Source organism: Streptomyces violascens (assembly GCF_014649955.1).
GTDB lineage: Bacteria > Actinomycetota > Actinomycetes > Streptomycetales > Streptomycetaceae > Streptomyces > Streptomyces violascens.
On the sequence record NZ_BMUA01000040.1, the window covers coordinates 1 to 51,138 of the forward strand.

Here is a 51,138-nt window from a genome sequence, read left to right on the forward strand (position 1 = left end):
GGTCCGGGCCGCCCAGGGCGGCGACCAACTCGCGGTCGGCCGGCTGCTCGACCTGATCACCCCGTACGTCCGCCGGCTCTGCGGTCCGATCGCACTGGACGACGGCGCGGACGCGACCCAGGAGGCACTCATCATGGTCTTCCGCAAGCTCCGCCAACTCCGGGATACTGACGCGCTGTTCGGCTGGGTCCGGGCCATCGCCGTGCGGGAGGCGGTGCGACACGCCACCCGCACCGCGCGCTCGCAGCCGGCCGAGCTCGGCGAACTTCCCGCGCCCGGCGACCCCCAACTCGCCGCGGACATCCGCGACGTGCTGTCCCGGCTCTCCCCGGAGCACCGCGCCGTGCTGCTCCTGCGCGACCTGGAAGGACTGGACGAACGGCAGACCGCGACACTGCTCGCGGTCGCACCCGGGACGGTCAAGTCCCGGCTCTCCCGCGCCCGACTCAGCTTCCGAAAGGCATGGCAGCAGTGACCGAGACCCCGATGCCGCAGTGGCCCGTCGCCGACTTCGACCCCCTCCGCCGCCTGCACGTGATCGCCGCGACCACGCCCGGAGCGGCGCGGATCAGCGAGGCCGTTCTCGACGCACCGTTCGAGCGGGTCTGGTCGCTCGCCCAGGACCTGGAACGCACGATGCCACTCTGGATCCCCGATGTCCGCACGGTCAGCCTCCTCACCCCCGAGTCGACCGGCGCTCCCCTCCAGGCCCGGATCCACGGCCACACCCGGCTCCGTGCGACCTTCGCCATCGACCTCGCCCCCGGCTGGTGCCTGATGCAGAGCCGCCTCGTCCTCGGCGGAATGGCAGCCCGCCCCGAGACCGACCGCACCACCCGCTTCGCCTTCCTCGGCGGCCTGCGCTTCCCCGGCGCACGCCTCCTCACCCCCGCGCTACGCCCGTTCACCGGGAACCCCCTGGCACGGTTCGCCGCCCTCCTCAGCGAGGAATAGCAGAAACGCCCCAGGGCGGCCACCACCGTAAGGGGCGACCACCCTGCAGCGTTCGAGCCGCGGCGCCACGCAGTCCCATCGCTTTGAGATTGGGCTCGCGATCTGTCAGCTCCCGATTGCTCACGAGCTCAACCACCGTCCACGAAAGACCCACGGCTACCGCGCTCCGGCCGAGCTGACCTTCTGAACGGCGGCGATGCGCGGACCACTTGAGCTCGCCTTCGTTTGGCGACACTCGGACCGCCCGCCCGGTGGTCATGGGGCGAGGCGGTCTTCGTCACGCACCAGGTGCTCATCGCTGCTCTCGCGCTGACGCGACCGGTCTGCCCAGACTGCGTACACGTATGCGAGCCCTACCGCCACGCCCGCCAGCGCGTCGGGGTGCACCCCACCGATACATACCAAGGCGACGCCAGTGGCGAGGACAGCCAGGAAGGCGATGAGGTCGATCGCGCGGTTCTTCGACGGTGAAGGCTGGGGGGCAGGCATCCTGGTCTCCTGACATCTCGCATGGTGCGGAAGCCTCGCCGGTGCGAGGCGCAGTCAGGAGCTTCGCGGACCGCGAATTGTCGCGGAAGCCGTAATTTCGATCTTCTGTGCATCGTGAAAAACCCCGGACAGAGAGAGAAAGAAGGGTGACGGCTGCCCCCCCGGAAGTCCCGCCGAGGCGGCCGGGGCGTCCGCCGAACGAACCTCCCGAAGACCACGGCGATCCCGTGGCCGCCTGGAGAGTGGAGATCTGCCGCCTGCGGGACAAGAGCGGACTGCGGCAGAAGGACATCGCCAAGCGGCTGTATCGGAGCCAGCTCATGGTGTCCGGCTGGTTCAACGGGAGGATCCCGGAGCCGTCGGACGCCGAGAACCTGCTGAAGCTGTTCGCACTCACAGGTGAAGAGCGAGAGTGCGTGTGGTCGTTGTATCTGGACGCGTTCCGGGAGAAGAAACCAGACCTTGCAAGGATCACACACCTCTACCGGCACGGAGCGGGCCGCACGTCCGGTCCCCGTATCCAGGCTCTGCGCCAGATCATGGTGCAGAACTACGACCGTGACACCGCGGGCCGCCTGCGCTGGCGCGCGGCCGAGAAGGAAGGCGGGCCCAGGCTGCCGCCCTCGTCCCGGGCCATCGTCTCTCCCTACGACACATCGGCCCGCTACGCACGGCACGGACACATCATCAGCTGGAAGGGGTTCTCCGCACATCTGACCGAGACCTGTGCTCCCGACGGCCCCAACGTGGTCACCACCGCGGCCACCACCCACGACAGTCAGGTCCTGCCCGGCATCCACACCCGTCTGGCCCGCCGCGGGCTGCTGCCCGCCGAGCACCTGGTCGACGCCGGCTACACCTCCCTGCCCCACCTGGAACAAGCCGCCCGCGAACACCAGGTCACCGTCTCCGGGCCGCTGAAGAGCAACCCCACCCGACCGCACCGCCAAAACGAGGGCTTCGCCCGGGACGACTTCCACATCGACTACGACAACCAGCAGGTCACCTGTCCCCAAGGCCAGGTCAGCGTGGGCTGGCACGGCCCCTACCCGACCTCCTCGCCCACCGCGGCCCCACTGATCGTGGCACGGTTCACCAAGGGCCAGTGCCGCCCCTGCCCGGTTCGCACTCAGTGCACCAGCACGGCCGACAACGTCCGCACCGTGGGATTTCCCCCGCGAGAGCTCCGCGAGCTGCAACTTCGCGTCCGTACTGAACAGCAGACGCCCGAGTGGAAGGCCCGCTATGCGGTCCGCTCCGGAGTTGAGGGCACCGTCAACGAGTTCGCCCACGGACACGGCATGCGCCGGTGCCGCTACCGAAGTCAGTCAAAGGCCCACCTCCAGCACGTCCTGACGGCCATCGCCGTCAACATCGAGCGCCTCAGTGGACTGCCACCAACCGAGGAGGCCCCCAAGTCCCGTCGGCCTACCGCATTCCAGGACTACCTCGACCAGCGCGAGATCTCCCGGCCAAAATCCTGGCGAACCCTGGGCACCTGACCTCGGCAACTCCAAGATCCCCGACGGAGTCAAGTTTAAGGCCTGTTGCGAAAGTTGATTTTGATCGTTGATGGGCACTCCCTGTGGGACGTGGGGATCTGACGAACCGCCAGCGGGCCCGGCTGTCCGTTCGAGCTTGCTCGACGTTCATCGTCCGCTTCCGAGGAAGCCGTGTGCCGTCAGGTCGAAGGCTGCCTGGGCCGCGGCGCGGGCGTCGGGGTGGACGGTTTCGGCGCTTTCGCCGGCCAGGAGGCGGCGTACGTTTTCCGCTGCCAGTTCTTCGCGAAGACCGATGAGTTGGGCTGCCTTGACGCGGGCGAGGACGTCCGGGTTGCCGTGCCGGCCGGGCTCGGCCAGTTCGGCGGCCAGGAGGGCGCGGTCGCGGGCGGTCAGGCGCAGGGCGCGGTCGGCCAGCGTGGGAGTTTCGTCCAGCAGTCGGCGGACGGCCAGCACGTGGGGGGCGTCGCACAGGCCGGTGGCCGCGTCGCGGGCATCCAGTCCGGTCAAGAAGGCGTGGCGCAGTGCCGCGACCGGGCTCTGGCCGGGCGGGCGTTCGCGGACGGTGCGTGCGGCGTCGCCGATGTGGTCCTCGATGGGGCGCAGCGCGAGGTCTTCCTTGGTCGGGAAGTAGTTGTAGACCGTCATCCGTGACACCTCGACCGCCTCGGCGATCTGGGCGACGGTGACGTTCTCGAAGCCGTGCCTGAGAAACAGGCCGATGGCGGTCTCCCACAGGGACTGGGCGGTGCGCTGTTTCCGGCGCTGGCGAAGACCTGCTGCTGGCTGCGTCATGAAGCCACTATACAACGTCAAATATTCATCAGTGTCAAAATATTGACGCTGTACAAAATCATGGCTTACGGTTTGAGCCGTGGCCGAAGGTGCCGCAGACCGATTCCCCAGGGAGAAGAGCACCCATGAACGTGCACGACCTGCCGCTGTACGCCTGCGCCGCTGCCGTGGTCGGACCCGGCATCAAGGTGCTCAGCGCCTCGCTCCCCGCCCCGGCCGCAGGACAGGAGCCGCAGACCGGGGCGCGGGCCCTGCTGCGCGCCTGGCGTCCGGCGGTGCCCGTGGCCGCGGGCGCCATGGTCGTGGTCATGGCGGCGTTCAACCTGGCCCAGACGGCCTGGCCGGGTCTGATCGGTCACCTTCAGCGGCAGCCCGGCGGGGCCTGGTGGCGGGCGGTCACGGCGCTGCTGGTGGAGTCCAGCGGCTGGGTGCAGCTGCTGTTCAACCTGGCGGCGCTCATCGCGGTCGCGCCCATCGCGCAGCGTGTCCTCGGCCCGGCCTGGACCCTCGCGATCTACCTCGTCTCCGGGGTCGCCGCCCAGGTGGTGAGCATGGCGTCCTGGAGCCCGTACGGCGGGGGGAACTCGGTGGCCATCTGCGGCCTGGTCGGCGCCCTCGCCGCTGCCTACGCACTGCGCGGGCCGGACGCGCCGCTGCGCCGCATGGCGCTGCTCGTCCCGGCGGCCGGGCTGGTGCTCTGCGCGATGACCAACAACCACGGAGTGGGGCTCCTGGCCGGATCCCTGCTCGGCGCCGGCCTGGCGGCCGTCGACCGCACCGGACGTCGCATCCACCTCCCCGTCCGCCCCGAAACGGCCGCGGTCTGACGCCTGCTCAAGAGATCGTCAACTGGCTCGGCCCCTTACGGGAGACGGGTCTAGGGCGTGAAAGTGCTGGTCACAGCCATTCGTTGATGGCTGTGACCAGCACGGTTGCTTGGTAGCGGACGGCGAGTTTGTCGTCCCGCGTGGCGACGGCCCGGTGTCGCTTGAGGCGATTGATCCCGCACTCGACCGCGTGCCGCTGCTTGTAGTCGTCCTTGTCGAACGTCGGCGGTCGCCCGCCACGCAATCCGCGCTTGAGGCGGTTGCGGACACGGTCTGCCTCGTCGCCATCATCGCGGTCGGCCAGGTACTGGAGCAGGCGCACCGTGCCCCGGGCTTCGGCGAGGGGCAGCAGCGGCAGACCTGGGGCCCCTCGGGGTAGTCGCGCGCCACCGGGGCACCGAAGATTGAGATCATCCATGGCCCGCCAACTGCGAGAACATGCAGGGGGTTTACATAGTCCACCTCCCCGCAGGTGTCATTCGTCAAGACTCTGACGCTGGCGCCCCGAACTCACCACTAGGAGCTGTCCGGTCGATCATGCGCGGAGTCAGATGAACAGCGCGGCTGCGGTGGTCGTGCCGAGGCAGAGGTGGCGCGCTCCGAGGGTTCAGGCCACGAGCAGGCGCAGGCCCAGTTCTGCCGCGTCGAGGGCGACGAGGTCCCGGTTGCGTTCGGCCCAGCGGCCTGAGGAAAGGTCGTCGCGGAGGCTGTCCACCGCCCGCTGCTCGGCCTGAGGCCCGACTCTGGTCCATACCGATACTGCGCGGCGGACCTGTTCGTCCAGGTAGGCCTCGGGCCGGCGCCAGTGGGCCTCGAAGAAGCCGTCAGCACAGTCCCACGGGATGAGCACCGGCTCTGCGCGGCCCCCGATCGCGCGGGTCATGTCGGCCAGTGAAGGCCAGCCGACGAGAAGGTCAGCGAACTCAGGCAGATAGTCGCGGGTGAGCCAGAACCGCTGAAGCCAGCCCGTGGTACTGGCGTCATACGTAAACACCACCACTCGGCGGGCCACCCGCCGCATCTCGCGCAGTCCGGCAACCGGGTCCGGCCAGTGATGAACGGTGCTGACCGCCATCGCGGCGTCGAAGGACTGGTCAGCGAACGGCAGGCGCTCCGCACTGGCGGCCACGCACGACGCCGCACCGACGGGACGCTGCGCCCGCATCACCGCTGACGGTTCCACCGCCGTGACCTCGCGGTCCGGGGGTTCGTAGGAGCCGGTGCCGGCCCCCACGTTCAGTACCGTCCGGGCGTCCCCGAGCGCATCCCAGATCCTCGCGGCGATCCGCGGCTCGGTGCGCCGCGTCGACGGGTACGCGGACCCGATGACTTCATACAACTGAGCTCCGAAAACTTTGAGTTGATCCTCCGGTGTCGTCCTGATTCCCATTGCTCGTGCCCCCAGTTCCTTGTCGATGGCCGTCACCATGGCAGCAGCCCGGTCGCGCTGTTCCTGCAGCAGACCGCGTAGCCGGCGCAGGTGCGCGACCGTGTCGGTGGCCGGGTCGTCCACCAGATCCGCGATCTCGCGCAACCCGAAGCCCAGCCGCCGGTAGCCGAGCACCTCCCGCAGCCGCTCCACGTCGCCCGCCGAGTAGGCCCGGTACCCGGCTGTGGTCCGCGCGGACGGTCGTACGAGACCGATCTCGTCGTAGTGATGCAGCGTGCGGACGCTCACGCCGGCCAGTTCGGCCACGCGTCCCACGGTCAGGTGTTCCTCCACGCCACCGACAATGCGGCATAACGCCACGTGAGGGTCAAGCGATTCGCTCCTGGTACCACGCGTGGCTCCAACCCCACGCCGACCAGGAGCTTCAGGCGGTCGAAGCGGTCATGACCGCAGCCAGACAACCAGCGACGCTGCGATCACCGAGCCCAGGAAGACGAAACCGCGCTTGTCCTACCGCGCCGCAACGGCCCGGGAGTTCTTGAGCCTGCTGATGGCCCGTTTCAAGGAGCAAGCCACACTGCGCACATAGACGAGTACAGGGCTGGGAATGCCCCGGTTGTAGGGGTGGATGGCCTGCTCGCGGCCGCCACTGCTTTGCGGAAGCTACGCGAGCGGGATACCGCGAGCGTCAAGGACATCGCTCAGCGGTTCGCACAGACACAGCCGCACGCCCCGGATGGACGCACGAAGAGGCCGCGGCGGCGAGCAGGTACCAGAGGACCGGGGTGGACATCGGCGTCCGCTGCTCATGTCGGACCGCACGGCATTCACGCTCGCGATGACGCCCTTCTGCCGCCAAAGGAAGATCATCATTCCGTTAGGATCACCCCGCCATGTCATGAACACGGGGAAGTGTGATCTGTGAACCACAGCAACGGGATTCGTCCGCGGGCACGCGGCACGGTCGTCGGGATGTCGCTGGCCCTGGCGCTGCTGACCGGGTGCGGCGGCGGTGGGACGGCCGGCGGTAAAGCGGCGCCCGCCCCTGCCGCCAAGGGCACCGGGCAGGGGCCCGCCTACCAGGGGCCCGCGCTCCCCGGCTTCACCGCGCAACCCGCCTGGAGCCTGCACGCCGGAGGCACTTCGGCACCCGGCGTCCTCGACCTCGGCTCCACCCTGCTGCTGGCCAAGAACGCGCAGGGCGGCTACGTCAACACGCTGAGCGAAGGCATGCTCTACGACTCGCAGGAGGCTGATCCCCTCACGCTGGAGTTCCGCGACGTGAAGACCGGCGCCGTCCGCACGTCGCTGAAGGTGCAGGCCAAGACGCTCGAGGCGGTCACCTGGCACCACGGCACCCCCGCCGTCGCCGTGACCGCCTCCACCACCACTGCATCGGACGGCCTCACCGAGGCGAAGACCACCACCACGGCCACCGTGTACGGCGCCGACGGCCACGAACTCGCCAAGGTCCCCTCGTACAAGACGGGCACCCTGCTGGACGGCTACCGCGTCGAGGAGACCGACGGCACCCTCCGCCTCACACCCGTCGACGGTGGCCCGGCGCGCACGGTCACCTGCACCGGCACCGCCGCCCGGTGTACCTACGACGCCAGGACCGGCGCGGCGGACGCCTCGGTGGGCCACGCCCCGCTCATCAGCGGCGACTACTACGCCGGCTTCCTGAACGCCAGCAACTACCAGACCGCCCCCGAGCAGATCACACTGAGCGAACTCGCCACCGGCAAGCAGGTGTGGAGCACCGACCAGGCGAAGGTCCCCCCGGGCGTGGAGCTGGACGACAAGGGCCACCCGAAGAGCGAGGAGGTCCGCATCCTGCGGATCGCCGACGGCAAGGTCCTCGTCGGCCGGAAGGCCGGTGCCTCCCTCTCCTCCGGTAGCTGGATCGACGCCTGGTACGACCTGAAGACCGGGGCGCTCCTCACCTCGTACAAGAGCGCGCAGGAGGTGCTGTTCTCGCCCTCCGGAGACTTCGCCGCCCGGGATACGGTCAAGTTCGAGGATTTCCCCGGCACCGCCGTGTGGCAGACCGCCGACGGCAAGCAGCTGTGGGAGCAGCACGACGGCGAACACCCCCTCGACCCGGTCCGCTTCACGGCTGACGGGTCGGTGCTGTACGGGGAGACGGAGGACAGCGGCTCGAAGACCGGCATCGCGGTGGACACCCGGACCAAGAAGGTACTGGCGAAGAACCTGCCCGAGGACAACCTCCCCTCCGTCGATGCGGCTACCGGTTACGGCTACGTGACCACCGCGGCGGGACTCTTCGCCTTCGCACCAGCGTGAGCCCTCCGCTCATCCAGCCATCGGCCAGGCCAGGTTGCATCAGCCCCCGCACCCTGGCACGACACGGCCCACAGCATCGCGTGCGCCCAGACAGCAGGCCTGCAGCAGCAATGCGGGCAGACCACGGAAGTGTCCGAAAGATCGTGTAAGTCTGTGATGTGACAGCCTGGCCTGAGGCTCGGCCTCGGGCCTGCGGGCCAGGCGGAACGGACGAGTCATGACAGACAAGACGGAGCCAGCCGCTTCGGCGGTGGCCGGGGAGAAGATGGGGAAGCGAGCGCCCTTGTCAGTCCGGTGTGGAGGCGGGGGCAGCTGCTGGGACCAGGGCTCCGTTGGGGCGTTGGGGCTGTCCGGTGCGCTGGTCCCTGGGGAGCGACAGCGGGGCCAGAGGGTGGCGGCGCAGGTGCCAGGACTGGTAGGCGATCAGGACGAGGAGCAGGGCGGTGAGTGCCGTGGTGGCGCCGGTCGTGCCCCAGCCCAGGCCGCCCTGGGCGGCCGGTTTGGTCAGCGCGTCGCCGCCGGCCGCACCCAGCGGGCGGACACCCTGGGAACCTCCAGCGGTGACTGGCTCTCCGACGACACCGGCCTGGGCTTTCGGGGTGCCTTTGCCGGTTGTCATGGCCAGTGAAGAGGTCCAGCAGGGCCCGGACGGGCCGGTGGACTTCGGCAGGATGACGGAGAGTGAAGGGCCCGGCCCGGCCGGGCGCTTTATGAGGCAAGGCCAGCCGGGACTTCCAGGCCGCGGGCGGTGACCAGGCGGGCCGTGCCGTCGGCCAGCCGGTACGACAGTCCCACCACCGCAGCCCGCCCGGCCTCGGCCGCCTGGGCGAGGACGCGGGAGCGATCCAGCAGCAGGTCGACGGTGTGCCGTATGTGTTCGGCGATGAAGTACTCGTCCTCTGTGTGCCCTGCGGCTCGGGCGGCCAGCACGCTGGGAGTGATCCGCTCGATCACGTCCCGTACGTAGCCGCCCGCCGTGGCACCGTCCTCGACGGCGGCCCGGGTAGCCGCGACCGCGCCACACGCGTCGTGGCCCAGCACCACGACCAGCGGGGCGCCGAGCACGCTCACCCCGTACTCGATGCTGCCCAGCACCTCCGGCCCTTGGACGTGCCCGGCGGTACGGACCACGAACAGGTCGCCCAGGCCGCGGTCGAAGATGATCTCGGCGGCCAGCCGGGAGTCGGAGCAGCCGAACAAGACGGCGAAGGGCTGCTGGGACGGTGCGGTCTCGGTGCGGCGGGCGGCGTCCTGGTTCGGGTGCTCTGGGGTGCCGGCGACGAAGCGCTGATTACCGGCCATGAGCAGGTCTAAAGCGTCGCGGGGCGCCTGGGTCTCGGTTATGGCCGCAGCCTACGAGCCGGCATCTGCCGTCGCAGCGGCTGGCCCCACCAGAAGGTGCCGGATCGGGCGACATCGGCGGCCTGCACATCACTCCCAGGCGTCAGGCAAGGACCGTCTCGATGCGGAACCTCAGCGCGCGGCGCAGCTGCCCGGCCCCGTAGGGGTCTCCAGCTCTGCGTTCGTCCTGCACACCCGGGGGCGCTGCTCGCGCTGTCGGCAATGGGCCGTGCCCGGGCTGACCTCCGCCCGGCAGTCGTAGCGTCACGGTCCGCATACCCCCGGGCCGGGCTGCCGCTGGCCCGGACCGAGGCTCACGGCACCCGCATGCAAGGGGGTGTTCAGGGGCCTACTCGCCCTGTGGCCGCATGCTGTCGTGCTGGGCGAGCACGGAGAGCAGATCGGCGACGGTGCCCTTGTCCGCCGGGTGACGCAGCGGCGTATGCGGCGCGACACGGTAGACGTTGGAGCGGCCCTCGCGGGTGTGGGTGAGATAACCGCCCTGCTCCAGGTCGGAAATGATGTTCTGCACCGATCGCTCGGTCAGTCTGCAGTGCGCGGCGATGTCGCGTATGCGCACGGTGCTGTTCTCGGCGATGGCCGCCAGCACGCGGGCATGGTTGGTGAGGAAGGTCCAGCCGCTGTGCGCCTCAGGTACTCCGCCCATCCCTCCACCATAGGCATGGCGATTCACGCAATCAAAAGGGTGAAGTGGATTTCCTGTAAGTCTTGACGGGTGAGGGGGTGGAGGGGGACATTGGGAAGGACCGCAGCCGCGTGGAGTCCTCGTGGGGAGCCTGCCGTGAAAGATCCAGAGATACCCCCTCAGACCACCAGTGCCCGGGCGAGCACGTCGGCCGGGCTGGCGGTGCACAGTGTCGCCGGATCCGACCTGGTCCTGGTCGCGGGGGAACTGGACCTCGACAACGCACAGGCCCTTTACTGCGCCCTGCGCGGAGCGCTCGACCGGTCGGTGAAGGAGCTGACCGTCGACCTGCGGGGCGTCGGTTTCTGTGACTGCTCCGGCCTCAGCGCGCTGCTGCGGCTGCGCCACCGCGCTCTGGTGCAGGGCAAAACGATCAGCATCCAGGGCCCGTGCCCAGCGGTGGAAAGGCTGCTCGCGATGACCCACACGCGCCCGCTGTTCACCACCACCCGCGACTGCTCCGGCAGCCTCCCGACCCGAGCTCTGAGGCGCTCGGCGTGAACGAGAACCCCGATGCTCTGCACCGCGAAGTCGAGCAGCTGCGCCGGGCCATGGAGACCCGCCCCGTCATCGACCTCGCCCGCGGCGCGCTGATGGCCTCCTTCAGCCTCAACCGCCACGACGCCTGGAACGTACTGGTCACCGTCTCCCAGCACTCCAACAGCAAACTCCACCAAGTCGCCGAGCACGTCCTCGGCTCCATCAACGGCGAACCCCTGCCCCAGCCCCTCCAGAAACATCTGGCCGCAGCCCTCGCCCCCTTCCGAACCAAACCCGACACCCCACCCGACAAACTCAACGCCCCCACCACCCCACCGGACACCTACGAGGCCGCAACCGAGTAACAACGGCCGCCCTCAGGCCGCCCCGAACCCGGACAGGCCGACAGAGCGCGAAAGGCGTGCGCTCGCAGGCGGCGGCGCGGGGCACCCGGCGTACTGGAGGTTGATGACGATGGTTCCCCTGCTTCTCGTCCTGCTGCTCGTCCTGGTCCTGTTCGGCGCCGGCTTCGCGCTCAAAATCCTGTGGTGGATCGCCATCGTGGTCCTCGTACTGTGGCTCATCGGCTTCATCGCCCGCCCCCGCGGCGGCAACGCCCGCTGGTACCGCTGGTAGACAGACCCCCCCCAGCGCGCACGGGGGGCGAGCCGGCAGGCCCGCCCCCCTGCCGGCCGTCCGGGACAGAGCCTCACATCGGTGCAGGCTGCGCCACTCCACAGGCCTCGCGGGCGCCGAGCAAGCCGCCCCGAGCTGGGCATGGCTGCCGACCGTAACCGCTCAACGTGCGGGGCCCGCGTGCGACTGGTTCTCTGAATTCCCCCGCCGTCGACGACCACCCTGGAGTACACGTGACCACGAGAGGCGACCTCGGGGCGCGCCGCCTGCAGCAGATCCGCGCGCAGGTGAAGGAGCTCCGCCACGCCGCCGACCGCACACTGGACCCCGAACTGCGCCAGCGCCTGCAGGACAAAGTCCGCCGCCTGCAACAGCAATGCGGACCGGAGTCCGGCCCGGACACCGCCCGCCCCGAAGCCGTGTAACCATGCCCGCGCGCGGCCCGCCGGGCCGGCTGTCCGAACCCGGGCGCAACCCCGCCGCCCGCGCATAGCGACCCCCAGTCCGGGAAAGACCGCGAAGGCGTTCGCCCCCCCTGCCACGGCCGGGTCCCCTCCCGGGCCGCGACGACGAACGCCCTGCGCGACGGAGGTACCCCGCCGCACGCGGCCGCCGCCCACCCCGACGGCGGCCGCACCCCCACACCAGCACCAGACCCCGATGCCGGGGCACACTGCCCGCCCGAGCGGCCCAACACCACGTAACCCCAGGTACCGCCAGCCCCTTGGGCTGCCAGGCCGGCATATGTACCCGGCCCTCGCCCCGGCCGCTGTCACGCAACCCCCTCCCAGGGCGGTCCGCCTTCACCCGGCGGCCGGGACACCTCCACCACGCACCGACAGCCCAGAGGTACCGAGGCAGCCCCGTGATCGCTCAGCCGGTCCGGGGGCCGCATACAGGCCAATCATGCAGCTCAACCGCGCCGGGACGGTTGGTGACCGTTTGCGGGGTGGGAGCAGGGGCAGGCGTACCTGGTGCTTCGGACCGGAGGCACGCCCGCAGGATCTCTCTGTTCCGGGCGTGTTCCCTCCGGACCCGCCCTGCATAGATGAAGGTTCGGCGGCGGCCAGTCAGCCCACCGACGTGCAGGAGCCCCACCCATGCCCACTACCGTTCCGCGTCACCGGACCCACGACGACGCCCCCGACACGACAGCCGCCTTCACCCGCCTCAACAGCCTCGACCAGGGCCCCGAGCACGACGCACTGCGCGACGACCTCGTGGCCCAGTGGCTGCCGATGTCACAGCGCGTGGCCGGCAAGTACCGCAACCGCGGCGCCGAACTCGACGACCTCCGCCAGGTCGCAGCGATGGGCCTGGTCAAAGCCGTCGACCGCTACGAGGTGGCCCGCGGCGCCTTCGAGGCCTACGCCATCCCCACCATCAACGGCGAACTCAAACGCCACTTCCGGGACACCCTGTGGTCCGTCCACGTCCCCCGACGCGTCCAAGAGATACGCAACAAGGTCCGCGTCGCACGCAGTGAGCTGCAGGCCGCCCAGCCGGGCGAGCCCACCATCGCCGAACTCGCCGCCCAGGCCGGACTCGAGGAGGACGAGGTCCGCGACGGGCTGCAGGCCCTCCAGTCGTTCAAGAGCCTCTCCCTGGACGCCGAAACCATCCGCGGTGACGAGGCCGGAGAGGGGGTGTCGCTGGCCGACAGCCTCGGCCAGGCCGAGGCCGGCTTCGACACGGCCGTCGACCGCGAAGCCGTCAAACCGGCGCTACGCGCTCTGCCCGAGCGCGAGTCGAAGATCCTCTACATGCGGTTCTTCCAGGACAAGACCCAAAACCAGATCGCTACCGAACTCGGCATCTCCCAGATGCACGTCTCCCGCCTCATCACCCGCACCTGCACCCGGATACGCGAACAGGCCCTCGCCGAACACCGCGACGTCGCCTGAACCCAGCCCAACACACCAAGGCCAGACGCGGGCAGGGGTCTGGAGCCGGCCCGACGGGAGACCCTCCTTTACCGGCGTGCCCCGTGGGGGCGATGGGGCACGCCGAGGCGGCCGCGCTGAACCTCCTCGCAGCGCGGCCGCCTCAGCCAACGGGAGTGTCATGAATTAAGTGGGTTCCTTCCTCGAAGGAGTCATCTGATGAGTACGACGACGGGTCACACGATCGGGATGGCGGGCGGCGTGTCGCTTGTCAGCGCCGATGGGACTGCTGAGGGTTCTGGTGTGAAGTCTTTGCCGGTATCCGAGAACGGTCTGTCGGTCGAGCTGCTGGAGGAACTCGCGGCGCTCGCAGCGGAGAAGACTGCTGCCGGCGGGCTTCGGCTGATGGGTGAGGGTGGCATTCTTCCGGAGCTCGCGCAGCACCTCATGCAGGCTGCTCTCGAGGCGGAAATGGACCTGCATCTGGCCGATGAATCCGTTCGCGAGGGCGGCAGGGGTTCGCGTTCAGGCGGAAATATGCGCAATGGGTACCGGGCGAAGAAGGTGATGACCGAGGTCGGTCCGGTGGTGGTGAATGTGCCGCGGGACCGGCTCGGTACCTTTCGTCCCGGCCTGCTGCCGAAATACGCCCGCCGGACTGGAGCGCTGGACGAAATGGTCCTTTCCCTGACCGGGAAGGGCCTCACATCCGGGGAGATCGTCGCCCACCTCTCCGAGGTCTACGGGATGACCACGTCGAAGGAAACGGTCTCCACGATCACGGACAAGGCGCTGGAATCGATGGCGGAATGGCGTACTCGTCCCCTCGATTCGGTCTATCCGGGGGTTTTCATCGACGCGATCCACGTGCGGATCCGGGACAGTCAGGTCGCCAACAGACCCGTCTACGTGGCGGTCGCGGTCACCGCGGACGGCTACCGGGAAATCCTGGGTCTGTGGACCGGGCAGGGCGGCGAGGGCGCCAAGTACTGGCAGACCGTGCTGACGGAAATCCGTAACCGCGGCGTGAAGGACGTCCTCATGCTGGTGTGTGACGGCCTGACCGCGCTGCCTGATGCCGTCGGTGCGATCTGGCCCCAAACAGTCGTGCAAACATGCGTAGTTCATCTGATCAGGAACAGCATGCGCTACGCATCAAGGCGGGACGCGGCTGAGATCGCCCGGGATCTCAAGCCCGTTTACACCGCGGTCGACGAAACCCAGGCACGGAGCCGGCTCACCGAGTTCGGCGAGAAGTGGGATGCACGCTATCCCTCGATTTCCGGGATCTGGGCCCGGTCCTGGAACGAGTTCGTTCCCTTCCTGTCCCTGCCGCCTGCGATCCGCCAGGTCGTCTACACGACGAACGCGATCGATAGTCTGAACGCGCGATACCGGCGGGCAGCACAAGCCTGCGGTCATTTCCCGAATGAAACCGCAGCTCTCAAGAGGCTCTACCTCGCGACCCTCGCCCTCGACCCCACCGGCCGGGGACGCCAGCGCTGGAACAACCGGTGGAAGGCGGCACTCAACGAATTCGACGTCCTCTTCGACGGCCGCCTTACCGCCAGTCAGGTATAGGCCGAGCAGCCCAACCCAAAACCGCTAGACCAAACAGACGAACCACACCTAATTCGTGATAGACCCCCGCGCCCGGCCAGCGGGGCGTTCAGTGCGTGGCGTGCAGGGTGCGGTGGGCGGTGGCGCGGAGGTGGTTGAGGACGTCGGGGTCGGCGTCGAGGCTGTAGTCGGCGGGGAGGCCGGCCAGGGTCTGGGTGATGCGGGGGAGGGAGTCGTCCGAGGCGTCGACGAGGCAGGTGGTGGGGTCGAGGGGGCGGATGCGGGTGGCCAGGTTGCGGGTGTGGGCGCGGACGTGGTCGGCGGGGGCGTGGACCGTGGCGACGGCGCGGTGGCGGGTGGGGGCGGCGGAGAGGCGGGCGGCGACGAAGGCGGCGGGGTCGCCGCCGGGCAGGTGTCTGGCGGCAACGCGGCGGCCGGTGAGCGTGACGCCGGTGATGCGGTCCAGGCGGAAGATGCGCCAGTCGTCCCGGCCAATGTCGTGCGCGAGGAGGTACCACAGGTCGCCGGAGGCGACGAGGTGCTGCGGCTCGACACGGCGCGGGGCGCTGGTGCGGGCGCGGGTGGTGTAGTCGAAGGTGATGATCTCGTGGTCGCGGCAGGCTACGGCGAGGGTCTCCAGGCCGGTGGCATCCTGACGGACCCGCCAGCAGTAGTACGCGGCCAGGTCATCGCCCAGGACGGTCGGGGTGTCCAGCGGGATCCAGCCACCGGATCGGCAGGCCCTCGTACGCAAGCGTGGTCGGCAGCTCGACCAACGTGCCGTCCTCCTCGCGGTAGATAAGCCCCTCGACCCGGTAGACGTCGTCCGGCAGGCCGAAGGCCTGCGCCTGGCCGTCGGAGAGCGGGAAGCCGACCTTGCTCGTGGTCACCACCTCGACCCCGTCGACCGTGCGCCGCTCAAAATCAATGTCTGGACGGTGAGGTCGGACCCCTTGCCGCGGTGCAGGTACAGCCTCAGGTCCGCGGCGAACGCCTCACAGGTCCGTGGGATGCGTTCTCGCACCGCGGGCGGGATGCGCTGGGGCACGTTCACGATGTACGTCGCCAGTTGCCCATCCGCACGTTCCTGGTCCGCATCACGCGCCTCCCCCATCCGGGGCCACGGCAAGCCTTAACACCGGCCTGCTTCCAGACTCCTCCCCGTCCATCACCCCCATCAGGGCGCATTTTCTCTTGAGCCTCGATAGATCCTCTGCGGAAACCTCCCCCCACGCCTCGGCCTCACCGAGCTGTCACAAGCCGCGGCACCGGAACGACACCGCTATCCGCCGAGATCGATCAGGGCCCAGCGTCGGCGCCCGCTGCCCTCCTGGTCGGTGTCGGTGCCACAGGAAACGACTCCCCGACCGGTCACCTCGCGCAGCAGGTCCCCGTCTTCGGGGGTGTGGCCGCTCTGGTGGGACAGGAGGAGGATGAGGGCCTGGTGGTCCTGGTCGGCGAGGTGCAGGCTGATGCGGCGGCCGCCGTCGGTGAGGGCGGCGCGGGTCAGCAGGACGGTCACCTCGGTGATGCCCGCTTCCTTGCCGGCGTCGAGGCGGTAGCCCCACTCGGCGAGCTTCCCCACCACGTGCCGGGCTGCTTTCGCGGGTGTCCAGGGGGCGTTTTCCAGGGTCCAGTTCGCCGCCCGCCGGTTCGCGATCCGCGCCACAAGGCGCGGCCGCACCACAACGGCGGAGGCTGCCGTCGCGCCTTCGGGCCGTGGGGGTTCCACCGGCCTCTTGGGCGGGGGCGGGGTCTTCGGCGGGTAGTCGGGGCGATGCCCGTCCTCGGCATCCAGCGGCACTGCCACAACTGCCTCCCCACGAACGGGCGTTCCAGAGCCCGAAGGGGGCCCGTGGTGCTCAGCGTAGACCTCCCCCCGGACACCAAGGGAGCAAACGCATCCAGCCGCATCAGGGCCCGGCCCGCAGTCGGCCCAGCCCGAGTGGGGTCGGCAGGCAGCGGGCTCGGGTGACGATCAGGCTCCCGGTCTCGGTGGACTGGGCGGGAACGCATTCTTGTCCGGCACCGGTCCACTGGGTGGGCGTCCCGGCGGCGGCTGCGACGGCAGCCGAGCCGGAGGCTTACGCACATAGACAATCACGGACGTATCGTAGCGGCGCACAACGTCAGCAACTCGGCGCCTGCACACCTGTGTTGAGGTCCGGATCGCGCGCCACCGTCTCGGGGCGCACCGCTACCTTTGGCTTGGGCTGCTCACGGCATCGATGCTACCTGTCGGTCGTCGCCCAGCCCGGTGTCAGCCTCAGCACGGCCGTCACGACAGATACCGGCCCAGGCTGGGTCTGAGTCGCGCAGCTGGCAGGGGGCGAGGCCGGGGCGCAGCGGGAGGCCCGGGCGGACGGGGTAGCGGCGGGCGGAGTGCCGACCAAGGTCAAAACGCCCGCCGCAGACACCACCCCAGGAAATCCCAACCGTTGTGCAGCAATCCCACTTTCTGCAACACCCCAGGTCACAGACCTGCCGATAAAGCCACCCACTCAACCCAACTGGGACAACACACACCCGCGGCCGCTCCCGCTCCGCTAACGCGGAGTGGCGGTGTGACACGCGGAGCACTTGGAGAGGTTAGCGAAGCGTTAGCTCCCACTGAAACGATCGTGCGTTCCCCCCGTGGGGCCTCTGCTGATGACCTCTGTCGGCCAGGCTCCCCCGGCCCAGCAGCGCGAGCAGCAGCCCGCGAGAGGACTCGATGCACGCCAACGACCAGGCTCAGACTGCAGAGGGCAAGAGTTCCGCCCACTCCGCCGCCAAGACTCCCGCGTCGGGCGGTGGTATATCTGCCGGGCTCCTCGCCCTGCAGAGCAGCGCGGGGAACGCGGCTGTCGTCCAGATGCTCCGCGCGGCCGGGCACGCCTGGGCTCAGCCGGAGCAGCACCAGCACGGCGCCGGATGCGGCCACCAACAGCCCGAACAGGCGGCACAGCCCGCCGTGCAGCGCTCCGCCGTCCATGACGTGCTGCGCACCAGCGGGCGTCCCCTGGACGAGTCGACCCGTACGGACATGGAAAGCCGGCTCGGCGCCGACTTCTCCGACGTCCGCATCCACAACGACGGCGCCGCCAAGGCCTCCGCAGCCGAGGTCGGCGCCCGGGCATACACCTCCGGCAGCCATGTCGTCATCGGCGACGGCGGCGGCGACAAACACACGTTGGCCCATGAGCTGACCCACGTGATCCAACAGCGCCAAGGGCCGGTCTCGGGCGCCGACAACGGCAACGGACTGAAGGTCTCCGACCCCTCCGACCGCTTCGAACGCGACGCCGAGGCGAACGCACGCCGTGTGCTGTCCGGCCCTGCCCCAGCGGAGCGCAGCGGGGCGGACACGGAATCGACGCCAGCCGGTGAGCAGAGTCCGCACGCGGCGGGTGCGGCTCCCGTTCAGCGGCTCGTCTCTCAGATCGCCCCCGCGGAAGATGGGACCGTGGGTGATGTCAACGTGGTGGGCCGGCCCGAATCGCCGTACACGGGCACCATGGGAGACCACTCCACCGCATACGTTGTCCAGGTCCGGGCCATAACGGAACGTATTAAGGGGAAAACCCCCGATGCAGCCGCGGCAGACGTGCAGAATCTCATCGGGGAAGTCGAAGCTCTGCCCGGCTATCAGCTGCTTGACTCGCTCCCCCAGGAACGGCGTGCAAAAGTCGAGGAAGCCTCCAACGAGGTTCGTTCCAGAGCCTATGCGCTGGCACACGGCAAGGTTCCCGTTGCGACCCAGATGCTGGAACTCCAGACCTTGGTCGGGGATTTCCTGCACTTCCGCGAGCTCATTCCGCTCAGCACCATGAATGTAAAGTCGGTGGCACCCGCCGAGGCCGGAAAGGGAAAGGGCGAGTCCGGTCACAACCAAGTTCTTGCCCAGCACGCGAAAAACGGCTCGGCCGACCCGGCAGAATTGCAGCAGGCGATTCTCGGGCTGCTCGATGTCAACGGGGTGGCCTTGGTCGCCACTCAGCACGATGCCAAAGATCTGGCCGCTCTCGCGCCCGGACTGATACTCAATCGAACTCTGGAGTCCGGCCTGACGCACGGTCACACTCCGGAGCAGCGAGCCCAGTTCATCATTCAACAGCATCTGCTATCGATTGAGACTGCCTACCCGGGCGCAGTCCAAGCCGCATACGGCGACGGAGACCGTGCAATGGAACTCATCTTCGCGCAGGTGACGATTCAGGTAAATGAGCGAATGGCGAGAAACAGAACCACATACCTGGACAAGATCACTAAATACGACGAACAGATCCGTCAGTGGATTGGCGATCGGAGTCCGTACGGAAAAGATTCTCTGATCAAGGTGCAGGAGTACCGCAGCGACGCGGTCACCGCCCTGGAGGCCAACGGCGGAACGGCCCCTCCGGCGCCCACCAGCAGCGTGCTAACGGGCACTAGGAACAGGAAACCCCCTGAGCGGTACGGCTCCACCGTGACAAGCAGCTCCGCTTCGGCCCCCATGCACGGCGGGGGCTCCATGGACATGGACATAGACGAGTCTGCGGAGATGAAAGCCGGCCCCGCCTCCGAGGAAGAGACGGCAGAGGCCATGGAGGCAAAGCAGCCTCTCGCGTCCCAGATCAAGATGGACGCCCACGGAAAAATCACGGCTTTCGATTCTGCTGGACGCAGTCCATCCCCCTTCTCCGGGACCATGGGAGCCCACACCACCGCCTGGGTGGTCCATGTCGATACTGTCCGCCGCGCAATCCTCGGACAGGACGTGGACGGCGCAATCACCGCGCTGGACTACCTCATTCAGGAAGCACAGAGAACAGAGGCAAAAATGACTCCGTTCTTCCCCGTGGATGCTGTCCACAAGGAGAAACTCACGCAATCCCATGCCAACCTGATACAAACCGCCCATAAAACGATGAATGCGCCCGAAGAAACCAGGGTTCTCTTCCTTCAGGGCCTGATCAATGCGCTGCTCACCTACATCAACTACATACCGGGAGCCACCCTCCAGGCTGCCGACACCGGCGGCAAGGCCGAGGGAACCCTCAGAAACAAGCTGCTCGCGCACGAACAGCGCAAAACACCCCTTTCCCCCGATCAACTCAAGGACGCTCTGCTCGGCCTGCTGGACATCAAAGAAGCAAATACCAAGCAGCGCGACACACTGATGGAGAGCCACGTGCAGAACATCAAGCACGCCTACCCGAAATGCACGGCCGAATCAGGTATCGAGAACACCTCGACTGCCCAATTGGTCAAGGCATGGGAAAAGCGATCACAGGCCGACGCATAACAGGGCCGAGCCCACGCGGCGCCCGCAGTCATCTCAGCGGGCGCCGCCCAGGTCCCAGTCCGCGTCGTCCCTTCGAGCATAAAAGCGATCTCCCCGATACGGCGAAAGCGACCGCCGCGATCCGGTGATGATCGCGCGGTGGGTGCGGTTCCAGGTGATCAGCACTGAACGTCGGGACTGGCGGCACGGCTACGACACCGCCTCCCGCTACCGGGACCGCGAGGGGCACCTGGACGTGCCCTACGAGCACGTGGAGGGCGCCTACCCGCTGGGGCGGTGACTGTCGGATCAGCAGCCCGCGCTGCGGGCCGGGCAGATGAGCGGGGAGCAGGCCGAGGAGTTGGACGCGCTCGGGATCGTGTGGGACACCGCCGACGCCCAGTTCGCCGAGAACTCGCCGCGGCCCGCGCGTACTTCGCCAAGGCCGGCACCCTGGCCGCGCCCCGGCACGCCACCGCGCTCGACAAGCCGGTCGGGCAGTGGCTCACCAACTACCGCCGCACCGGAGGCCTCGGCCCGGATGCCGACCGCGCCGAGCGGCGCGCGGCACAGATGCAAATATCCACATCCGCCGAGTGCGCGGCCTCGGCAAGCAGCAGGAACAACGCCTCCTCACATGCTTCACGCCCTACACCGGCTGACCGTCCGTCTGAGTAGTCCCGTACTCCGCACCCAGCGGGCGAGTTGGACTCCGCGGGCGCGGGCAACAGGGCCTCTGGCAGCTCAGGCGATCTCAACCTCCAGCTCCCGAGAGGCCCCGGCCTCATGCACTGGCCCCCACGCGATCACCCGGTCAGGGGAGCCTCGTTGGGTCCGCGACTCTGCTGACCGGAAGCGCGGAGGGCTTCTGGTTCAGGACCAGAGGTCAACCTCAAGGAGTTCGTCGTTGTTGTTGTAGGTGTTGGTGTTCTTGCCGGGAGTGAGGGGGAGACTGTGGATGGTGCCGTAGTCGTTGAAAATGATCTGCCCGGTGTGGCTGCCTGCATACACGGTGCTGGTTGCCCACCAACTGCCGGGGTGGTTACCGAGGTTGCAGATGGGATAGTACTGGGGGGTGGTGGTCGTGTTCCAGGCTATGAGCGCGCAGGTGCTGGCGGCGGAGGCGCTGGCAGGAGCGGCCGTGGCCACGGTGCCGAGCACGGCGGCGGCAGCAGCCATCACCGCGGTTTTCTTCAGAAGCTTCATGGTGTGTGTCCCTTTCTGAGGTCAGGAAAGAAGGCCAGGGGCGGCGGTGTTTGACGCAGCGCCGTTGATCCCCCGGTTGCCGGCATGCCCAGCCGCGACGCAGGCATGACCAGGGAGGCTGTTGTGAGCCAATCCGCACGGGCGCTCGGCCCTCAGTCTTCGGCCTGGTCATGTGACACGTGGCGCAGCGGAGACGCGCTTCCCGCGGATGGTCATGTCGCTGTGGCCCTTTCGGGAGGGCTGGATCAGCCATTCACGTGGCATGCCGGTGAGGTGCAGTAATCGGACCGGCCCATTCCAGGGTCGACGGGAAGCCGTCGCCCCAGGACTGGCCGTGCCAGCCGCAGCTACCAGTCCTTAATCCTTTCTGTCGTTCACGGGCTGACGGGCTGGAACGACCCGGAAGGTTTTTTCCTCCGCGTCGTTGTGGTGCCATTGCATCGCCCGCAGGCGAGTGGCGGCCATCTATTCGGGTCAGCGGCGAATAGTTCAATCAGGAACAGTGGTTTCATTGGGGGTTGGCGTCGAGCAGTCCGGCTCCGAGTGGGGTGAGGGTGTGGCGGACGCTGCGTCCCTCGCGGGTGGTGGTCACGAGTCCGGCCGTCCGCAGGGCTGCGGCGTGCGCGGAGGCGGCTGGTGGTTTGATGCCCAGGCGTAGGGCGAGTTCGGCCGTGCCCAGACCGGCCCCGATGGCCCGCAGCGCCCGGGCCTTGACGGGTCCCAGCAGCGCGGTCAGACCGTCTCCGGGATCGGGCGGCACCTGGTGAGAGCCGACGGCGACAGGGTGGATCAGGGCCGGTGGGCGGCCGTCCTGGAGCAGGAAGCCAAGGCCCTCCTGAAGGAACAGGCTGGGACGGAGTTCGAGTCCGCGGCCGTCCAGCGGCACGGACCAGATGCCGTCGCCGTAGCTGGGCGGCTCGGTGTACTGGAGCACTCCCCTCTCACCCCAGGCGAGTTGAGGGTGGAGGGTATCGAGCATCACCCCCACGCCCTGCTCGGCCATGACACGGGCCCGCCGCTGGATGTCGGCCTGAATCAGGCGCTCCATGTCACGCCAGTCCGGGGCCAGGCATGCCCGGTGCAGTGCCCAGGCCGCCTCCGCCACCCGGCGCAGCCCCCGAGCGCCTTCGTCCCTCAATTCCTCAACGATCCTGGGCACTTGTGGCATGGCGTCGTATATCGCAAGGTCACTGCGTACCCTGTCATCACACACTGCGGCGATGTGATCCAGTTCGTCGCCGATTCGGCGGCGGTCCCCGGCGATGCCCGCGCCGAAGAAGTCCGGCATCTGCACGCTGCTCGCATTGACCAGCTCGATGAACGGCGCCGCCTTCCGCGGCACGTGCGCCCGTGCCCCCCGCCACCACCGCTCCCGTGTGCTTGACGCCCCCACATAGTGCCCCGGCCCGGCAGCAACAGCCCCCAGGAGCAAATGGTCCATGGGCGAACTGCTGAACCGGGTCCGCGCCACATCCTGGACACTGAAAACAAGCTCGATCACGTGCACTCCCCCCTCACACCCCAGACATGAAGGGACGAGCCTCCCGCACCCCCCCGCCCCAGCCACAGGCCCAGCCCGGTCACCTGGCATCGAGATCCGGCCGAAAGAAGACCCCGCACCAGGCCAGCGTCTGTACACGACCCGGACGCGGTCACGATCCGCACCGCCAGCCGCGGCCGCACCGCGACGGCGCAGGCAGCCGTCGCACCTTCGGGCCGCGGGGGTTCCACCGGCCTCTTGGGCGGAGGCGGGGACTCCGGCGGACAGTCCGGGCGATGCCCGTCCTCGGCATCCAGCGGCACTGCCACAACTGCCCCCCGCAAACGGGCATTCCAGGGCCCAAAGGGGGCCCGTGGTGCTCAGGGACTTGTCAGACCGTCCTCGGCCGCTCGAAGCCGCAGGAGCCCGCAGGGTATGTCGGGGGTGGAGGCGAGCCGCTGTGGCGCCGAATAGGTGTCAGTCAATCGCCCTCGATGCGGGATTGCACCGAGGGCGGTCTGTGTGACTAGAGCTGGGTGGCTCCGCCGTCGACGAACAGTTCCGCGCCGGTGGTGAAGGAGCTCTGGTCTCCGGCCAGGTAGAGGGCGGTCGCGGCGACCTCGTCGGGGTGGCCGGCCCGGCCCAGCGGAGTCGGCGCGGCGGGCTCGGCGGCCTGGCTGTCCTGGGGAAGTGCGGCCCGCAGTTCGTCGGCGCCAGGGGTTGTCACGGGGCCGGGGGTGAGGGCGTTGACCCGGATGCCGCGGCCGGCGAGTTCGGCGGCCCAGGTGCGGGCGAGGCTGCGGATCGCGGCCTTGGTGGCGGCGTAGATACCCAGGCCCGGGACACCGCGCAAGGCCGCGCTGGAGGAGAGCAGGATCACCGAGGAGCCGGCCGACAGCAGCGGAAGCGCCTTCTGGACGGTGAAGACCGTGCCCTTGAGGTTGATGGAGGTGGTGCGGTCGTACTCCTCCTCGGTGATCGTGCCGAGCGGGCCGAAGTCGCCGACGCCCGCGTTGGCCACGACGATGTCGAGACGGCCACCGCTTTCGGCGATCTCGGCGAAGAGCCGGTCGAGATCACCGAGTTGCGACACGTCGCTCCGGATGCCGATGGCGCGGCCGCCGATCTGTCCGACGGCGTTCTCCAGTTCGGCCTTGCGGCGGCCGGTGAGGTAGACGGTGGCCCCTTCGGCGGCGAACCGGCCGGCGATGGCCAGGCCGATGCCGGTGGAGGCCCCGGTCACGAGGGCGGTCTTGCTGTCCAGCTGTCCCATGACATTCTCCAAATGGTTGATGTAACTGTTGTTGTTACGATTCGGGCGGCAAAAGCCCCGCCCTACCGCGATCCGCGGCTGCAGCTAGGCGTCTCTCAGCACGTCGCGCAGCACGTCCCCCAGTGTGGTTCTCGCCAGTTCCGCGCGGAGAGCCGTCTCGACACCGTCGTAAGCGGCACCCAGCACCGGCGCTATGCCGCGGCCCACGATGCACTCGCGGTCGGGCGGGGCGGGGTGCAGGGCGAAGACAGGCCCCGGCTCCACCGCTTCGTAGACGTCGAGCAGGGTGATTGCCGACAGGTCCCGGGACAGCGTCCAGCCGGCACCGGCGCCCCTGCGCGAGTCGGCCAGCCCGGCCTTGCGCAACTGGGCGAGCAGACGCCGGATCACCACGGGGTTTGTGTTGACGCTCGTCGCTATCTGTTCGGAGGTTGCGACCTCATGGCCACGGCGCTGGTACAGCCCGATCCAGGTCAGGGCGTGCGCGGCGACGGTCAGCCTACTGTTGGCCCCCATGCCGTCCATCACCTCCTCTCTCATTGAAACAATAACAGTTACGACTGGCTTCGGCGAGCGCCCAGAGCCGGTTCCCGGGCGCCCCGCCGGTCCCCCTCACCTCCGGCCGGCCGTGGCACGGCCGCATTCGCTCAGGACTGCGTGTCCGCCTCCGTCATTGAGCGGACCGCGTCGGGGATGTTGTCCTCGTACAGGCCGAGCTTCGGCGCCAGCACCCGCGCTTCCTTGCCGAGCGGGAAGTTGAGGGTCTCGGCGTTGGGCATGTCGCTGTGGGCCAGGACGTTCAGCTCGGCCTCCTGGGGATTGACCTTGCCGCTCGGGTCGAGGTCGATGGCCGCGTAGGCGGTCTGCCCTGCGTGGAGCGCGTACGCGGGCGGGCCACCGGTGCCGCCGGGGACCAGGGGCTTGATGTCGTGGCTGTGATCGGCGGCGTTCGGGTCGCCGATGCTGACCAGCGGGTAGTAGGGATGTGGGTCAGAAGCCACGGTCGCCAGCTGATGGCGCCCAAAGCCGCTCGGGGCCACCGCCGAACTTGATGTGCAGTCACCGCGGCAGTGGTCCGCCGGGGAGGTTCCGGCGGACCACTGCCGTACCACGCGTTTACACCTGGGAGTCTCCTCCGGGGGCCCCCTGGAGCATCATGACTGCCGCGGCCAGGTCCGCGAGGGTGCGGAACGGACCGAATCGCCGATCGAACAGCCGTCCGACATTGTGCTCGGGCTGGTTGTGTCCGGCGATTTCCCGGTAGGCCCAGTCGGAGGCATGGCCCCAGTCGTTCTCGAGTTCCTGCAATTCGGCCGGAACGCCTCGACCGGTGTTGACGCCCTGCATGCCCCTGCCGATGTCTTCCGCCACGAGGCGGAAGCGTGCGGCCTCGGAGACGAACTGGATGAAGAAGAGGAGCGCCCCGGCGGTGTTCGCGTTGGGGTTCCCCGTCGTCAGCAGCGTGCTCGTCGAGCCCACCAGGTTGCCATGGGTCAGCGGGGTGTTATCCCGGCCACGCCCAGCGGCACGTTCGATGGCGGTGTAGGAGGCTGCGTACGGGAGCGTCCTGAAACGCCCCGTCGGCAGCAGACTGACGTCCGGCGAGTGAGCGTTCACGAACGCCTGCATCTCCGTTTCGAGCGGATAGTCGTTGAAGGCGAAGGTGTCACCGGCAGCGTTGGTGAAGCCGCGCAGGTACATGTTGTCGGGTGTGATCCACAACTGCAGCTGCTGCCCAGCGAATTCGATGTCGGCACGCAGCAGTGCGAGATTATTGGTCTGCGTCTGCTGGAGGCGAGGCGCGAGGGGGTGGCCGGCCGCGTTCTGCACCTCCCGGATGAAGTTGACGTAGCTCTGCGCCTGAAGACGGCCGGCCTGCGTCACCGTCATCCGCGCGTTCTTGATACGGCCGTTGGCCGTGTCGGCCCTGGCACGGCCGGGGCCGGCAAGGCCGGCTCCCAGCCCGAGCGCCAGGACGACCAGCACAGCCAGCAGCCGGGACAGTGCCCTGCCATCGACTCTCCGAAGGTTCAGCATGGGGAATCCTTGCCTTTCTGCGGTTAATGGATGCGTGCGCGTCAGCATGACGACGCACGCTGACGTCCTGGTCGCCGCGGGACCGCCGGACAGGCGCGCGGCCGGTCGTTCTGCCATAGGAGCGTTGCCGAGGCTGGTCAGTGCCCTGCCTCGGCGGCCTGGGCGGGGGCCGTGACGGTGGTCAGCGCGCCCGGTGGCGAGCGCCGCGACGGCCAACAGCCTCGCGGGGATGGGCCACCGCGATGCCTGCTTCCTGCGGGGCGTTCCGCGCCTGGGCGGTAGCTTCACAACAATTGCTCCTTATCGGGGAGTTCCGCTGAGCAACAGGTCCGGTGATGGCGCGTCCGCTGACGGGCAGGGTGCACAGCACGGGGACGTGGAGGATCGGGGGAAGGCAGGCTGGTCGGGCATGGCGACGTCAGTGCCGATCGGGTGCGGCTTGTGGACCAGTCGCCACGCTATGCACGCACGTTCGTACGGTGAATGATTGATGATCCGCACTCTTGCGCGAGAGTTCGGATATGGCCGATGACCAGCTGTCCGAGGCGCTGGACCTTCTGCACAGCGGATCACATTCCACTCAGGTCGAAGCCGTCTTCTGGTGCCCTGTCGGCGGGGGGCATTGGTGCCTTTCCGCCTGCTGTTCATGGTTGCAGTGCGGCGGGGGCACGATCGTGCGGATCTGGCCACCTGTCGTCAGAGTTGCGCCACCACCGCTGTCAGGCCGGGGGCCCGTGCGGGATACGGCGGTGGGCTCGGCGGTATTGGGTGGGTGTGGTGCCCAGTGCGCGCGACATGTGCAGGCGCAGGTTGCCCGCGGTGCCCAGCCCGCATCGTTCGGCGATGTGGTCAATGGGCAGGTCGGTCGTTTCCAGGAGGCGTTGCGCCTCCAGCAGGCGTTGGGAGGACAGCCAGCGCATCGGTGTCATGTGGGTGCGTTCGAGGAAGCGGCGGGAGAACGTGCGGGTGGGCATGCCCGCGTGTCGGGCCAGGCGGGCCAGCGACAGCGGCTGGTGCATCTTCCCGATGGCCCATTCGAGGGTTAGGGCCAGATGGTCGGTGCCGTCGTCGCGCGTGTCCTTGCGTGGGTCTTGGGGGTGGTCGCCGGGCCGGTGGGTGGCCGCGACCATGCGGCGGGCCACCGCGTCGGCGGCGCCTGCCCCGAAGTCCGAGCGGATCACGTGGAGGTAGAAGTCGACGCTGCCGGACTGGCCCGCGCCGGACAGGATGCCGCCGCCGTCGACGAACAGCACGTCCGGGTCGAGCCACACGCTCGGATAGCGCCGGCGGAACTCGGCGGCTACGCACCAGTGGGTGGTTGCCCTGCGCCCGTCGAGCAGACCGGCGGCGGCCAGCACGAACGCGCCCAGGAATACCGAAACCAGGCGTGTGCCACGGTCGTGGGCAGAGCGCAGCGCCTGGAGCACGGCGGCGTCCGGTTCCACCGGTGGGTCGAAACCGGGCACGATCACCGTGTCAGCCGTGGCCAGGGCATCAAGGCCCGCCGCTACGTCGATGGCAAAGCCCGTCGAGGTGGGCACCGGGCCCGGTCGCAGCCCGCACACGGTGAACGAGTAACGCGCAGCCTCGTCGCGGAACCCGAAGACCTGGGCGGCGGTCGCGAGATCGAAGGGCTCGATTCCTGGTAGGGCCAGCGCGACCACCGCGTGCGGGCGCTGATGGCGCCACGTCATGAGACCACCTGGTCCGACACCATCACGATCCCCTTCACAGACATGCACGTCCCGATATCGCACGGTTGCGGCACCGCCATGTTCCAGCGTGACGCACCCTGCAGCCGATGCAAGACCCCCACGGGGAGTCGGGCCGCGGTCTCGCACAGCGAGGGCCGCTGACGGTCCTGAGGCGGTCCGTGGTCGTCCAGGCCCTGACCGCCCCATTCGCCCTACGGGGTCTTGCAGTCGGGCGAGGTGGGGGTGACGCAGTACTCGTTGCCGCCGCTCTGGCCGTCCCGGACCCGGGCGAGAAACGGGGCGAGCTGCGAGGGCCGGGACCGGTTGAGCGAGTGGAAGGGCCGTTGACCATCCTCTCCACCCTTACGTTGCTACCCGCAGACCAGATCTCGCAGGCGCGCAATTCATCCTGGTCGCGAACCCGCATGCCAGACCTGAGAATTGCACGGACAAGCCCTTGTGTTCCCTGACTCACTGCAGCGAGATTCCCCGAACCCGTCGGGCTTTCCTGGTCGGCGACTTCAACGGTCGCTCAGCGGCGCCCCGCAAGGGCTCCACCAGGCAGTTCTACGACGCCGAGCCGTATCAGCATCAAGACCACGACAATCTCGAATACCAAGTGCTGGCCGGCACGATCGGAGGCGAGCAGCTGCCGACCGCCGTCAGGCCGAGGCACTGCTGCGCCGCGGCTTCATGCTCGCTCAGTGCAGCACACAGCCCCGGCCAACGGGAGCTCTCACGACGAGACTTCACCACGACGAATGAAGATCACCACCAGCGTCCCGAAGGTGTGCCAGGGCCGTTAAGTTGACACAGCCGATCCGTCACCCCTGGGGCCGCGACGCGCTGGCCGTTGCCGCGCCGCTCAGCCGGGGTGCGCGACGGTGGTGACTGTGCCGGTTTCCAGGTCGTACACGTATCCGCCGATCCTGACGTTCTCGATCCCTGGCCCGAGTTCCGGCGCGGAGCGCAGCTTGGCGACATCAGCCTGGACTGTCTTGGCCGGGTCCAGGACCGCCATCGCGGAGGACGTCTTGTCGTCCCAGCCGCCGCGGGCGACGTAGCCCGCGCGTAGTGCGTCGTCGTCGAGGAGCCGTGAGCCGCAGTCGGTGTGGTGGATCACGGCGATCTCGAACCAGTCGGCGTCGGGGGTCTTGTTCTCGTGCAGGTACACGATCCATGCGAGGTCCTTGATCACAGCCGGGGTCACCCGGCCGCCGATGTTCCGTGCGACGATCGCTTCTCCGAGCCGGGTGCCCAGCACGGCCGCGGGCTCGACCCGTGGGTCGACGCAGGTGATCAGGTACAGCTGTTTGAACGGGATGAACGGGATCGCCGGGACGTTGTCCTTGGCATCGGTGGCGGCAAAAGCCTTGTTGTGCGCCAGGTATGGGGCGAAGTTGGACGACGGCATGCGCGTTTTCCTTCACTTGGCGGGCAAGCGGTGGCCGGCCGATGCCGGTCGCGGGGTGGAGGTGGAAGATCTCGTCGGTGCCGCCGCGGACATAGGGCAGCGGGTTCCATTGGATGGCGCAGGCGTTGATGCCCCTGCCCTGGACGCAGAGGTAGCAGCCGGCGGCGCTGTCCTCGATCGCGGTGGCGTTGGGCCAGGTCCGCTCGGGGTGGACCAGGGTGAAGTCCTGGCTGCTGGCGGGCCGTTGGCTGTCCGGGGGGGGTGGCCGCCTGGGCGTCTGCGCCCGGCCAGAGGGCCAGTGTGGCCAACTGCAGGACCAGCGTGCTCAGCAGCGTCACACCGTGCTGGCCGCGCGTACGCCGGTGGCGTGGCCGGTCCTGTCGGTGCTGATGGGAATCGGGTAGTCCCTCGGGTGTCGTTTCCAGGTCATGCCATCACGCTATGCACGGACGCTATTACTGTGAATGATTGACGGTCCGTTTTTCTTGCGTGAGAGTACGGGCATGGTGGATGACCAGCTGTCGGAGGCGTTGGATCTTGTCGAGGTCCGCGGGGTGCTGTCCAGTGGTATCGCGGAGCGGGGCCCGTGGGTGGCGCGTGTGCCCGCCGCGTTCCCGTACACGTCGTCCGCCGCGTTCCCGCTGAAGTTCCTCGCGATGGTGCGCGGCCGGGCCCGGCTGTCCGCCGACGGCGTCGACGGGTCGGTCGAGCTCGAGCCGGGGGACGTCGCGATCCTCAACCGCCGGGAGTGGCTGGAGGTCGAGGGCGGCGTCGGCGACGGGCCACGCCGCGAGATCCTGCCCGAGGTGGGTTTGTCCTCCGCCCGCCTCATCGCCGCCGACAGCAGTGTGGACGACCTGCTCATCGGCGGCCGCGTCGAGCTCAACCCGGCTGGCGACGCACTGCTGTTGGAGGCGCTGCCGCCGCTGGCGCACATCCGGGCTGCGGCCTGTGCCGCGGGCACCCTGCGCGGCAGGTTGGACAGCCTGTTCGACGAGGTGACCCGGAACCGGATGGGATCCGCGTTCGCGATCCGGCAGCACGCGCAACTTCTGCTGCTGGAGGTGCTGCGCGCCTACATCGACCAGGCGGAGCTGCCCCCGGGCTGGCTGCGGGCGCTGACCGACCAGCGGCTGCGGCCGGCGCTGCGCCTCATGCACGCCGAGCCCGGAAGGCATTGGGGCCTTGAGGAACTGGCGCGGGAGGCGGCCATGTCGCGCACGACGTTCGCCGAACGCTTCCGCGCCGTCGCGGGCGTGCCGCCGCTTGCCTACCTCAGCCGCTGGCGGATGCTGCTGGCACGGCGGGCTCTGCGCGACCGCGACATCCCCATCCGGTCACTGGCCGCCGAGCTGGGCTACGCCTCGGAGAGCGCCTTCAGCAACGCGTTCAAACGCGAGGTTGGCGAGTCACCACTGCGCCACCGACACCGGGTCCGCGGCGAGTTGACCGCGGCCCCTGCCGAGCCGGCACAGGGTTGACCTCGCATTTCCCCATCCCGGTGTTCATGGCTGGCGGTGTCCCGGTCCCAGTGTCAGCATCGCGGCGCTGTCCCCTGCGCGCGCGAGGGCGTAGCCCCCTGATCGCGCTTCACCTGCTCGGCGGCGCCCGGCCGGACGGTGCCGTCGGCGGCCACCGTCGCGGCCGGATCGACCGCTCCCCCGGGCCGCTTCGGAACAGCCGAGGAAGCCGCGGCTGCGGCCCTGTTCATCATGGCCGACACGTACGTCACCGGTCAGGTCACCAGCCTCGACGGAGGCGAAACCTTCGCTTGACCGTGGCCCACTGGCGCTCTCGGGGCCCGTGCCGCGACTGGCACAGGCCCCGGGATGCGAACGAGGCACCCGCCGCCGCGCTGTCCGAAAGCCGCAGTGTCGAAGCTTCCGGTGGCCACGGGCCGACGTGTGCACGACGCCCGGCTCGATCACCTCAGTGGGCTTGCCCGCACGGGGAAGCCCACCTGTCGGGTTCAGCGTGGGAGGGCTGTGGAGACACCGATGCCGCCGAGGGTCTGGGCGCCGAATCGCTCGATCTCAGCGTCGATGTCGAGCGGTTCGCTGACTTCCGGGTGTATTCCGGGAAGCAGCTCGGCGGGCACGAGCCAGCAGACCTCGAACTCCAGCCCATCGGGGTCCTGGGCGTAGAGCGACTTGGTGGTGCCGTGGTCCATCTCGTTGACCTGCGCCCCGGCTTCGGTCAGCCGGTTCCTGACGTCCTTGAGCTCAAGCAGTGTCTCGACTTCCCAGGCCAGGTGAAAGAGCCCGACCGTGCGTACTCCGGCCTCGGACCTGGCGGCGTCCGCGCCGCGCTGGAACAGGCCGAGGTCGTGGTCGTTGGTGGAGCCCCCGGCCTGGAGGAACGCGGCACCGGGGAAGCGGAACACGACGCGGAAGCCGAGCACGCTCGTGTAGAAGTCGACGCTGCGTTCGAGATCGCGGATGTAGAGGGCGGCGTGGTTGAGGCGTTGAATGGCCATGGGCGTCTCCTTGATCATCATGTGGTGGAACGATGGAGAGAAGCGTGCGAGGCCCGAGGACGGGTGTCTCGCGGGTCGTCGGCTGGGCCGTCGCACGCCTGGCACAGGTGGATTGGCTCGCCGGTCGCGCTCGTGTGTGCTGCTGAAGCGTCGTAGCTTCGACCAGGCGCTGATGTAACCGTGGGCCGGTGATCCGCTTGCCATGTCGGTCAGATCCAGGGAGCCGGCGGGTGGCGAGCTCGCTCGCCACCCGCCGGACCGGCGGCAGATTCGGTGCTCAGCACGCGGGTCTCACCGCGCGTAGATGGCGGAATGCAACCTGTCCCGGAGCATCACCGTGCTCGGCGAAACCAGCTGGGTCATGGCGACGACCGTCAGCCGGTTGTGCGGGTCGATCCAGAACGTGGTGCTCGCGCGGCCACCCCAGCAGTACTCGCCGGGGAACGCCGGGATGCCGTTCGCCGGAGGGGTGAGGGCGACGGCACCACCCAGGCCGAATCCGAGCCCCTCGCCGGTGCCCCCGAGGCCGGACACCACCAGCTCGGGCAGCTCGGTGAGCTGTTCGGGCGCGAGTTGGCTGGTCATGATCTCGCGGGCGGAGTCTTCCGACAGAACGCGGCAACCATCGATCTCGCCGCCGCACCGCAGCATCTCGGCGAACTGGCTGTAGTCGTCGATGGTCGAGACGAGGCCGCCGCCGCCGGAGAAACCCGGCACGGTCGTCACCAGAGGGCTCTCGTGCCCGCTTTCCAGCAGTTCGACGCCGCCCCCGGCCCGTAGAGCGAGGCGAGGCGGTCGGCGTCGCCGGGCGGCACAGAGAACGCGGTGTCCTTCATCCCCAGCGGTTCGAAGAGCCTTTTCGCCATGAACTTGTCGAGGGGCTGCCCGGCCGCTCGCTCGACCACCATCCCGGCCACTTCGAACGCCATGCTGTAGTGCCATTTCTCGCCTGGCTGGGCCACGAGGGGCAATCGGGCCAGCGATTCCGCCAGCCCGTCGAGCCCGCCGAGCGCAGGGTCGAATCGCCAGCGTTCGTGTACCCCGATGCCCGGGTCGTCGGCGTACAGCGCCGCGACCGCGTGGCGGGGGTGAAACCAGTAGGAGAAGCCGGCAGTGTGCGTGAGGAGGTGCTGGATACGGGCCGGGTGAGCGGGCACGGACATGCCTCCGCCACTTCCGGGATGGACGCGCAGATCGGCGAGTTCCGGGACCCAGTCGCCCAGCGGGTCCTGCAGCCCGATGAGGCCCTCGTCGACAAGGGCCATCACCGCGGCGGCGGTGACGGGCTTCGTCATCGAGAACAGGCGGAAGATTGCGTCGCGGGTCATCGGACGAGCGCGGGCGACGTCGCGGAGGCCAGCCTCGTGATAGAGAACCTCGTCAGTGTCCTGGAGGACCAGAACACTGACACCGGGCAGGATTCCCGACGTGACGAGCCCGTCGGCCAGTTCGGCGACGGCGTGCGGGAGATCGTCGTTGATGTGCTTGGACAAGGACATGGTTGGCATCCTTCTCAGCAGAACGGGATCAGCAGCGACGACGGCCGGGAGCCACCAGCGTGCACCCCGTGGTCGCCCTGGTTGACGGTGTCGTCGTGGCCGAATCGCGCGTGCGCGACGATGCACGCCCGCTCAGGACCAGACGCGCCGGGATGCCGGTGTTTCAGCATTTCGGTGCCCTACTGCTGCCTGGCGAGGGCGGCCCTGATGGCCTCCGCTACCGGGGTGGTCGGCCGGCCGGCCAGGCGGGACAGGTCGCCGGTGGTGAGGGCGAGCTCCCCGGCGGCGATGGAGACGTCGATGCCGGCCATGACGTGCGGGAGCGGATCGGGCAGCCCGGCGCCGGACAGCACCGCCGCGTACTCCTCGCCGGTGACAGCACGGTAGGGAATGTGCCGCCCGGACTGCTTGCTGACCTCGGCGGCGAACTCGGCGAAGCTCCACGCGGTGTCGCCGGTCAGCTCGTAGACGGTGTCCTCGTGGCCCTCCCCGGCCAGGACGGCGGCGGCCGCTGCGGCGTAGTCGGCGCGTGATGCCGAGGCGACCCGGCCGTCGCCTGCGGCGCGGACCAGCGCGCCGCGCTCCAGCGCGGCCGGGATGTTCATCGTGACCATCTCGTGGTAGAGGCTGTTGCGCAGCAGGCTGTACGGGATCCCGGAGGCGAGGATGGCGTCCTCGGTGGCGCGGTGGTCGTCGGTGACCGGCCCGGACTGGCCGAGGGGGGCGCTGGTGTACGCGAACAGCGCGACGCCGGCTTTGACGGCGGCGCCGAGGACGGCCTTGTGCTGGGCGGTCCGGTCGAGGTGCATCTCGCTGCCCGAGATCAGCAGCACCCGGTCACCGGCCCTCAGCAGCCCGTCGAACGACTCCGGGGAGTTGTAGTCCGCGACGGCGACGGTGACTCCCCGGGCGACGAGGTCGCGGGCCTTGTCGGCATCGCGGGCCACCGCGGTGATCTCGGAGGCCGGGACGGTGGCAAGCAGATGGTCGATGACCAGGCGGCCGAGCTGGCCGCTGGCGCCGGTGACAATGACGCTCACACGGAAACTCCCAACTTGAGATACCATCAAGTTATCTGGACAGTGACGAACCTACCTTAATTTGATGGCGTGTCAAGATAATGGGGTTGGCTGCATGAGCAGCGGAGAGAGACGAGCCGGGGAACGGCCCCTGCGCGCGGACGCGCGCCGCAACATGGAAAAGGTGATGGAGGCCGCGGCGGAGGCTTTCGCCCGGGACGGGCTGGACGTTCCCCTGGAGGACATCGCCCGCAGCGCCGGCGTGCGCGCGGGCACCATCTACAACCGCTTCGGCGGCCGGGAGGGACTGCTCGACGCGGTGGTCGCGGACGTCGCGGCCGGCTGGCTGCGAGCGGTCATCGACCGCGCCACCGGGCAGAGCACGCCATGGGGCCGGTTCACCGCCTACGTGGCGGGGATGTGTGAGGAGCAGGCCGCGGACCCCGTCTTCAACGACGTCTTCTCCCGCCGCTACCCGGACGCGCCCGACCTGCGGGCGGTCTGCGACCGGTCACTGGCCTTCGGCGCCGAGCTCATCCGCGATGCCCAGGCCGACGGCGCGCTCCGCCCCGGTGTCAGCGCCGACGACCTCGCGCGCATCTTCTCGGTCAACGCCTACCTCGTCCGCGAGCGCCCGTCAGGAGACGACGGCTGGCGCCGCACCCTCCAGTTCACCCTCGACGGCCTTCGCGCCCAGCCGGACAGCACCTCAGAGTGACGCAGGACGCCCAACCTCGTCCCGGGGACCGGCGCCGATCTGCATGTCGCCAGAGTCTGGGTCGAGTCCGCCACCGAGATGAGCCCGGGAGAACAGGGCACCCTCAGGCTCGCCTCGCTTACGGCTTGGGGACCGATAGAGCGGCTTCGGATCGGTCGTGACGTGCCGAGGGCTGCGCGAGTTGGTGATGCGTGACGAATGCTTCGGTCCATGGGGTCTGGGTCCCGCCCTGGCGGCGGGACCAGGCCGTGGCGCGTTCCGTTTTCGGATCCGAACTTCAAACTGTCTGGACTGTTTCGCCGGTCGCTGTGGTTTGAGGGCTTCTGGCTGTTTCCTGCCGTATTCCGCTCCCATCTCTACCGTAACGGCACTCACTGATCCGTCAGTTGACGGGCGGTCCCCCACGCCGCGAGCAGCGGGAGGTTCCGTGCGGTGGGCGAGTCCGGTTCGACGGTGTAGACGATCAGCCGCTGTTCGGGGTCGTGCGGTTTCACGACCGACTCGATCCCGAACTCCAGCCGACCGGCCACCGGGTGCGCGATCTGCTTGCTTACCGACGTGCGGTCGGTGACGCCGTGGTCGTCCCACCAGCGTGCCACGTCCGGGTCGCCGGCACGCAACTCGGCGACCAGCGCGGCAAGGCGCCGGTCGCCGGGATGCCGGCCGGCCTCGTACCGCATCGCGCCGACGGCCGGCGCGGCGAAGTCGGCCCAGTTCACGATGCGGTCGCGGGCGTGTGGGTCGAGGAAGAGCCAGCGCAGGAAGGAGGAACCTGGCTCCATCGGCGCACCGAGAACGGCGGTGAGCAGCGTGTTGCGGGCCAGGACCACGCCGCGGCGGCCGAGCAGCAGACCCGGCACATCGAGGTTGTCCATCACCCGCAGCAGGCCGGGGTCCGCCCGCTGCGCCGCGCTGTCATCACGTGGGGCGCGCCGGACCGGGGCGGCGAGGTGGCGAAGGTGCTCGCGCTCTACGCCGTCGAGTCCGAGCGCCCGCGACAGCGCTTCCACGATGTCCTCGCTGATCGTCGGCTGCCGGCCCTGCTCGATACGGCTGTAGTGGTCCGGGCTGAGCCCCGCGAGCACGGCCAGCTCCTCGCGTCGCAGCCCGGGCACCCGCCGCGGCCCAGGGAACGGCTCAATCCCCGCTTGTGCCGGGGTCAGGCTGTCCCGCCGCGAACGCAGGAAGGCCCCGAGGGCCGCACGGTCGGCTGCCATGCCCACCAGCATAGGCAGCGGCGCGATCGCCTGCCTGGTCATGCCGTGACCAGGCAACGCTCGCACTGGCACCCCGCCCGGAACCGGTGTTGCCTGGCGGGCATGACCCAGACACTCACCGGCCGCACGGCCCTCGTCACCGGATCGACCAGCGGCATCGGCGCCGCCACCGCGCACCGTCTCGCCGCCGAAGGCGCGCGGGTCGTCGTCACCGGCCGCGACACCGCTCGCGGCGAGAGCGTGGTGAAGGACATCCGCGACAGCGGCGGCGACGCCTTGTTCATCGCCTCCGACCTCACCGCCCCTGCGGACGCCCTGCGCGCGTTCGCCCGGGAAACCACCGACGCCGCGGGCGGCATCATCGACCTGCTGGTGCACAACGCCGCGGTGTGCCCGGCCGTGGACACACTCGCCCTGTCCGACGCGGACCTTGAGCGCACGCTCGCGGTCAACATCCGCGCCCCGCACGTCCTCACCGCCGCGCTGGCACCCGCGATGACAGAGCAAGGCCGCGGCACGATCGTCGTGGTGGGCTCGTGGATGGCGGAAGTCGGGCACGCCTACGTCGGCCTCTACTCCGCGTCGAAAGCCGCCGAAGCACAGCTCGCCCGGAGCTGGGCGGCCGAGTTCGGGCCACGCGGCGTCCGCGTCAACACCGTCGCGCCCGGCGCCACCCGGACGCCGATCAACGACGATTCATCCGACGTCATCCGCCGCATGACCGAAAACCTGCCCGCCGGGCGCGCGGGCACGCCGGACGAGATCGCGGCCGCGGTCGCGTGGCTGGCCTCGGACCAGGCGGCGTACGTGCACGGCGCCACGATCGCGGTCGACGGCGGTATCACCGCTACCCGCGCGAGCTGACGAACCCGCCGACTCCGCCGCTCTCCAGGCAGGCGAACTCCCACCAATAATTGCGACCGGAGCAGGGAGGCGGGGCTCGCCGGTTGCCCACGCCCCCGCTTGTGGTCGCTGTCCGAGTCAGGACTTCGAGGCCGGGTCGTCGGCGAGGCCGAGGAGGTCTCGGCCCACGCGGATCACGGTGTCGCGCACCCGCTGCGGATCGTCCAGTCCGGCGCCGGAGAGTCCGCCGTCGTGCAGGAGCACCATCACGTGGCCCGCGTAGTCGGGGTCGGGGTGTGCCCTGCCGCAGCGGCCAACTGGGTCACGGTCTCCTGGAACCAGCCCGGTGCTCGGCGACCGCGATCCGGCAAGCAGCTTGAGGACATGATCGAAAACCGCCGCAGCCAGGCTCTGCCGTGTCTCAGTAGCCTCACCTGGCCGTCACCGGACGCGGCGGCCTGCCTGCGACATCTGACCGAGTCGGCCACCCAGCAGGTTCGCTGACCGTCCCACGCACCTTTGAGTTTCGCGGTTTTCGCAGACCGGAGATGAGGCCGTAAACCACTACTACAGCCGGAGATCTTGTGACAGGTCTCCGGCTCTGTGCGGGCCTGTAACGAATCAACACGATGCTTCGCGGCCTCCTTCTCTAAGGTACGCGCACACCGAGCGAAGTTCATGACCAACTCGCCGTGAAATGCGGTGTGTTGTCTCCTCATCTCAACGAGCGCCAGCAGCAGCGGGCGCTGGCGGGCGGGCCCGACTGCGGGGGCACAGCGGGGCCGGGCCGTCGCGCGCGCCGCGGGGGGAGAGAGAAAGACGACGGTGCGAAAGGGGGTCTTCGAGTTGAAGGCGGTGAGGACCCGCTGCCCACAAGGCGGACGCATGGAGGCCGGCAGGCGCGTGAGTACGTGGGTGAACGCGTCGCACCACTTGCCTCCTTGGCCGCCGCTCTGCCCCGACCAAGTTGGGCATTGACACACTGGATGCGATGACCCGTCTGTTCACCACCGGCCCGCGGCTGCCGCCCGCACCCCACCCCGGACGTCGCCGGCACGCAACGAACGAAAGCGCGCGGGGTCTCAGCTCGGGAATCCCGCCGCTGCCTTGTCCAGACACCACAGACCATGGTCGAAGGGGAACACATGACGTCGACGAAGCAGCCAGCAACCGATGTGACGATCCGCCCGCTCCAGGAGCGCGACCTCGATGTCGCCGACCAGGTGATGCGGATGGCGTTCGGCACGTTTCTAAAAGCCCCGGATCCGATGCTCGTCTTCGGTGACGCGGATCTGGTCCGTCCACGGTTCGCGGCTGCGCCGAACTGGGCGTTCGCCGCCGAGCGCGAGGGAGAAATTGTCGGCTCGAACTTCGCGACCCGCTGGGGCAGCTTCGGCTTCTTCGGCCCCCTGACAGTGCGTCACGACCTGTGGGGCCGGGGCATCGCGAGCCGGCTGATGGAGCCGGTCGTCGAACTGATCGACAGCTGGCAGGTTCGCCAGGCGGGCTTGTTCACGTTCCCGCAGAGCGCCAAGCACATCCGGCTCTACCAGAAGTTCGGTTTCTGGCCGCGACAGCTTACTGCTGTGATGGAAAAGGGCGTCTCGCCGTCGGCCCCTCCGCGCCAGTTCACGACCTACTCGGAGACCGCCGACCCGCAACGCCCTGGGCTGTTGAGTGCCTGTCGTGACGTCACTCACGCGGTCTTCGATGGTCTCGATGTCGAGCACGAAATCCGCGCCACGCATGATCAATCCCTGGGCGACACCGTCTTGCTGGACGACGGGTCCGGGTTCGCGGTGTGCCATTGCGACACCGGTGAGGCGGGTACCGGCACCTGCTTCGTGAAGTTCGGTGCGGTCCGGCCCGGCAGCGACGCCGCAGAGCGGTTCGAGCGACTGCTGGATGCGTGCGAGCGACTGGCGGCGGATCGGGGCCTGCGGCGTATGGTCGCGGGCGTGAATGTCGCCCGCCACGACGCGTACCGCAGGATGCTGGAGCGGGAATACAGGACATTCCTCCAAGGCGTGGTCATGCTCAATCCCAACGAGGACGGCTACTGTCGTGCCGACGCCTACGTCATCGACGACCTTCGGTGATCACTGCACAGTCGTCCCAAGACCGTTGATCAGGGGATGACGAGGCGGGCAACATCATTGCGTCAGCTGGTGACGCTGCACGTCAAAGGGGCCTGAAGGGGCGAACGGGGAATCCGTCACCACCTCCTGACATCATGTCCGAGTAGGAACGGAGCGGAGAACCGGCGTAGCTGTCAAACTCTTGACGCCCGATGCTTGGTGCAGTCGCCGGAGTTGCCACACGCGAGCTGACGCTTCTGTTGCTGCGCCATCCCGGTCGCCGCAGCAGCTCAGCCGATCCGGGTCGCTTCGATCACACACATGGGGCCTGCCGTCGGGCGGATCCGGTCCAGGCGGAAGCCATTGGCGGCCAGGAGTTCGCGCCAGGCGGCGCTGGAGCGTTCGCGACCGGTGAGCATGCCCAGCATGGTGAGGTCGAGGAGGCGGGCGATCTGGGGGGCGTCCCCCCGGTCCAGGACGGTCTCCACCAGCACCAGCCGGGCGTCCGGCACGGAGGCGGCCTGGTGGATCCGTTCGAGGATGCGCCCGGCCTCCTCGTCGGACCAGTCATGGAGGATGAAGCCGAGCAGATAGCAGTCGCCCCGCGGGACCTCGGTGAAGAAGTCGCCGCCGGCCGTCGTGATCCGGTCGTCGACCTGGTGGGCGCGGAGCACCTCGGGGGCGGCCTCGACCACATGGGGCAGGTCGAAGACGACACCGTGCAGTTCCGGATAGCGGCCCGCGAGGGTGACCAGCACGGTCCCATCCGCGCCGCCGATGTCGACCACGGTGTGAGCACCGTCCAACTCGATCGCGTTCACCGCGTCCTGACGGATCGCCTTGACGAAGTCGGTCATCGCGGCGCTGAACGTCTCCACCCGGTCCGGCTCCTGGCCCAACCAGTCGAAGAACGGCATCCCCAGGGCGAGATCGGCCGCCGGCCGACCGGTCTCGGCGGTCTGCCACAGGTGACCGAACGGCCGGTAGTGGGTCTCCATCCAGGTGAGCGCGACGTTGCGGACGGACTCCGCCACCCCCGAGGCCAAAGTGCGGCCCAGCCTGCCGAGCCGGACTTCTTCGGTCTCTGCGTCGTAGTCGAAGACGTCCTCGACACCGAGCACCTGGATGATCCGGGCCAGCGGCTCAGCCTGCAGACCGGAGGCCTCCGCAAGCTCGTTCAACGGCCGCGGCCCTTCGAGCAGTCGGTCCGCGATCCGAGCCCGGGCTGCGACGTAGAGCGCCTGCGAGATCTGGAATCCGCCGAGCAGACGGAGCATGGCCAGGGCGGGCGCAGGGTTCGTGGGTGCCAAGCCGGCAAGCCCGATCTCCATCGTCGTCCTTTCATCGATCCGGTGAGGCCGGACACCTCCGATCGGATTCCCGACGAATCCCACCGACTACCCAACGCGACGGCAGGGGAGGCGACACGGCTGTTGTCCTTCCTCGCGGGGCACCGGCAGACCTTGAGGCAGACCCCTCGACCAACCTGGAAGCCGCGTCGCGGGGGCGGGGCGGCTTCGGATGCTGACCCGGAGGAGAACGAGCCGCTGCTGTCGGCCGTTGTCCTCGCCCGCTGGCCGTCGCGAGCAGGCCGAGGCCGAGATCCGCCGCCTGATCGCGTACGGAAGGGCGTTCACCCGCCCCGCCCCGCCGACCTGGCCGCCGCCTCCGGCATGTCCGTCTCCGGAATCCGCACCGCCTATGACCACCAGGACGTGGCAGACGTCGAGCAGGACGCTGGCCGCAAGCCACGCGAGTGACAGGCGATCTCTCCGGACAATTCGCCCAGGGACGGGAGCGCGGAACGACCACGCCTGAGACGTTACCGCCGCCCCTATGCCTGTTCCGAGCCGTGGGCGGAGCCGGTCACTGTCATCCGGGGGCAGCGGCTCGCCGCCCGCCCGGCCGTGAGCCTCGGACGGGCCGCCCCGCTCTTCCGCGCCCACTGCACCACCCGCGGCGCCGAGTTGCCCGGGGCCGCGGCGAACTGGTTCCCGGCCAGCGCCGGGCGGTCTCCTGACGGGCTGTTGGTGGGCGGCCGCGTCGCGTAGCACACACACCGCTCCGTGCAACTGCCCTTCCTCCGGCGGCAGGGCAGCGTGCCGGGGTTCATCGCCGGCCCTGCAGCCTGAGCACCCGTACGCCACACAGGCCCGCCGGGAGCTGCCCTGACGGATCGCTACGCGTCGAACAAGGCCTGCACGCAGGGAAGTTGACGTCGCAGGGCCCGCCTGCCGTGGGGCAATGATCCACGGGACGCGACTGGGGACTGGGTGTCAGGTCATCGCGAACTTGGCAACGTACTCGTCGAAGGGCTCGATGCCGACTTCCGCACGGAGTTCGTCCATGCGCTCGGGCTCTTCACAGGGCCACGGGACCGGCGCCCCGTCCTTCACGCCGGCGATCTGAGTTCCGCAGACCTGCTTGCGGCCCTCATTGACCAGCGTGCGGTCGCGCAGGAAGGCCAGTTCGCGCGGGCTGGCCGAGCGTGCCGACATCGCCTGCTGCATCAGCTGGAGTGCGCGACGCTGAACGTCGAGCTGCCGGTCGGCGTGCTGGGCGATGAGCCATGCCGCGCGTGCGGCCTCCTCGCCGACCAGTTCCGCCGTCGGCCAGCCGTACTCGTCCATGATCTCGTTGAGCCGGTCACCGTGCCGGGCGGTCAGTCGCCGCCAGGCCAGTTGCTCGGCGGGGTCGTCGCTGTTCGCGCGGACTGCCAACTGGTGATCGGCCGCAGCCATATCCGTGAGTTCCGCTGTCAGTGCGGCAACGTCGTGCGCCACTCTCAACTCCCAGGTCAGATCCCTGCTGTGTGTCCGCCCGCAAGCCTAGAGGTGCAAATCGGGTGTAAAGATCATTCCGGAGAACGGTGACAGGCGCCTCGCCGCACCGGGATAATGGATCTACCCCCGGAGCCAGAGCCGGATCGCTGCGACGGAATGCAACTGGCCGCCGACGGGGACCGTGGGGCGGGGAGCTGCTGGCCGTACACGGGAAGCGATCCTTGGCCACTGTCAGCATTTGTGGCAGTGAGGCCTGATCAGCCTCACATCCGGGATCTGAGCACGTCGACCTCACAGCCCGGGGCGAAGGGGTCGAAGCCGTGCTCGATCAGCCAGCGAACCACCAGCAGGCTTCGCAACGACCACCACGCATGGATCACGTCGAGGTCGGTGCCGTAGCCGGCGATGACGTCTTCGAGGTGCTCTTGGTGTCCGAGTGTGAAGGTGGCGAGGTCGTACAGGGCATCGCCCTGGCCCGCCTCGGACCAGTCGATGATGCCCGTGACCTCTTCACCGTCGACGAAGACGTGCGCGATCTGCAGGTCGCCGTGCGTGAACGCCGGAGTCCACGGCCGGAGTGCCGCCTCGGCGACCTGGCGGTTGCGGGTGACCAGTTCCGCGGGCAGGACGCCGTTCGTCACCAGCCCTTCGCACTCGGCGTCGAGTTCGGCCGCCAGCGACATCGCCTCGACCTCGGCATCGATGCGCGCCTGATCGGCGTCCACCTTCAGGAACACATCGCCGACGCGCAGGGTCACGCGCTCGGAATGGGCGACGACGACTTTGACCTCATCCACGGGCGCCCAGTCCTGGAGCACGCGGCCGCCTACAACCTCAAGACGGTGATGACGTTCCACCACCGGGTCGAGGAGGCCAAGGCGTTCGCGGCCAAGCTGCCCTAGACCGCAGCACAGCTGTACGACACCGAGGTCACCGCCGAAGCCCTGGCCCGGGCGGACCGGTTGCCCACCTCGCCGATCGACGCCGAGTTCTATGAACTGGAAACCGGCCGGCACGTCCCGCCCTGCCGGGTCTGGTCCGGCTGGCTGTGCGGCGACCACCTCGTCACCGAACGCCGCGAGACCCTGCGCCAGTTCGCCGACGGCACCGATGCCGGCCATCGCCGTGTGCACCGCGCCTTCCTCGCCTCCGTCCGCGTCCTGGGCGAAGGCGTCGACATCGTGGGCGAGCGCGGCGTGGAGGCGATCTGCTTCGCCGACACCCGCGGCTCCCAGGTCGAAATCGTCCAGAACATCGGCCGTGCGCTGCGCCCCGACCCCGACGGCACCGTCAAGGTCGCGCGCGTCATCGTGCCCGTCTTCCTTGGGCCCGGTGAGAACCCCAACGACATGATCGCCTCGGCGAGTTACGCGCCGCTGGTCGCCGTCCTCCAAGGCCTGCGCGCCCACGACGAGCCTCGTCGAGCAGCTCGCCTCCCGCGCCCTGACCCGCCGCGGACACGCGCGGAAGGAGCACGTGCAGCGCGATGCGGACGGCCGGATCATCGAGGCCGGCGACGACGGAGACGGCGGGCGGGAGCACGAGGGTGAGGATGGCGAAGAGCCGGCGCTGCTGCGCTTCTCCACCCCTCGCGATGCTGCGACGATCGCCGCTTTCCTGCGCACCCGGGTCTACCAGCCTCAGTCCCAGGTCTGGCTCGAAGGGTTCCAGGCCCTGCGCCGCTGGCGCGCCGAACACCACATCACCGGCCTGTATGCCGTCCCCTACGACACGCAGACCCGGGTCGGCCTCACCACCGCCTATCCGCTCGGCCGCTGGGTCCAGGAACAGCGCAGAGCCCTGCGCAGCGGCCGGCTCGACGACCACCGCAAACAACAGCTCGACGCCGAGGGCATGGTGTGGGAGCCGGGCGACGAAGCCTGGGAAACCAAACTCGCCCTGCTGCGTTCCTACCGGCGGGCCTTCGGGCACCTGGCACCCCGGCAGGACGCCGTGTGGGACCAGGACGGCGAACAGCTGGCGATCGGGCAGCTGATGGCGAACCTGCGCCGCACAGACGGCCTCGGCAAAAACCAGGACTCCGCAACGACCCGAGCCGCACAGCTGACCGCGATCGACGAGGACTGGAACTGTCCGTGGCCTCTGGACTGGCAACGCCACCACCGGATCCTGCGCGACCTCGCCCAGGCCGACGGCGCCCTGCCCGACATCGCCCCCGGCGTCACCTTCGACGGCGACGACCTCGGCCGCTGGCTGACCCAGCAGCAGCGCGACTGGCACAAACTCTCCGCCGCACAGCAAAAGCGGCTCTCGCAGCTCGGCATCACTCCCGCCCCACAGCCCCCAGCCGCCCCGGCAGGCCTAGAAGCCCGGGGAGTGAGCAAGGCGCAGCAGGCCTTTCAGCGCGGCCTGGCCGCACTGATGCAATGGATCGAACGCGAGGGCGGGCGGCCCGTGCCGCGCGGCCACGCCGAAGAAATCACGGTCGAGGGCCAGACAGACACGGTGGTGGTGAAGCTGGGCGTGTGGATCACCAACACCAAGAGCCGGCGCGACAAGCTCGCCCCCGAACAACGAGCGCAGCTCGCCGAACTCGGCATCGAATGGGCCCGTTGAAGGCCCCCACGCCCCAGGCCCGAAGCCAGGAGGACGGCGCTCAGGCTGCTGATCGTGGATCGAAAGCCGGGCAGACCAGTTAGGAGATTTCCTCCCCGACGTAAGATCCACGCAAGTATTCGTGCACTGCTTGCTCGGGCACCCGGAACGAGCGCCCAACCCTAATTGCGGGAAGGTGCCCGCTGTGCACAATTCGGTAGACCGTCATCTTGGACACCTGCATGACGGATGCCACTTCAGCCACCGTCAGGAACTTCACCTCGCTAAGCGGTCGGCTGGTCGGGCTGGGGCGGACTTCTTGCGGGGCGGGTGCGGGCGTTGGCCGGGGCGGTCGTACCGCTTCTGCTTGCGCAGCGGACTTCGCTTCTCGCTCCGCAGCGGCAGCGACCGCCGGCGGCACGTCCGCAGTGCCGGCCATCCAGTCAAGGAGCTCTTGCTTGCGCCGGGCCAGGCTAGCTCTGTCGACCGGGACGACGGCTTCGACTTGGTGAATCATGTTGGAGATCACCGTGTCCGGATCGATGCTGACGTGCGTGCTCATGCCGTCTCCCCTTTCCGTTCCTGAAGACCAACGGTGTCCGTCGATTCATCACCGTGGATGTATCCGACCTGCTCACGCAGTGTCTTGCATGCCACGGAGAGGTGCTTTCTGACCCCTGATGGACTGATCCCCAGGCGCTCCGCGATGTTCACTGGCGATGCGTCCTTGTAGAAGTGGAGCAGAGCAACCTGCCGGCGTACAGGGGGAAGGGTCTGCAGCACTTTCCAGCAACGCTCAAGGACATCACGGGCCAGAACGATGTCCGCTGGATCCGGCCCGTCCCGGTCGTACAGGCGCAGCAGTTCCGGCTTGAGCTTCTGGAGCCTTCCGGCCCGGCGGATGTTGTCGACCCACATGTTGTTCACGGTGGTGCGTAGCCAGGCTCGTTGGGCATCCGGTTCGCGGTCCGCGAGTTTTTGCCAGGATTGCGTGGCGGCGAAGAATGCCCGCGAGACCAGGTCTTCGGCTTCGGGCCGGTCGCCTCCCGTGCGCACGGTGGCGTACTGCGTCAGGGATACCTCTTCTCGTTCCCATAACGCGGTGACCTGGGCGGTGGTCTCTTCGTCGATGTTCCGCTGGGTCATGCGCGTCCCCCGTCGTCGGCGGCCTCGGGTGAGGGGCCGACTCGGACGTGCATGGCCGGCCCTCCTCTGCCGCGTTCCTGGACCACCACCGTCCCGGCCGGAGCGTTGCGTATCAGCGCCAGGAGTGTGGTCCTGCGCTGCCATTCAGCCAGAACCTCGGCTACGGCCGCGAGAGCGGCAATCAGACATATCCACAGCCAGAACCGGGGCTGCAACGCGAGCGTCGACAGCCAGGCAGTCCAGCTTCCCCAGAGAACCTTCACACCACTGAATCGAACGAGCCCCACAAAACGCTGCCCTCACACCCAAGATTCTTTTCAACTGGTGCGGGTCCTGTCCGAATACGAGGGCTGCATCCGTGAGCTGCCCTTCGCTCAGGGGGCGCAGCTCTGCGTACGGGGGGCGCGCCGCCGCCGGGTCGGCGGCTCTGTGGGAGGCCACGCCGGGCTGCCGGCGGCGTTCTGCCACCCACCACTCCCCCACCGCCGACGCCGTGTGTGATCCTGACGGGGCGAAGTGTTCGACCCTCGTGCTTGAACGGGCGTCGCCCGCCGCACTTCCCCCGGCCCCGTACGCGCTTGCTGAAGTGCTGCGGACGGCGTTGCCTACTCCACCGAGCGAATGGCTGACTGCCCTTGACCACGATCAATCCACACCCCACTACGGGCCGGATGCCGGGACGGACCTGGATCATCCGCCTGGCGGGCCACGCCGACCACACCGCGACGCTCACCTGCAGCACTACGGCCTGTCGGATGCCGCCTCGCTCACCAGATCTCGCCCGGCTCCGTGCGTTCGCCGCGGCTCACGCCGCCGCCCATGCCCGCGCCGCCGGCACCCGGTCGCAGGCCGCCTGCGCGTGCCGCGCCCAGGAGTGCGCCGCCCACGAGGCGAGCCCCGTGTCCTGTGCGGGACAGACCGTGCTGATCCTGCGTCACGACCCGTCCATCGGCCAGGTCTGGACCTTGTCCGAGGTCTGCGCCGCCTGCGCCTCGCGGACCCCCCACACCCAGGTCATCGCCCGCACCACCTCCAGCGAGTCAAACCCGGCCGCCCAGGCGCAGCATGTGGTCCGGCCTCCCGTCGCCGGAGGCTTCTCCGCCCCCGCAGGCCCGGGCGGCCCAACGCTCGAACCCGGCACCCGGCGTGCGCCCAGGGCCCGCCAGTACCGCGACGGACGGCGCCCCACCTGACCCCGCACCGGCTACGAGGCTGGCGGGCTCCCTGCGTCAGCTGCCGTCGTACGTCTGCGTCCCAGGCTTGGCTCGCGTGGCTGCCTCGACGAGGCAGCCACGCTCCCGTGCACAGATGCGGGTCCCCAAGCCGGTCCCCGGTGTCTCAGCCGGAGGCTTCAAGACGGTGGCGGGTATGGATGAACGAGGCCAGGCCCGCCAACTGCGGGCGCCCCAGGAGCCGGTCCAGGCCCGCTGCCTCGCCGGCCAGCACGAGCGGACGTCCGAACGGATCGGGCACCTTCCACAACGCGAACAGCGTCACCAGCGCCCCGGTGCGCAGCCGGTCGACCTTTTACGACTTCCCGGCCGAGCACTGGGTGCACTTGCGCACGACGAATCCGATCGAATCCACCTTCAGCACAGCCAAGTTGAGGACCCGGGTCACCCGCGGCGCCGGCAGCGCGGCCGCCGCCCTGGCCATGGTGTTCAAGCTCGCCGAGTCCGCCCAGGCGCGCTGGCGTGCGATCACCGCACCCCACCTCGTCGCCCTCGTCCGCGCCGGAGCACGCTTCGAACGCGGCGTCCTGGTCGAACGCGGGGAGCCTTGTGCGGCGTGATGGACCCCCAACTGCCGCTCAGCCAGCGGCTATCAGGTGTCCTGACTTCAGCGCGCTGTGCGTCCGAGCAGTCCGCTCAGCTCATGGGCGAGGGCGACCGAGGCCTCGATCTCGACCTTGCGGATCGACACGCTCTCCACGAGGAAACCGAAAGGCATGCCGAGCTTGCGGCAGAAGGCGATCAGATCCCGGGCGTTCGCCAAACAATGCTCGTACGACTCGGCAAGCGTGTCGTCCGCGTGAAGCAGGGAGTTCTCGAGCCAGCGCGGAACCTCGACTCCGAGCCACTTGAGGAACGCCAGCGTCTTCACCGAGCCGCACACCGACAGCGTAAAGAGCACGGGCTTCGGTGCGAGCTGCCGCTCACGGCAAACGTAGTAGTAGTCGGAGACCATGCTCTTGGCCGCGTCGGCGCTGTAGATGACCTGCGAGATGAAATACGCGCATCCCGCCTCCTGCTTGGTGATCAGCCGCAGATGCTCGTCAGGGCGCTCGGTGATGGCGACGCCACCGAGCAGCAGGTCCGGACGGACGTCGCGGCGCAGGACGTGCGCCGTCGACAGGCGCGTATGTATAGCCTTGTCCTTCGAGGACGCACCCACGAAGACCCCGAGCACGCGGTCCGCATCAGCCATCCGCAGCCAGGTCCGCAACTCCGCCTCGGTGTACTTGCCGACGCACCGATAGATCACCGCAGGGCGGTTCCACTCTCCGAGATATTCCGCGTGGTACGCGGCGGGATCCATGGTCGGCAGGTAGGGGAACGGGCGTTCCTCCGGATTGCGGTCGCTCTCGTCGTCGATGTCGTAGAGCGCCAGACCATCCACGTTGAGGACGTCCAGCCGCGCCAAGGTGGCCGCGGTGATCTCTCGGATCCGCTCAGGAGCGATACTCAGGCGCGGCGGCGTGATGCCGAACAAAAGGACGCCGCTCTCGGCGTCAGTCACCAGCGTCCGGAGAGCCATGCTTTCGCTGTGATCCACCATGCCGCGGAAACTAGCAGCTCATCCACCAGGCGGTAGGAAAGCATCACTCTGTGAGACCGGGATCCGGTGACGCCCCGCCCGAGGAAGCCACGGCAACAAACACCTCCTGGATCAGGAAGCCGTCGCAAGACCCTTGGCGACGTCACTCGTTCCCGTACCAAGCCCGACCGCTGCTGATCAGATCCACAGGATTTGACAATAACTCCGGCCCACTAGGGCCTGTCTGGAGTCGTGATCAGTGCGGTCAGCTTCAACCTGAGCCCGTGGTGGCGGTGTCCGGCTGGCCAGCTGGACACCGCCACCACTCACGTCAGGCCGACATGGTGACCGCGCTGCCGAGGTGCCGGGCGAAGAACCGGACCGCGCTGTCGGCCTCGAACCGGGGCAGCTCCTTGTGCTTGCCCGAGTTCACGTGGAGGGACTTTTCCTTCGAGGCGAAGGCGTCGAACAGCGCGAGACCTTCCTCGCGGGAGATGTGCTCGTCGTCCCACTGCAGGTCGAACTCGATCGGGATGGTGATCTGCTTCGCGTACCCGGCCAGGACATCGGGCCAGTGCTGGCCGAAGACCGCGGCTGTGATCCTGGGTTCGGCTGCCACGAACGGCACGCCGATCGCGGTACCCATGTTGATGCCCCAAAAGCCGACCGGGCCGTCGATGCCGATCTCCGGGAGCTCTTGAAGTGCGTCCAGGAGCGCGTGGTACTCGGGCACGGCCAGCTTCGCCAGGTGGTCGTTGTAGCGGACGACGATCGGGCCTTCCGGCTCGCAGGCCGCCCGCGCCGCGAACAGCGCGGCGATCTCCTGCTCGTCGTGCTCCGTGCGCGGCCGGTCACCGTGACCGGGCGCGTCGAGGACCGCGACGTGGAAGCCGCAGCCGTGCACCAGGCGCTGGGCCCGGCCCGACATCGCGGGGTGCTTCTTGTGATTGCCGCCGCCGTGGCCCATCAGGATCAGGGGTGCACGGTCCGCACTGGATTCGGGGGACCAGAGGACACCGGGGACCCCGTTGACGGTGAAGTCGCGCTCGACGATGCCGTTGGAGATCGATTCGGCGGTGAAGTGCAGCGTGTTCATGGCGTGTTGCCTTTCAGGAGTACCTGGGTTTCGAGGCGCTCCCGGCGACACCTACGCAGATCGCCTGACCGTGGCGGCAAGAGGGAGCACCCATACGAGTACTGCGTTCATGGGTCTCACCTCCTGGGACTGGATCACGGCCAACGGAAAGCTACCAGAACGATCACCAGTGCGACCATGCCTTTCCACTGGCACATGATCAGGACCTCCAGGCAGAACCTGGACCAGCGACTTGCCTCGAGCCGCGATCAATTGATCGGGACAGAGCCTCGGCTCGTCGGCCTGGTAGAACGCTCAGGTGACACGACGTGAGCTGAGCGATGACGAGTGGGTGTTAATCGAGCCGCTCTTGCCGATCGGGCGGTACGGCCCCTATCCGCAGCGCTTGTGCGAGCAGTTCGAGGGCGTCATCTGGCGGTTCCGCACTGGTAGCCAGCGGCGGGAGATGTCCGGGGAGTTCGGGGCCTGGCAGACGGTCTACGACCGGTTCGCTCAGTGGCGCGACGCCGGCGTGTTCGCCGCGATGATGGACGGGATGATCGCCGAGACCGCCCGGCACGGCCGAACGTCAGTGGAACCAGACGAGCGGAGTGAGACCGAAAGTTGCCTCTCGCCCGGATGTCCCAGGGCAGGATGATCCAGAGATCACCTGGTACTTGGGATGGAGTCTGACGATGTCCTAGGACGACGTCCGCGAGGGCCTGCGGTACAGCAAGGATCACGAGTGGGTGCGGAGCGAAGGGAGCGGAGTGGCGGTGGTGGGGCTCACCGCTTTCGCGGTGGACCAGCTCGGGGATGTGACATTGGTGGCCATTGATTGCCGTGTGGGCGACAAGATCTCCGCTGGTCGTGCCTTTGGCACAGTGGAGTCGGCCAAAACGCTGTCCGACGTCTTAACGCCGGTCAGCGGTGAGGTGGTCGCCGTCCATAGCGAGCTGGAGCAGTCTCCGGAGTCGGTCAACCACGACAACTACGGAGAGGGTTGGCTCATTAAGGTCAAGGTGTCGGATCCAGGCGAAGTGGGCCGATTGATGGACGCCGACACCTACGCCGCTCTCCTCGAGACCGCGGCCCACTAAGCGACCGCGGTTCGGTGGCCCGGAGCAGCGGCCGTCTGGTCCACGACCAAGAGTGGCCGGCCGCTTCCCTCGCACTGCCGCGTGCAGTCTTCACGACGTGATCGGGGCGGGGCCTCGCGGCCCAGCCCCCATGCGATAGGCGTCAGTCGACGGAAGGTTCAAACCTCCAGCTGGCTGACCTGTCGCAAGGTTGAGCGTTGTCACCGAAGATTGGTGACCATGCGGTTCCCAGCCGTCAAGATTCCCCTATGGACTCAGGGGTGGCTGCCATCGTGGGTGCGGCCGTGGGAGTGGTGGGTACCACCCTCGCGGCCGGCGTTGCAGGCATATCGGCTCAGCGGCAGGTCAAGGCAGAGCACCGGCATTGGCGTCGGCAGCTCCGCCGCGACGCGTACTCGGCATTCACGGCCAGGGCGGACGAGCTGCGCAAAGTATTGAAGGAGATCTACGCTGAGCTGATCAGGCCGGGAGCGGATCTCGATGCCGTCCGCGCTGCCCTCGATGGCGCTCGCGGATTGCTCACCGGCGGACTCGCTGACGCTCAGGCAACGGTGGAGATCGAAGGGCCGGAGAAGCTGGCACGTATGGCGGAGGAACTGTCTCGCTCGCTCTCGGCCTGCGTCGCTGCCACCGGCGCGGCCACCCTCGGGCGCGG

The 51,138-nt window shown here is 68.7% G+C and carries 50 protein-coding genes and 6 pseudogenes; 24 read left to right on the plus strand and 32 right to left on the minus strand.

Annotation, left to right across the window (positions count from 1 at the left end; all coding sequences use genetic code 11):
• Both IE206_RS38640 and IE206_RS38645 read left to right on the plus strand, forming a co-directional pair.
• The coding region (locus IE206_RS38640) for an RNA polymerase sigma factor (protein WP_189970831.1) at positions 1–475 on the plus strand (475 nt) is incomplete at its 5' end.
• Positions 463–954 (plus strand): SRPBCC family protein, encoded by a 492-nt coding sequence (locus IE206_RS38645; protein WP_189970833.1) that lies wholly within the window; start codon positions 463–465, stop codon positions 952–954. The genes IE206_RS38640 and IE206_RS38645, both read left to right, overlap by 13 nt.
• Before the next feature lie 255 nt (positions 955–1,209).
• Here IE206_RS38645 and IE206_RS38650 read toward each other — a convergent pair whose 3' ends face one another.
• Positions 1,210–1,443, minus strand: a complete 234-nt coding sequence (locus IE206_RS38650; protein WP_189970835.1) for a hypothetical protein — start codon at positions 1,441–1,443, stop codon at positions 1,210–1,212.
• Between the two features lie 227 nt (positions 1,444–1,670).
• Between IE206_RS38650 and IE206_RS38655 the strand changes: the two genes are divergently transcribed.
• Positions 1,671–2,945 (plus strand): transposase, encoded by a 1,275-nt coding sequence (locus IE206_RS38655; protein ID WP_226598588.1) that lies wholly within the window; start codon positions 1,671–1,673, stop codon positions 2,943–2,945.
• Between the two features lie 147 nt (positions 2,946–3,092).
• Here IE206_RS38655 and IE206_RS38660 read toward each other — a convergent pair whose 3' ends face one another.
• Positions 3,093–3,737: a TetR/AcrR family transcriptional regulator gene (locus IE206_RS38660; RefSeq protein WP_189970837.1), complete on the minus strand. Its 645-nt coding sequence runs from the start codon at positions 3,735–3,737 to the stop codon at positions 3,093–3,095.
• Between the two features lie 125 nt (positions 3,738–3,862).
• Between IE206_RS38660 and IE206_RS38665 the strand changes: the two genes are divergently transcribed.
• The gene (locus tag IE206_RS38665; protein WP_189970839.1) at positions 3,863–4,564 is read left to right on the plus strand and encodes a rhomboid family intramembrane serine protease; all 702 of its coding nucleotides are present in this window, start codon (positions 3,863–3,865) and stop codon (positions 4,562–4,564) included.
• A gap of 70 nt (positions 4,565–4,634) precedes the next feature.
• On the opposite strand, the gene IE206_RS43745 is transcribed toward IE206_RS38665, so the two are convergent.
• Together IE206_RS43745 and IE206_RS38675 are read right to left on the minus strand one after the other, a co-directional pair.
• On the minus strand, positions 4,635–4,982 hold the full coding sequence (locus IE206_RS43745) for a hypothetical protein (protein ID WP_373301053.1): 348 nt from the start codon (positions 4,980–4,982) through the stop codon (positions 4,635–4,637).
• A 189-nt stretch (positions 4,983–5,171) separates the two neighbouring features.
• Positions 5,172–6,260 (minus strand): MerR family transcriptional regulator, encoded by a 1,089-nt coding sequence (locus IE206_RS38675; protein ID WP_226598590.1) that lies wholly within the window; start codon positions 6,258–6,260, stop codon positions 5,172–5,174.
• 666 nt (positions 6,261–6,926) lie between these two features.
• On the opposite strand from IE206_RS38675, the gene IE206_RS38680 reads away from it, so the two are divergent.
• Positions 6,927–8,261: a hypothetical protein gene (locus IE206_RS38680; RefSeq protein ID WP_189970843.1), complete on the plus strand. Its 1,335-nt coding sequence runs from the start codon at positions 6,927–6,929 to the stop codon at positions 8,259–8,261.
• Positions 8,262–8,547: 286 nt separating this feature from the next.
• Here the strand turns inward: IE206_RS38680 and IE206_RS38685 are convergent, their stop codons facing one another.
• From IE206_RS38685 to IE206_RS38695, 3 genes are all read right to left on the minus strand, one after another.
• Positions 8,548–8,880 (minus strand): hypothetical protein, encoded by a 333-nt coding sequence (locus IE206_RS38685; RefSeq protein WP_189970845.1) that lies wholly within the window; start codon positions 8,878–8,880, stop codon positions 8,548–8,550.
• 89 nt (positions 8,881–8,969) lie between these two features.
• Positions 8,970–9,563 (minus strand): carbonic anhydrase, encoded by a 594-nt coding sequence (locus IE206_RS38690; RefSeq protein ID WP_189970848.1) that lies wholly within the window; start codon positions 9,561–9,563, stop codon positions 8,970–8,972.
• Positions 9,564–9,951: 388 nt separating this feature from the next.
• Complete coding sequence (locus tag IE206_RS38695) at positions 9,952–10,269, minus strand: helix-turn-helix transcriptional regulator (protein ID WP_189970850.1); 318 nt, start codon at positions 10,267–10,269, stop codon at positions 9,952–9,954.
• A gap of 135 nt (positions 10,270–10,404) precedes the next feature.
• On the opposite strand from IE206_RS38695, the gene IE206_RS38700 reads away from it, so the two are divergent.
• From IE206_RS38700 to IE206_RS38725, 6 genes are all read left to right on the plus strand, one after another.
• Positions 10,405–10,809 (plus strand): STAS domain-containing protein, encoded by a 405-nt coding sequence (locus tag IE206_RS38700; RefSeq protein WP_189970852.1) that lies wholly within the window; start codon positions 10,405–10,407, stop codon positions 10,807–10,809.
• Positions 10,806–11,153: an ANTAR domain-containing protein gene (locus tag IE206_RS38705; protein WP_189970854.1), complete on the plus strand. Its 348-nt coding sequence runs from the start codon at positions 10,806–10,808 to the stop codon at positions 11,151–11,153. Before IE206_RS38700 ends, IE206_RS38705 begins: the two co-directional genes overlap by 4 nt.
• 109 nt (positions 11,154–11,262) lie before the next feature.
• The gene (locus tag IE206_RS38710; RefSeq protein WP_189970916.1) at positions 11,263–11,424 is read left to right on the plus strand and encodes a DUF5670 family protein; all 162 of its coding nucleotides are present in this window, start codon (positions 11,263–11,265) and stop codon (positions 11,422–11,424) included.
• A 233-nt stretch (positions 11,425–11,657) separates the two neighbouring features.
• Complete coding sequence (locus IE206_RS38715; protein WP_189970856.1) at positions 11,658–11,849, plus strand: DUF6381 family protein; 192 nt, start codon at positions 11,658–11,660, stop codon at positions 11,847–11,849.
• Between the two features lie 675 nt (positions 11,850–12,524).
• Entirely contained in the window at positions 12,525–13,328 is an 804-nt protein-coding gene (locus IE206_RS38720; RefSeq protein ID WP_189970858.1) for a SigB/SigF/SigG family RNA polymerase sigma factor, read from the plus strand.
• A gap of 228 nt (positions 13,329–13,556) precedes the next feature.
• Positions 13,557–14,888, plus strand: a complete 1,332-nt coding sequence (locus IE206_RS38725) for an IS256 family transposase (protein ID WP_189970918.1) — start codon at positions 13,557–13,559, stop codon at positions 14,886–14,888.
• A gap of 88 nt (positions 14,889–14,976) precedes the next feature.
• Here IE206_RS38725 and IE206_RS38730 read toward each other — a convergent pair whose 3' ends face one another.
• From IE206_RS38730 to IE206_RS38740, 3 genes are all read right to left on the minus strand, one after another.
• A complete protein-coding gene (locus tag IE206_RS38730; protein ID WP_189970860.1) occupies positions 14,977–15,621 on the minus strand; it encodes a WYL domain-containing protein in 645 nt (214 codons plus the stop codon).
• Positions 15,554–15,757, minus strand: coding sequence for a hypothetical protein (locus tag IE206_RS38735; RefSeq protein WP_189970862.1), 204 nt, complete (start codon positions 15,755–15,757; stop codon positions 15,554–15,556). The genes IE206_RS38730 and IE206_RS38735 overlap by 68 nt, the downstream gene beginning before the upstream one ends.
• A gap of 392 nt (positions 15,758–16,149) precedes the next feature.
• Positions 16,150–16,677 (minus strand): hypothetical protein, encoded by a 528-nt coding sequence (locus IE206_RS38740; RefSeq protein ID WP_189970864.1) that lies wholly within the window; start codon positions 16,675–16,677, stop codon positions 16,150–16,152.
• Between the two features lie 903 nt (positions 16,678–17,580).
• Here IE206_RS38740 and IE206_RS42925 point away from each other — a divergent pair.
• Together IE206_RS42925 and IE206_RS38750 are read left to right on the plus strand one after the other, a co-directional pair.
• Positions 17,581–20,133, plus strand: a complete 2,553-nt coding sequence (locus IE206_RS42925) for an eCIS core domain-containing protein (protein WP_373301054.1) — start codon at positions 17,581–17,583, stop codon at positions 20,131–20,133.
• Positions 20,134–20,287: 154 nt separating this feature from the next.
• On the plus strand, positions 20,288–20,413 hold the full coding sequence (locus IE206_RS38750) for a helicase associated domain-containing protein (protein WP_189970866.1): 126 nt from the start codon (positions 20,288–20,290) through the stop codon (positions 20,411–20,413).
• An 8-nt stretch (positions 20,414–20,421) separates the two neighbouring features.
• Here the strand turns inward: IE206_RS38750 and IE206_RS38755 are convergent, their stop codons facing one another.
• The 9 genes from IE206_RS38755 to IE206_RS38795 form a co-directional block, all read right to left on the minus strand.
• On the minus strand, positions 20,422–20,691 hold the full coding sequence (locus IE206_RS38755; RefSeq protein ID WP_189970868.1) for a hypothetical protein: 270 nt from the start codon (positions 20,689–20,691) through the stop codon (positions 20,422–20,424).
• 294 nt (positions 20,692–20,985) lie between these two features.
• Positions 20,986–21,318 carry a hypothetical protein gene (locus IE206_RS38760; RefSeq protein WP_189970870.1) on the minus strand — a complete coding sequence of 111 codons (333 nt, stop codon included), beginning with the start codon at positions 21,316–21,318 and terminating at the stop codon, positions 20,986–20,988.
• Between the two features lie 508 nt (positions 21,319–21,826).
• Positions 21,827–22,660 carry a helix-turn-helix domain-containing protein gene (locus IE206_RS38765; protein ID WP_189970872.1) on the minus strand — a complete coding sequence of 278 codons (834 nt, stop codon included), beginning with the start codon at positions 22,658–22,660 and terminating at the stop codon, positions 21,827–21,829.
• A 664-nt stretch (positions 22,661–23,324) separates the two neighbouring features.
• Positions 23,325–24,071 (minus strand): SDR family NAD(P)-dependent oxidoreductase, encoded by a 747-nt coding sequence (locus tag IE206_RS38770; protein WP_189970874.1) that lies wholly within the window; start codon positions 24,069–24,071, stop codon positions 23,325–23,327.
• Positions 24,072–24,155: 84 nt separating this feature from the next.
• Positions 24,156–24,587 (minus strand): Rrf2 family transcriptional regulator, encoded by a 432-nt coding sequence (locus tag IE206_RS38775; protein WP_189970877.1) that lies wholly within the window; start codon positions 24,585–24,587, stop codon positions 24,156–24,158.
• Positions 24,588–24,718: 131 nt separating this feature from the next.
• Entirely contained in the window at positions 24,719–25,072 is a 354-nt protein-coding gene (locus tag IE206_RS38780; protein ID WP_189970879.1) for a hypothetical protein, read from the minus strand.
• Between the two features lie 115 nt (positions 25,073–25,187).
• On the minus strand, positions 25,188–26,108 hold the full coding sequence (locus tag IE206_RS38785) for a ribosome-inactivating family protein (RefSeq protein ID WP_189970881.1): 921 nt from the start codon (positions 26,106–26,108) through the stop codon (positions 25,188–25,190).
• Between the two features lie 719 nt (positions 26,109–26,827).
• Positions 26,828–27,802, minus strand: coding sequence for a GlxA family transcriptional regulator (locus tag IE206_RS38790; protein ID WP_189970883.1), 975 nt, complete (start codon positions 27,800–27,802; stop codon positions 26,828–26,830).
• Positions 27,803–28,667: 865 nt separating this feature from the next.
• Complete coding sequence (locus IE206_RS38795) at positions 28,668–29,216, minus strand: carbonic anhydrase (RefSeq protein WP_189970885.1); 549 nt, start codon at positions 29,214–29,216, stop codon at positions 28,668–28,670.
• 503 nt (positions 29,217–29,719) lie between these two features.
• On the opposite strand from IE206_RS38795, the gene IE206_RS38800 reads away from it, so the two are divergent.
• The gene (locus IE206_RS38800; RefSeq protein ID WP_189970886.1) at positions 29,720–30,697 is read left to right on the plus strand and encodes a helix-turn-helix transcriptional regulator; all 978 of its coding nucleotides are present in this window, start codon (positions 29,720–29,722) and stop codon (positions 30,695–30,697) included.
• A 488-nt stretch (positions 30,698–31,185) separates the two neighbouring features.
• On the opposite strand, the gene IE206_RS38805 is transcribed toward IE206_RS38800, so the two are convergent.
• From IE206_RS38805 to IE206_RS38815, 3 genes and pseudogenes are all read right to left on the minus strand, one after another.
• On the minus strand, positions 31,186–31,692 hold the full coding sequence (locus IE206_RS38805) for a VOC family protein (protein WP_189970888.1): 507 nt from the start codon (positions 31,690–31,692) through the stop codon (positions 31,186–31,188).
• 291 nt (positions 31,693–31,983) lie between these two features.
• Positions 31,984–33,200 (minus strand): annotated as a pseudogene (locus tag IE206_RS42930) (serine hydrolase domain-containing protein).
• 170 nt (positions 33,201–33,370) lie between these two features.
• Positions 33,371–34,231, minus strand: coding sequence for an NAD(P)H-binding protein (locus IE206_RS38815; protein ID WP_189970892.1), 861 nt, complete (start codon positions 34,229–34,231; stop codon positions 33,371–33,373).
• A 94-nt stretch (positions 34,232–34,325) separates the two neighbouring features.
• Here IE206_RS38815 and IE206_RS38820 point away from each other — a divergent pair, with 94 nt between their 5' ends.
• Positions 34,326–34,928 (plus strand): TetR/AcrR family transcriptional regulator, encoded by a 603-nt coding sequence (locus tag IE206_RS38820; RefSeq protein ID WP_189970894.1) that lies wholly within the window; start codon positions 34,326–34,328, stop codon positions 34,926–34,928.
• Between the two features lie 371 nt (positions 34,929–35,299).
• On the opposite strand, the gene IE206_RS38825 is transcribed toward IE206_RS38820, so the two are convergent.
• Positions 35,300–36,145 carry a helix-turn-helix transcriptional regulator gene (locus tag IE206_RS38825; RefSeq protein ID WP_189970896.1) on the minus strand — a complete coding sequence of 282 codons (846 nt, stop codon included), beginning with the start codon at positions 36,143–36,145 and terminating at the stop codon, positions 35,300–35,302.
• A 102-nt stretch (positions 36,146–36,247) separates the two neighbouring features.
• Here IE206_RS38825 and IE206_RS38830 point away from each other — a divergent pair, with 102 nt between their 5' ends.
• Positions 36,248–37,009 (plus strand): SDR family NAD(P)-dependent oxidoreductase, encoded by a 762-nt coding sequence (locus IE206_RS38830; RefSeq protein ID WP_189970898.1) that lies wholly within the window; start codon positions 36,248–36,250, stop codon positions 37,007–37,009.
• Between the two features lie 117 nt (positions 37,010–37,126).
• Here the strand turns inward: IE206_RS38830 and IE206_RS43320 are convergent, their stop codons facing one another.
• Positions 37,127–37,258, minus strand: a complete 132-nt coding sequence (locus tag IE206_RS43320) for a hypothetical protein (RefSeq protein WP_264197631.1) — start codon at positions 37,256–37,258, stop codon at positions 37,127–37,129.
• 422 nt (positions 37,259–37,680) lie between these two features.
• Between IE206_RS43320 and IE206_RS43750 the strand changes: the two are divergent.
• Positions 37,681–37,947, plus strand: a pseudogene (locus IE206_RS43750) (ISAzo13 family transposase); the annotation flags it as partial.
• 186 nt (positions 37,948–38,133) lie between these two features.
• Positions 38,134–39,087, plus strand: coding sequence for a GNAT family N-acetyltransferase (locus IE206_RS38835; RefSeq protein WP_189970900.1), 954 nt, complete (start codon positions 38,134–38,136; stop codon positions 39,085–39,087).
• A gap of 269 nt (positions 39,088–39,356) precedes the next feature.
• On the opposite strand, the gene IE206_RS38840 is transcribed toward IE206_RS38835, so the two are convergent.
• The 3 genes from IE206_RS38840 to IE206_RS38850 all read right to left on the minus strand — a co-directional run bounded on the left by IE206_RS38840 (position 39,357) and on the right by IE206_RS38850 (position 42,646).
• Positions 39,357–40,376: a methyltransferase gene (locus IE206_RS38840; protein ID WP_189970902.1), complete on the minus strand. Its 1,020-nt coding sequence runs from the start codon at positions 40,374–40,376 to the stop codon at positions 39,357–39,359.
• A 966-nt stretch (positions 40,377–41,342) separates the two neighbouring features.
• Positions 41,343–41,849 (minus strand): DUF6624 domain-containing protein, encoded by a 507-nt coding sequence (locus IE206_RS38845; RefSeq protein ID WP_189970903.1) that lies wholly within the window; start codon positions 41,847–41,849, stop codon positions 41,343–41,345.
• 263 nt (positions 41,850–42,112) lie between these two features.
• The gene (locus IE206_RS38850; RefSeq protein ID WP_189970920.1) at positions 42,113–42,646 is read right to left on the minus strand and encodes a phosphotransferase; all 534 of its coding nucleotides are present in this window, start codon (positions 42,644–42,646) and stop codon (positions 42,113–42,115) included.
• Positions 42,647–42,655: 9 nt separating this feature from the next.
• Between IE206_RS38850 and IE206_RS38855 the strand changes: the two are divergent.
• Positions 42,656–44,426 (plus strand): annotated as a pseudogene (locus IE206_RS38855) (helicase associated domain-containing protein); the annotation flags it as partial.
• Between the two features lie 79 nt (positions 44,427–44,505).
• Here the strand turns inward: IE206_RS38855 and IE206_RS42935 are convergent.
• Entirely contained in the window at positions 44,506–44,685 is a 180-nt protein-coding gene (locus IE206_RS42935) for a helix-turn-helix domain-containing protein (RefSeq protein WP_229853349.1), read from the minus strand.
• A gap of 278 nt (positions 44,686–44,963) precedes the next feature.
• A complete protein-coding gene (locus IE206_RS38865) occupies positions 44,964–45,551 on the minus strand; it encodes an RNA polymerase sigma factor (RefSeq protein ID WP_189970905.1) in 588 nt (195 codons plus the stop codon).
• 671 nt (positions 45,552–46,222) lie between these two features.
• Here IE206_RS38865 and IE206_RS38870 point away from each other — a divergent pair.
• Positions 46,223–46,744 (plus strand): hypothetical protein, encoded by a 522-nt coding sequence (locus IE206_RS38870; RefSeq protein ID WP_189970907.1) that lies wholly within the window; start codon positions 46,223–46,225, stop codon positions 46,742–46,744.
• A 145-nt stretch (positions 46,745–46,889) separates the two neighbouring features.
• On the opposite strand, the gene IE206_RS38875 is transcribed toward IE206_RS38870, so the two are convergent.
• The gene (locus tag IE206_RS38875; RefSeq protein WP_189970910.1) at positions 46,890–47,048 is read right to left on the minus strand and encodes a hypothetical protein; all 159 of its coding nucleotides are present in this window, start codon (positions 47,046–47,048) and stop codon (positions 46,890–46,892) included.
• Between the two features lie 28 nt (positions 47,049–47,076).
• On the opposite strand from IE206_RS38875, the pseudogene IE206_RS38880 reads away from it, so the two are divergent.
• A pseudogene (locus IE206_RS38880) lies at positions 47,077–47,343 on the plus strand (IS256 family transposase); the annotation flags it as partial.
• 47 nt (positions 47,344–47,390) lie between these two features.
• Here the strand turns inward: IE206_RS38880 and IE206_RS38885 are convergent.
• Both IE206_RS38885 and IE206_RS38890 read right to left on the minus strand, forming a co-directional pair.
• A complete protein-coding gene (locus tag IE206_RS38885; protein ID WP_121825926.1) occupies positions 47,391–48,329 on the minus strand; it encodes a methylenetetrahydrofolate reductase in 939 nt (312 codons plus the stop codon).
• A 310-nt stretch (positions 48,330–48,639) separates the two neighbouring features.
• On the minus strand, positions 48,640–49,404 hold the full coding sequence (locus IE206_RS38890) for an alpha/beta hydrolase family protein (RefSeq protein ID WP_189970912.1): 765 nt from the start codon (positions 49,402–49,404) through the stop codon (positions 48,640–48,642).
• A 298-nt stretch (positions 49,405–49,702) separates the two neighbouring features.
• Here IE206_RS38890 and IE206_RS38895 point away from each other — a divergent pair.
• The 3 genes and pseudogenes from IE206_RS38895 to IE206_RS38905 form a co-directional block, all read left to right on the plus strand.
• Positions 49,703–49,978, plus strand: a pseudogene (locus IE206_RS38895) (transposase); the annotation flags it as partial.
• A gap of 127 nt (positions 49,979–50,105) precedes the next feature.
• Entirely contained in the window at positions 50,106–50,483 is a 378-nt protein-coding gene (gcvH, locus tag IE206_RS38900; RefSeq protein WP_268254466.1) for a glycine cleavage system protein GcvH, read from the plus strand.
• Positions 50,484–50,743: 260 nt separating this feature from the next.
• Positions 50,744–51,138, plus strand: a pseudogene (locus tag IE206_RS38905) (hypothetical protein); the annotation flags it as partial.

Bases quoted from the DNA above. Each gene is read 5' to 3' on its own strand.
- IE206_RS38685 (WP_189970845.1), bottom strand. From the start codon at position 8,880: ATGACAACCGGCAAAGGCACCCCGAAAGCCCAGGCCGGTGTCGTCGGA.
- IE206_RS38830 (WP_189970898.1), top strand. From the start codon at position 36,248: ATGACCCAGACACTCACCGGCCGCACGGCCCTCGTCACCGGATCGACC.
- IE206_RS38650 (WP_189970835.1), bottom strand. From the start codon at position 1,443: ATGCCTGCCCCCCAGCCTTCACCGTCGAAGAACCGCGCGATCGACCTC.
- IE206_RS42925 (WP_373301054.1), top strand. From the start codon at position 17,581: ATGCACGCCAACGACCAGGCTCAGACTGCAGAGGGCAAGAGTTCCGCC.
- IE206_RS38725 (WP_189970918.1), top strand. From the start codon at position 13,557: ATGGCGGGCGGCGTGTCGCTTGTCAGCGCCGATGGGACTGCTGAGGGT.
- IE206_RS38645 (WP_189970833.1), top strand. From the start codon at position 463: ATGGCAGCAGTGACCGAGACCCCGATGCCGCAGTGGCCCGTCGCCGAC.
- IE206_RS38805 (WP_189970888.1), bottom strand. From the start codon at position 31,692: ATGGCCATTCAACGCCTCAACCACGCCGCCCTCTACATCCGCGATCTC.
- IE206_RS38710 (WP_189970916.1), top strand. From the start codon at position 11,263: ATGGTTCCCCTGCTTCTCGTCCTGCTGCTCGTCCTGGTCCTGTTCGGC.
- IE206_RS38695 (WP_189970850.1), bottom strand. From the start codon at position 10,269: ATGGGCGGAGTACCTGAGGCGCACAGCGGCTGGACCTTCCTCACCAAC.
- IE206_RS38890 (WP_189970912.1), bottom strand. From the start codon at position 49,404: ATGAACACGCTGCACTTCACCGCCGAATCGATCTCCAACGGCATCGTC.
- IE206_RS38760 (WP_189970870.1), bottom strand. From the start codon at position 21,318: ATGAAGCTTCTGAAGAAAACCGCGGTGATGGCTGCTGCCGCCGCCGTG.
- IE206_RS38885 (WP_121825926.1), bottom strand. From the start codon at position 48,329: ATGGTGGATCACAGCGAAAGCATGGCTCTCCGGACGCTGGTGACTGAC.
- IE206_RS38690 (WP_189970848.1), bottom strand. From the start codon at position 9,563: ATGGCCGGTAATCAGCGCTTCGTCGCCGGCACCCCAGAGCACCCGAAC.
- IE206_RS38785 (WP_189970881.1), bottom strand. From the start codon at position 26,108: ATGCTGAACCTTCGGAGAGTCGATGGCAGGGCACTGTCCCGGCTGCTG.
- IE206_RS38775 (WP_189970877.1), bottom strand. From the start codon at position 24,587: ATGGGGGCCAACAGTAGGCTGACCGTCGCCGCGCACGCCCTGACCTGG.
- IE206_RS43745 (WP_373301053.1), bottom strand. From the start codon at position 4,982: ATGGATGATCTCAATCTTCGGTGCCCCGGTGGCGCGCGACTACCCCGA.
- IE206_RS38660 (WP_189970837.1), bottom strand. From the start codon at position 3,737: ATGACGCAGCCAGCAGCAGGTCTTCGCCAGCGCCGGAAACAGCGCACC.
- IE206_RS38790 (WP_189970883.1), bottom strand. From the start codon at position 27,802: ATGACGTGGCGCCATCAGCGCCCGCACGCGGTGGTCGCGCTGGCCCTA.
- IE206_RS38665 (WP_189970839.1), top strand. From the start codon at position 3,863: ATGAACGTGCACGACCTGCCGCTGTACGCCTGCGCCGCTGCCGTGGTC.
- IE206_RS38870 (WP_189970907.1), top strand. From the start codon at position 46,223: ATGCCGGGACGGACCTGGATCATCCGCCTGGCGGGCCACGCCGACCAC.
- IE206_RS38820 (WP_189970894.1), top strand. From the start codon at position 34,326: ATGAGCAGCGGAGAGAGACGAGCCGGGGAACGGCCCCTGCGCGCGGAC.
- IE206_RS38795 (WP_189970885.1), bottom strand. From the start codon at position 29,216: ATGCCGTCGTCCAACTTCGCCCCATACCTGGCGCACAACAAGGCTTTT.
- IE206_RS38680 (WP_189970843.1), top strand. From the start codon at position 6,927: ATGTCGCTGGCCCTGGCGCTGCTGACCGGGTGCGGCGGCGGTGGGACG.
- IE206_RS38770 (WP_189970874.1), bottom strand. From the start codon at position 24,071: ATGGGACAGCTGGACAGCAAGACCGCCCTCGTGACCGGGGCCTCCACC.
- IE206_RS38720 (WP_189970858.1), top strand. From the start codon at position 12,525: ATGCCCACTACCGTTCCGCGTCACCGGACCCACGACGACGCCCCCGAC.
- IE206_RS38865 (WP_189970905.1), bottom strand. From the start codon at position 45,551: ATGACCCAGCGGAACATCGACGAAGAGACCACCGCCCAGGTCACCGCG.
- IE206_RS38825 (WP_189970896.1), bottom strand. From the start codon at position 36,145: ATGGCAGCCGACCGTGCGGCCCTCGGGGCCTTCCTGCGTTCGCGGCGG.
- IE206_RS38800 (WP_189970886.1), top strand. From the start codon at position 29,720: ATGGTGGATGACCAGCTGTCGGAGGCGTTGGATCTTGTCGAGGTCCGC.
- IE206_RS38835 (WP_189970900.1), top strand. From the start codon at position 38,134: ATGACGTCGACGAAGCAGCCAGCAACCGATGTGACGATCCGCCCGCTC.